Below are 55,476 nucleotides of genomic sequence, written 5' to 3'. Positions count from 1 at the left end.
GCCGGGCTGTCGGGCGAGATCTCCCCGCACACGCTGCGGCACTGCTTCGCGACCCACCTGCTCGACGGCGGGGCGGACGTGCGCGTCGTCCAGGAGCTGCTCGGGCACGCCTCGGTGACGACCACGCAGGTGTACACGCTGGTCACCGTCGACCGGCTGCGCGAGGTCTACGCCACCAGCCATCCGCGGGCGCTGACCTGACATGGGCGATGTAACCCCTTGGGCGGAATCTGCTCTCCGTTCGGCTTGAGCAGTCCCACCCGTTGGCAATCGTCGCTATGTCGACACGTCGACGGCGTGCCGCCTTGGGAAGCTTTCGTTCTCTCCTTAACGTCTGTGTCACCCGAGCGGACGCTGACGGCTGACCGCACCCGGAACGTCCGGAACGGGTACGAGGTGGAGGCGACAGACCCATGGCGAACCGAGCGGACGCGGCACACGCCGTCGCGCGCCCGCACGACACCGACCCCGAGATGGGGGCGGCGGCGCTGCGGCTGGACCCGGCCAAGGCGCGTCAGCGCCGGCTCCCGGACCCGAAGCCGCTGACCCAGCACGGGCCGGCGCACGTCATCGCGATGTGCAACCAGAAGGGCGGCGTCGGCAAGACCACGTCGACCATCAACCTGGGTGCCGCGCTGGTGGAGTTCGGCCGCAAGGTCCTGCTCATCGACCTCGACCCCCAGGGCGCGCTGTCGGTGGGCCTGGGCGTTCCGGCGCAGAACATGGACCGGACGATCTACAACGCCCTCATGGAGCGGCGGACCGGTCTGCGCGACGTGCTCGTGCACACCGACATCCCGGGGCTGGACCTCGTGCCCAGCAACATCGACCTGTCCGCTGCCGAGGTTCAGCTGGTCAGCGAGGTGGCCCGCGAGCAGACGCTGCTGCGCATCCTGGCCGACGTCCGGGACGACTACGACTTCATCCTCATCGACTGCCAGCCCTCCCTCGGTCTGCTGACCGTGAACGCGCTCACCGCCGCCCAGGGCGTGGTGATCCCGCTGGAGTGCGAGTTCTTCTCCCTGCGCGGGGTGGCCCTCCTCGTCGACACGATCGACAAGGTCAAGGAGCGGCTGAACCCCGACCTGGAGATCAACGGCATCCTCGCCACCATGTACGACTCCCGGACCGTGCACTGCCGGGAGGTGTTCAGCCGGGTCGTCGAGGCCTTCGGCGACACCGTGTTCCAGACCGTCATCACCCGCACGGTGCGCTTTCCGGAGACCACGGTCGCCGGGCAGCCGATCACCACGTGGGCTCCCACCTCCACGGGCGCTGCTGCGTACCGCGACCTCGCCAAGGAGGTGCTGGCACTGTGACCCGCCGGCCCGTTCTCCCCGGTGCCTCGGAACTCTTCCGTCGCACCGACACCGCCGCCGCCCCCGAGGTGACGGAGCTGCCCAGCCTGTCCGCGGCCGTCAGCTCCCCGGCGCTGCGCAGCGCCGGCGCGCGCCGTCCCGCGGACGGCGGGGCCGAGCCGGCCATGCCGCTCACCCTCGTCCCGGGTGGCCAGGCCGACGGCGACGACGCCCTGGCGTCCTTCCGCAGCGGTCCGGCCGAGCCGGCCGCCCCGCAGGTCCTGCAGCCGCGGGTGCCCACCCGCGGACGGCCCGCCCGCGGGAAGCCCGAGCGCACGAAGCACGACGAGAAGATCACCGTCTACATCTCCGCCGACGAGCTGCTGGCCCTGGAGTCGGCGCGGCTCACGCTCCGCGCGCAGCACGGCTTGGCCGCCGACCGCGGCCGGATCGTCCGCGAGGCCGTCTCCGTCCTGCTCGCCGACCTCACCGAGCGCGGCGAGGACTCCGTCCTCGTCCGCCGACTTCGCAGCTGAGCTGCGCGCACCCCTACGCTCGCACCCTGTGAGCCCTGACGCTGGAGCGGTTCCGGCGGCCGAACCGGCCGACGGGACCGCTCCAGCGCGTTTCACCGTCCGGCTCACCAACTTCGAGGGCCCGTTCGACCTGCTCCTGCAGCTCATCGGGAAGCACAAGCTCGACGTCACCGAGATCGCGCTCTCGCAGGTCACCGACGAGTTCATCGCCCACCTGCGGGCGCTCGGCGACGAGCTGGACCTGGAGCAGGCCAGCGAGTTCCTGGTGGTCGCCTCCACGCTGCTCGACCTCAAGGCCGCCCGCCTGCTGCCGGCCGCCGAGGTCGACGACGAGGAGGACCTGGAGCTGCTGGAGGCGCGCGACCTCCTCTTCGCCCGGCTGCTCCAGTACAAGGCCTACAAGCTGGCCGCCCGGTTCCTGCGCGAGCGGGAGGGCGAGGCCGCACTGCGCCACCCCCGCCAGGTAGGGCTGGAGCCGCGCTTCGCCGAGCTGGTGCCGGAGGTGCTGCTCGACCTCACCCCCGAGCAGTTCGCCGCGATCGCGGCACGGGCGCTCGCTCCGAAGGTGCCCGAGACCGTCAACGTCTCCCACCTGCACGCGCCGCCGGTGAGCGTCTCCGAGCAGATGCAGCGGGTCCGCGACCACCTCGTCCGCGTGGGGACGGCGAGCTTCCGGGCACTGTCGGCCGACTGCGAGCACACGCTGGAGGTGGTGGCGTGCTTCCTGGCGCTGCTGGAGCTCTACCGCCAGCAGCGGGTGGTGTTCGAGCAGCTGACCCCGCTGGGGGAGCTGCACGTGCGGTGGACCGGTGACGCACGGCCGCAGCCCGACGACGAGGCATCCCCTGACGCCGACGAGGAGTACCGGTGACCGAGGACCGACCCGACCAGGAGCGGGCACCCATCTCCTGGGACGCGCTCGCCGCCGAGCTCCAGGCCACCCGGCGGGAGGCCGAGGAGCGGGGCGACGCCGATCCAGGGGCCTGGGACGCCGTCGCCGCCGAGCTCGCCGCCCGCGTGGGGGAGCGGCCTGCCGAGGAGCAGCCGGTGCCCGCGGTCCCGCCCGAGGACGAGCTGCCGCTGGCCGCGCCGCCGCGTGCCGAGCCGGAGCCCGAACCCGAGCCGGAGCCGGAACCCGAACCGGAGCCGCTGGAGCTGCTGGACCCCGTCGAGCTGCTCGGCGGTCTCGAGGCGCTGCTGTTCGTCGTCGACGATCCGGTGGACGAGGAGACCCTGGCCGCGGCGCTGCGGTGCTCGGAGGAGCAGGTGCGCGACGGGCTGGCCGCGCTGGCCTCGGGCTACGACCAGCGGTCGGCGGGCATCACGCTGCGCCGCGTGGGGGAGGGGTGGCGGCTCTACACCCGCGACGACCACGCCGCCGTCGTCGAGCGCTATCTGGGGGAGGGGCAGCGCAGCCGGCTCACCCAGGCCGCGTTGGAGACCCTCGCCGTCATCGCCTACCGCCAGCCGGTCACCCGCGCCCGGGTGTCGGGCATCCGCGGAGTCGGCGTCGACGGCGTCATGCGCACGCTGATCACCCGCGGCCTGGTGCGGGAGGTCGGCTCCGACCCCGACACCGGGGGCGGGCTGTACGTGACCACTCCGCTGTTCCTGGAGCGGCTGGGGCTCACCAGCCTCGAGGAGCTCCCGCCGCTCGCCCCGCTGCTGCCGGAGACCGCGACGATGCTGGACGAGCACCCCGACGCCTGAGGGGCTCTCAGTTCTGCACGTACTCCGGCCGCTCGCGGAGGGCCACCACGAGCGTCGCCACCAACGCGACGGCCATGGCGAGAGCGATCGTCGAGCTCAGCCACGGCGGCACGCCGAACCAGTTCTCCGCGACGTTGAGCAGCACGCCCACACCCCACAGGAAGAGGAAGGCGCCTGACAGCCGCTGACCCCACCGGCTGAGCGACGTGTCGGCGGAGCCCGACTCGGACCATCCCCGGCGCAGGAAGACGACGGCCAGGAGCCCGGCGAGCAGACCCGGGAGGGCGAGCGCGACGTACCACGTCCCCTCGCGTCCGAGGACCAGCCGGACGACGACGGGCGCGGTCACCAGGATGGCGGCGGGGATTCCCAGGCAGAGGCCGATCCGGCGCCAGGCCCCCAGGGCGCGCGGCGAGGCGGGTTCGGGCCGGCGGTCCACGCCGCTGATGCTCGCCGAAGGTTGTGCGTTCCACCACGGTGGGAGGGCCCTGTCACCCTGTTCAGCGGTGGGACGGTCGGCCGCCCGGGTGAGCGGTGCGAGACTGGGCGGCGATGAACGCGACCCCGAACGACGACAGCCCCACCGCAGCCGGCGAGGGCTGGTCCGAGGACATGGAGCTCGCCCCGGCGCACCCCGGTGACCGCGCGCCCGCACCCGCCGGAGACGACCGCGAGGGGGAGCGGCTCCAGAAGGTCCTGGCCCGTGCCGGCGTAGCCTCCCGCCGGGTGGTCGAGGAGATGATCGACGCCGGCCGGATCAGCGTGAACGGCAACCTCGTGCAGGTCCAGGGCATGCGGGTCGACGCGCTGAACGACAAGATCGCCGTCGACGGCGTCCGGCTCGAGATCCGCGACGACCGCGTCACCTACGCCATCAACAAGCCCAGCGGCGTCATCACCGCCATGAGCGACGACCGGAACCGGCCCACCATCGGCGACCTGGTGGGCGACCTGGCCCCGGGCCTGGTGCACGTCGGCCGGCTGGACCAGGACACCGAGGGCCTGCTGCTCGTCACCAACGACGGCGAGCTCGCCCACCGGCTGGCCCACCCCTCCTACGGCGTCCGCAAGACCTACCTGGCCCAGGTGTCGGGGAAGGTTCCGCGCGACCTCTTCCGCCGGCTGCGCGCGGGCGTCGAACTCGAGGACGGCCCGGTGAAGGTCGACTCGTTCACGGTCGTGGACACCCACGCCGGGCAGTCGGTCGTCGAGGTCGTGCTGCACGAGGGCCGCAAGCACATCGTCCGCCGGCTGTTGGCGCACGTCGGGCTGCCGGTGTCGCGGCTGACCCGCACCGCCGTCGGGCCGGTCGAGCTGCAGCGCATGCGCACCGGCTCGATCCGCAAGCTCAGCCGCTCGGAGGTCGGCTCCCTCGAGGAGCTCGTCGGCCTGTAGCCGTCAGGTCACCGGCGGAGGAGCGCTGGAAGCCCGGACGACGACGGACGTGGCCAGGACGCGCTGCGGGGTCTCCACCGCCTCGCCGGCGATGAGGCCCAGCAGCATCGTCGTCGCCTCCTCGCCCATCCGCCGCATGGGCTGATGGACGGTGGTCAGCGGGGGATCGGCGAGCGCGGACTCGGGGATGTTGTCGAAGCCGACCAGGGAGAGCCGGCCCGGCACATCCAGCCCGAGCTCCCGCGCGACCTCGAGCGTCGCCAGGGCCGAGAGGTCGTTCGCCGCGAAGACGGCCGTGGGCGGCTCGGCTCGCGAGAGCAGGTCGCGTGCGGCCTCCCGGGCGAGCTCCGGCTCGAAGCCGCCGGAACGCATCAGCGACCGGTCCACGGGCAGACCGGCGGCGAGGAGCGCCTCGCAGTAGCCCTGCTCGCGCTGCTGCGCGGACATCAGGTCGGTGCGACCGGTGATCATGCCGATCCGGGTGTGGCCGAGGCTCAGCAGGTGCTCCACACCGAGCCGCGCGCCCTGCAGGTTGTCCCCGGCCACCGAGGGCAACCCCGCGGGGCCGGTGTGCGGGTCGACCGCGACGACCGGCCCGTCGGACTGCACGTCGACCACCGTCGGCGTCACCAGCACGGCGCCGTCGACCAGCGACCCCATGAGGCGGGACAGCGAGCGACGCTCCCAGCCCTCGCGCGCCTCGACGTGGCCACCGGCGGAGTAGGCGATCAGCTCGTAGCCCGAGCCGTGGATGGCGTCGGCGACGCCCTTGAGCACCTCGGTGCTGAAGGGCTCGAAGTCCATGACCAGCACGCCGATGACGTTGGTCCGCCGGTTGCGCAGGCTGCGGGCCACGAGGCTGGCCTCGTAGCCGAGCCGCTCGATGACCCGGTTGACGTGGTCGATCGTCTCGCCGGAGACGCCGTACCGGCCGTTGATCACCTTCGACACGGTGGAGATCGAGACGCCCGCCTCGGCGGCCACCTGCTGCATCGTGACCCGGCCGCCGCGCAGGGACGGCGACGGCACGACCTGCGGCACCCTGCGCGCCCGTGCGCCGACGGCCTCACGGGTGGAGTCGAGCGTCATGGACAACCTCTCGTCGTCCGGTCCTCGCCGGTCACGCCCTGGGGCTGACCGGCGAGGAGCCGGTGGATCTCGGTGTACCGCGGTCCCGGGTCCGGACTGAACCACAGGCGTGCCGACCGCGGTCGTATCCGGGAGCAGGGCCACCCGCGGGGAGGAGCTCCCCGCGGGCGGGCGGCTCAGCCCTTCACCGCTCCCTGGAGCCCGCTGACGATCCGCCGCTGCATCGCGAGGAACAGGATCAGCGCGGGGATCATCGCGATCGTCGTGAACGCGAGCACGCCCGCGGTGTCGGCCGAGTACTGGGTGGAGAAGTCGGCGACACCGAGCGGCAGGGTGCGCATCTCGCCCTGCAGCAGCAGCAGCGGGAGGAGATAGGCGTTCCAGGACGCGACGAAGGCGAGGACGCCGACCGTCACGAGCCCGGGCATGGACAGGGGGAGCGCGATCCGCCAGAAGATCCGGATCCGGGAGGCGCCGTCGATCATGGCCGCCTCCTCGAGCTCCTTGGGCAGCGCCATGAGGAACGGCCGCAGGATCACCACTGTCACCGGCAGCGCGAACGCAGCCTGCGGCAGCGCCACGCCCCACCAGGTGTTGCCCAGCTGCAGATCGCGCGTGATCAGGATGAACAGCGGCACGATCGCCACGGCCGCCGGGAAGAGCAGGCCCAGGACGAAGACCAGGAACAGCGGCTCCCGGAGCTTGAACTGGTACCGGGCCAGGGGATAGGCCGCCATGACGCCGGCGAGGACCGCCACCACCGTGGTGATGAGGGCGATGACCGTGGAGTTGAGCGCGTACGTCCAGAACGAGGAGTTCGTGAGGACGCCCTCGTAGTTCCGGGCCAGCCACGGGTCGGGCAGTGCGGCGGGGTCGCGGGCCAGCTGCTCGTTGCTGCGGAAGCCGCCGAGCGCCCCGTAGAGCACCGGCCCGAGCGTGAGGGCCACGACCACGGCCGCGATCAGGTAGACGAGCGGGCCGCCCCGCCCGTACGCCGTCGACCGCTTGGCCATCACGCGTTCTCCTTCGTGTCGCGGCGCAGCACAAGGAACTGGTAGGCGACCGCCATGGCGAACCCGATCAGGAACAGCACGACCGATGCGGCGCCGGCGACGCCGAAGTTGCCGCTCTGGGTGCCCTGGCTGATCAGGTAGGTGGCCATCGTGGTCGTCGCGTTCGCGGGTCCACCGCCGGTGAGGATCCAGACCATGTCGAACAGCTGGAGCGACCCGATCATCGACAGGAAGATCCAGGTCCGGATGGTCGGCGCGATCAGCGGGATGGCGATGCGCCGCTGGACCTGCCACCACGAGGCGCCGTCGAGCTGAGCGGCCTCGTGCAGCTCGTCGGGAACGCCCTGCAGGCCGGCGAGGAACAGGAGCACCGCCAGGCCCAGGTACTTCCACGTGAGCACCACGAAGACAGTGGTCAGCGCCAGGTCGGGGGTGCCGAGGAAGCCCTGCTCGGGCACGGGGATGCCGACCGCGCCCAGGACGGTCTCGAGCAGGCCCGTGCGCGGCTGGAGCAGCTGGAACCACACGACACCGGCGATCACCTCGGCCAGCACGTACGGCACGAAGATGATCGTCCGCAGCAGGCCACGGCCACGGATCCGCCGGTTGAGCAGCAGTGCGAGCGCCAGGCCCAGCGGCAGCTGCACCAGGATCGAGGCGAACACGATGATGAAGTTGTGCATGACGGCGTCGGTGAAGACGTCGTCACCGAGCACGCGCACGTAGTTCTGCAGCCCGACGAAGTCCACCATCGGGCCGAAGCCCTTCCAGCGGTACAACGACATCCGGGCTGCGGAGTAGACCGGGTAGACGACGAAGATCGCCATCAGCACCAGCGCCGGCGCCACGAAGAGTGCGATCTCCAGGCGCTGACGCCGCTTCCCGGCCTTCGATCGGCCGGTCACCCGGCGCGCTTCTGCACGCCGGGTGACCGCTGCGCCGGGGTCGGTCGCCTCCGGCGCAGCGGTCACCGGTGTGGTCATGGACGGATCACTTCTCCTGGTCCGCGGCCTCTTGGGTCTGCTCCACGATCTCCTGCGGCGTCGCCTGGCCGGCGAAGAGCAGGGCCACCGCGTCGTTCATCGCGTTGCCGACCGACGTGCCGAACGCCGTGTCGAAGTAGAGCTGGATGAACGGAGAGGCGTCGCGGACCTCGAGCAGCTGCGCGAGGGCCGGGTCGGTGACCGAGTCGCCCGCGGCGGGGTTGGTCGGCAGGCCCATGTCGTTCTCGGCGAAGCCCTTCTGCACCTCGTCGGAGAGCAGGTACTTCACCAGGTCGACGGAGGCGTCGGGGGCCTCCGTCGCGACGGCCCACGCGTCACCGCCACCGAGCTGGGCCTCCGGGTCACCGGCGCCGCCCTCGATCGCGGGGAAGGGGAACCAGCCGGTGTTGGCGCCGAGGCCCTCGCCGTTGTCGGTGAGGCCCTGCATGACGCCGGGCTCCCAGTGACCGGCGAGCTCCATGGCGACCTGGCCGGTGGCCAGCAGGCCGGAGGCCGAGGTGGCCCCCTCCTGCGCCGGCGTGGTCAGGAAGCCGGGATTGAACGGCTCGGTCCCGATGAAGCTCTCGAGCGCCTCGCCGGCCTCGACGAAGCACGGGTCGGAGAAGTCCAGGCTGGTGACCGCGTCGGTCAGCACGCCCTCGGAGCACGCACGCAGCGCGGTGTAGTACCAGTAGTGCGCCGCGGGCCACTTGTCACCGGCGCCGACGGAGACCGGCGTGAGGCCGGCGCCCTTCAGCGTCTCGACGGTGGTGGCGAGCTCCTCCATCGTGGTGGGCGGAGTGGTGATGCCGGCCTGCTCGAAGAGCTGGGTGTTGTACCAGAAGCCCACGACGCCGACGGAGAACGGCAGCGCGTAGGTCTTGTCGTCGACCTGCCAGCCGGCGACGGAGCCACCGATCTTCTCGATCTCCTCGGAGGCGTCCTCGCTGAGGTCGCGGACCAGGCCGGCCTCCACGTGGTCGGCGAGCTCGCCGCCGCCACGCTCCATGTAGACGTCCGGCACGTCGCCGCTCTGGAAGGCGGCCGCGAGCTTGTCGACCATGTCCTCGTGCGCCATGGCGACGACCTCGACCTGGACGCCGGGGTTCGCCTCCTCGAAGTCGGCGGCGACCTGCTCGTAGTAGCCCTTGCCGGGCTCGTTGTTCGAGTTGTGCCACCAGGTGATCGTGTTGTCGTCGCCTCCCGATGCGCTGCTGTCGTCGCCACTGCCACAGGCAGTGGCCGTCAACAGCACCGCGCTGCTGCACAGCACCGAGAGAGCTGCTCGCCCCGAACGCCGCATGTCTGACCCCTTTGTCCTTCCCACGCCGTCGTGGCGCGGAACACGTTTCGAGAACGTGACATCCAGGGGGTTGCGCTGTCAATCGTTGTCGATAACGATTTCGCGCCATGACCTCCGTCACCGCCGCCGACGTCGTCCGGCGTTCTCCGGTCACGCTCACCGTGCGCCGTCCTGACGGCTCCGTGTGCGCGGACACCGAGGTGCTGATCGAGCAGGTCAGGCACGAGTTCGCCTTCGGCAACATCGGATTCGACTTCGTGGGGCTGGCCAACGACGAGCAGGGCGAGGGCCGCGAGAACGTCTTCGGCGGCGCGGAGCCCGAGGCGGCCGAGCAGCTCGAGAACCTGTGGCTCGACGTGTTCAACACCGCGACCCTCCCGTTCTACTGGGCCGGGTTCGAGCCGGTGGAGGGGCAGCCGGACACCCGGCGCCTGCAGGCCGCGGCGGCGTGGTTCCGCCAGCGGGGCGTGACGGTCAAGGGCCATCCGCTGGTCTGGCACACGCTCGCCCCGGACTGGCTGCGGGAGCACTCCGAGGCCGACGCGGAGGCGATCGTGCGGGCGCGGGTCCGGCGGGAGACGTCGTCCTTCGCGGGGCTGATCGACACCTGGGACGCGATCAACGAGGTCGTGATCATGCCGGTCTTCGCCAACGAGGAGCGGCAGAACGCGATCACCCGGCTCTGCCGCGGCATCGGCCGCATCCCGACGATCCGGCTGGCCTTCGAGGAGGCGCGGGCGGGCAATCCCGCCGCGACGCTGGTGCTCAACGACTTCGACCTGTCGACGGCGTACGAGTGCCTGATCGAGGGCGTCCTCGAAGCCGGCGTGCAGGTCGACGCGATCGGCCTGCAGAGCCACATGCACCAGGGCTACTGGGGCGAGGAGCGGACCCAGGAGATCCTCGAGCGGGTCGCCCGCTACGGCCTTCCGCTGCACTGGACGGAGACCACGCTGGTCTCCGGGGACCTGATGCCGCCGGAGATCGAGGACCTCAACGACCACCGGGTCCCGTCCTGGCCGTCGACGCCCGAGGGCGAGCAGCGGCAGGCCGCCGACATCGTCCGCCACTACCGGACGCTGCTGGCACATCCCTCGGTCGAGGCCGTGACGTACTGGGGGATCACCGACCGGGGCGCCTGGCTGGGCGCACCCGCGGGCCTGGTCCGGGCCGACGGCAGTCGCAAGCCCGCCTACGACGCCCTCCGGGGCCTCGTGAAGGAGGACTGGTGGCTGGCGCCGACGCGCCTGCGGACCGACGCCGAGGGCCGCGTCCGCGTCTCCGGCTGGGCCGGGACCTACTCGATCTCGACGGGGGAGGGCTCCGCGAGCTGGAGCCTGCGCCCGGACGCATCCGAGCCCGAGGTCATCCTGACCTGATCTGCGCACCACCCGGGCACGGGCGGCCTTCGGTCCGCCGCATCTGCAACTCCGAACAGGACGGACTCTCGAGGGCATGGGCATTCACATCGACACCGACACCGACACGGGTTCCGCGCTCTGGCGCGACCCGCAGGCCTCGGCCGAGGACCGGGTGGCGGACCTGATCGGCCGCATGACGCTGGAGGAGAAGGTCGCCCAGCTCTACGGCGTGTGGGTGGGTATCGACGAGACCGCCGGCGAGGTGGCTCCGCACCAGCACGACATGGCTGCCGCCCCCGTGGACTGGCAGGAGCTCATCCGCAGCGGCCTGGGGCAGCTGACCCGGCCGTTCGGAACCGCGCCGGTGGATCCGTTCCAGGGCGCCAAGGGCCTGGCGGAGAGCCAGCGGCAGATCGTGGCCGCCGGCCGCTTCGGCATCCCCGCGCTGGTGCACGAGGAGTGCCTCACCGGTCTCGCGGCCTGGCAGGCGACGGTCTTCCCCTCGCCGCTGTGCTGGGCGGCCAGCTTCGACCCGGAGCTCGTGGAGCGGATGGGCGCGCTGATCGGGCAGAACATGCGCCGGCTCGGCGTCCACCAGGGCCTGGCCCCGGTCTTCGACGTCGCCCGGGACCTGCGCTGGGGCCGGGTCGAGGAGACCATGGGCGAGGACCCCCACCTCGTCGGCACCATCGGGAGCGCCTACGTGCGCGGCCTGGAGTCGACCGGCATCGTGTCGACCCTCAAGCACTTCGTCGGCTACTCGGCCTCCCGGGCGGGCCGCAACCTCGCCCCGGTCTCCGCCGGTCCCCGCGAGATCGCCGACGTCTTCCTCCCACCGTTCGAGATGGCGCTGCGGGCCGGGGCGCGCTCGGTGATGAACACCTACACCGACACCGACGGCGTGCCCGCCGCGGCCGACCCGTCGCTGCTGACCACGCTGCTGCGGGAGACCTACGGGTTCACCGGCACGGTCGTCGCCGACTACTTCTCCATCGCCTTCCTGCAGACCCTGCACGGCGCGGCGGCCTCGCCCGCGGAGGCGGCCGCGCGGGCCCTCGAGGCGGGCATCGACGTGGAGCTGCCGACCGTGGCCTGCTACGGCGAGCCGCTGGTCGAGGCGGTGCGCGGCGGCGCCGTGGCCGAGGACCTCGTGGACCGGGCGCTGCGGCGGGTGCTGCTGCAGAAGTGCGAGCTGGGACTGCTGGACCCCGACTGGTCCCCGGACTCCCCGGCCGTCACCGACGGCGAGGTCAGCCTGGACTCGGGGGAGTCCCGCGCCGTGGCCGGCGAGCTGGCCCGCCGCTCGGTGGTGCTGATGGCCAACGACGGGACCCTGCCGCTCTGTCCCGGGCTGCGCCTGGCGGTGGTGGGCCCCCGCGCCGACACCCCCGAGGCGATGCTCGGCTGCTACTCCTTCCCGATGCACGTCGGCGTGCACCACCCGGACGTGCCGGTGGGCATCGACATCCCGACGATCGCCGAGGCCCTGAAGGCGGGCTCGTTCGACGTCGTCGTCGCCGAGGGCGTTCCGGTGCTGGGTGGCGACGACGAGGGGATCGAGGCGGCCGTGCGTGCCGCGGCCGGTGCCGACGTCGTCGTCGCCGTCCTGGGTGACAAGGCCGGACTGTTCGGCAACGGCACCTCGGGGGAGGGCTGCGACGCGGTGGACCTGCGGCTCCCGGGCCGCCAGGAGGAGCTGCTCGAGGCGCTGCTCGCCACCGGGAAGCCCGTCGTCCTCGTGCTGCTCGCCGGGCGCCCCTACGAGCTGTCCCGGCAGGTCGACCGGCTCGCCGCGGTGCTGTGCGGGTTCTTCCCCGGCGAGGAGGGCGGTCCGGCGATCGCCGACGTCCTCAGCGGTCGGGTCGCCCCGTCGGGCCGGCTGCCGGTCAGCTTCCCGGACGCCGGCGGCAGCCAGCCGAGCACCTACCTCGCCTCACCGCTGGGCCGGAAGACCGACGTCAGCACGGTCGATCCGACCCCGCTCTTCCCCTTCGGCCACGGGCTGGGCTACGGCGCGGCCACCTGGGCCGGCGTCCGGGCGACCGGCGGGCCGGAGTGGGCCACCGACGGCACCGCCGAGCTCGAGGTCGAGCTCCGGAACGGGACCGACGGCGAGGTCACCGAGGTCGTGCAGGTCTACCTGCACGACCCGGCGGCCGAGGTGGTCCGGCCGGTGCAGGCGCTCGTCGCCGCCCGGCGCGTGGACCTCGCTCCGGGGTCGTCGGCGACGGTCCGGTTCGCCCTGCACGCCGACCTCACCTCCTTCACGGGGCTGGGCGGCTCCCGGATCGTCGAGCCGGGCGAGGTCGAGCTCCGGGTGGGCGCGTCGAGCGCCGACGTCCGGGAGACGCTCCGGTTCACGCTGACCGGCGCCCGCCGCACCGTCGGGTTCGACCGGGTGCTGCACCCCGAGAGCGTCGTCGAGCAGAGCGGCAGCTGATGCCGCAGACCGACCTCCCCCTGGAGGAGCTGCGGAGGTACCGGCCGCAGCTCCCGGCTCCCGACGACCTGCAGGGGTTCTGGGACGTCACGCTCGCCGAGGCGGGGGAGCGGCCGCTGGACGCGTCCTGGACGCCGGTCGAGACCGGGCTGGTGACGGTCGAGACCTTCGACGTCTCGTTCGCGGGCTTCGGCGGGTCGCCGGTGAAGGCCTGGCTGCACCTGCCGGCGCGGGCGGTCCGGGGCGACGGGCCGCTGCCCGCGGTCGTGCAGTACCAGGGCTACAACGGCGGACGGGGTCTGCCGCACGAGCACGTCTTCTGGGCCTCGGCCGGCTTCGCGCAGCTCGTCGTCGACACCCGGGGGCAGGGGAGTGGCTGGACGGTCGGGGACACCGCCGACCCGGTCGGTTCCGCGGCTGCGCAGCCCGGGTTCCTGACCCGGGGCGTGCTGGACCCGCGGGCCTACTACTACCGGCGCGTCTACACCGACGCGGTCCGGGCCCTCGACGTGCTGCGCGGCCACCCCGGGGTCGACGGCGACCGGATCGCCGTGACCGGCATCAGCCAGGGTGGCGGGATCGCGCTCGCCGTGTCGGCGCTCTCCCGCGGGATCGCGGCGGTGATGGCCGACGTGCCGTTCCTCTGCGACTTCCCGCGCGCCACCCGCATCGCTGCCGGCGACCCGTACGGCGAGGTCGTGCGCTATCTCAAGGCCCACCGGGACCGCGTGGAGACGGTGTTCCGGACGCTGAGCTACTTCGACGCCGCGGTCCTCGCCCGCGCGGCGTCGGCCCCCGCGCTGTTCTCGGTCGCGCTCATGGACCAGATCTGCCCGCCGTCGACGGTGTTCGCGGCCTACAACGCCTACGCCGGCCCGAAGGAGATCTCGGTCTACCCGTTCAACGACCACGAGGGCGGCGAGGCACACCAGCAGCGGGAGCAGCTCGGCTGGCTGCGCGGCCGCCTCGGGTTGCCCGTGGGGCAGGCTCGCTGATGCTCACCGCACGCCTCACTCTCGACCCGGCGCGACCGGTCGGCCCGGTGTCCCGCCGGCTCTTCGGCGCCTTCGTCGAGCACATGGGGCGCGGTGTGTACGGCGGCATCCACGAGCCGGGCCACCCCGAGGCCGACGAGGACGGCTTCCGCCGCGACGTCCTCGACCTGGTCAGGGAGCTGGGGGTGACCGCCGTCCGCTATCCCGGCGGCAACTTCGTCTCCGGATTCCGGTGGGAGGACAGCGTCGGCCCGCGGGACTCCCGCCCCGTCCGGCTCAACCTTGCCTGGCACAGCACGGAGACCAACGAGGTCGGGCTGCACGAGTTCGCGGCCTGGCTGGAGAAGGTCGGCGCCGAGCTGATGCTCGCGCTGAACCTCGGCACCCGCGGCACGCTGGAGGCGCTCGACCTGCTGGAGTACGCCAACGTGCCCTCGGGGACGACGCTGGCCGATCAGCGGATCCGCAACGGGCGCACCGAGCCGTTCGACGTGCGGATGTGGTGTCTCGGCAACGAGATGGACGGGCCGTGGCAGCTCGGCCAGATGTCCGCCGACGACTACGGAAAGCTCGCCGCCCGCACCGCGAAGGCGATGCGCCAGCTGGACCCGGACCTCGAGCTCGTCGCGTGCGGGTCGTCCGGTGCGGGGATGCCGACCTTCGGCGAATGGGAGCGCACGGTGCTCACCCATGCCTACGACGACGTCGACTTCATCTCCTGCCACGCGTACTACGAGGAGAAGGACGGCGACCTCGGCTCGTTCCTCGCCTCCGCGACGGACATGGACCGGTTCATCGAGACCGTCGTGGCCACCGCCGACCACGTGAAGGCGGTGCGCCGGAGCCCGCGGACGATCGACATCTCCTTCGACGAGTGGAATGTCTGGTACCTGTCGAAGGTGCCCGCCGACCTCGCGAAGCGGATCGACGACTGGCCGGTGGCGCCGCCGCTGAGCGAGGAGCCCTACACGGTGGCCGACGGCGTCGTCGTCGGCAGCCTGCTCATGTCGCTGCTGCGGCACGCGGACCGGGTGACGAGCGCGTCGATGGCGCAGCTGGTCAACGTGATCGCCCCGATCGCCGCCGAGCCGGAGGGCCCGGCGTGGCGGAAGACGACGTTCTTCCCGTTCGCGGTCACCTCCCGCCTGGCGCGTGGCACCTCGCTGCGGGTCGGCGTGGAGGGGCCCGGCTACGTCACCGCGGAGTACGGCGAGGTGCCCGTCGTCGACGCCGCGGCCACCATCGACGACGGCGCGGTCGCGCTCTTCCTGGTGAACCGCTCGCAGGAGGAGGAGGTGGAGGTGTCGGTCGACCTCGCCGCGGTCGGGGTGGCCGCCCTGGACGAGGCGCTGACGCTCGCCGACCCGGATCCGCACGCGGCGAACACGACCGACCGGCCGGACCGGATCGGGCTGCGGCCCGCCACCCGTGCCGCGGTGACCGACGGCGTCCTCCGAGTGACCCTGCCCCCTGTCTCCTGGACGGCGGTCGCCCTCCACTGATCGCGGGGCCACCCGCCGCACCACCTTTCGAACAGCCCAACGTTCCCGGCGACGACGCCGGGTGAGCAGATCAGGAGCACGACATGGCAACTGTCACCTTCGACAAGGCGACGCGGGTCTACGACGGCGCGCAGCGGCCCGCGGTCGACGCGCTCGAGCTCTCCGTCGAGGACGGCGAGTTCCTGGTCCTCGTGGGGCCGTCCGGCTGCGGCAAGTCGACGTCGCTGCGGATGCTCGCGGGCCTGGAGGAGGTCACCGACGGCCGGATCCTCATCGGGGACCGGGACGTCACCGACGTCGCCCCCAAGGACCGTGACATCGCCATGGTGTTCCAGAACTACGCGCTGTACCCGCACATGACCGTGGCCGACAACATGGGCTTCGCCCTGAAGATCGCCGGCATGAGCAAGGCGGAGATCGGCCAGCGCGTGCGCGAGGCGGCCAAGCTGCTCGACCTCGAGGAGTACCTCGACCGCAAGCCCGGGAAGCTCTCCGGCGGGCAGCGCCAGCGCGTCGCCATGGGGCGGGCGATCGTCCGGCAGCCGCAGGTCTTCCTCATGGACGAGCCGCTGTCCAACCTCGACGCGAAGCTCCGCGTGCAGACCCGCACGCAGATCGCGCAGCTGCAGCGCCGGCTGGGCATCACCACCGTCTACGTCACCCACGACCAGGTCGAGGCGATGACGATGGGCGACCGCGTGGCGGTGCTCAAGGACGGTCTGCTCATGCAGGTCGGCACGCCGCGGGAGCTCTACGACCGCCCGCGCAACGCCTTCGTGGCCGGCTTCATCGGTTCGCCGGCGATGAACCTGGTGACGCTGCCGCAGGTCGACGGAGGCGTCCGCTTCGGCGACGAGGTCTACCCGGTCGCCCGCGAGGTGCTCGGCCAGACCGCGGACACCTCGATCCTGCTGGGCGTCCGGCCCGAGGACCTGGAGGTCAGCGAGCACGGCCTGCCCATCGAGGTCGACGTCATCGAGGAGCTCGGCGCGGACGCCTACGTGTACGGCCGGACCTCGCAGAACGGCGCCGAGCACCTCATCACCGTGCGCGTCGACGGCCGCCGTCCCCCGGCGAAGGGCGAGGTCGTCCACGTCGTTCCGCGGCGTGGGCACGTGCACCTCTTCGACGTCGCCAGCGGTGCTCGCCTGGGCGACTGACCCGTACGGGGGAGGGCGGTGGCGCGGCCTCCCTAGACTCGTCCGAGGCCCCCGGCGATCCGGGGGTCGGAATCGAACGAGGAGTGTGCATGGCCGTCCGAGCCATCCGGGGCGCGACGCAGGTCGAGGCCGACGACCGGGAGCAGGTGCTCGAGGCGACCCGCGAGCTGGTCCAGACGGTCATGGAGCGCAACGAGCTGCACTCCGAGGACCTGATCAGCATCCTCTTCACGGCGACCCCCGACCTCGTGTCGGAGTTCCCGGCCCTGGCCGCGCGCGAGCTCGGTCTCGGCGACGTGCCGCTGATGTGCGCCACCGAGATCGCGGTGCCGCACGCCCTTCCGCGGGTGCTGCGGCTCATGGCGCACGCCGAGACGCCGAAGACCCGCCCCGACATCCAGCACGTCTACCTGCGGGGCGCGGTCGCGCTGCGCAGGGACATCGCGCAGTGAGCGCACCGAAGAGAGCAGTGAGCGAGCAGATGAGTTTCCGAGGCCAGGTGACCCTCGACGGACCGTCGGGCACCGGCAAGTCCAGCGTGGCGCGCGGAGTCGCCGCCCGCCTGGGCGCCGCCTATCTCGACACCGGCGCGATGTACCGGGCGGCCACCGTCGCGGTGCTCGACGCGGGTGTGGACCCCGAGGACGCCGACGCCGTCGAGCGCACCGTCGCCGCCGCCCGGATCGAGGTCGGCACGCAGGCCGGTGTCGAGCTGGTCCGGGTCGACGGCGTGGACGTCGCCGAGCGCATCCGCGGCGTCGAGGTGACCCGCGCGGTCTCCGCCGTCTCCGCGGTTCCCGCCGTCCGCCGTCAGCTGGTCGACCAGCAGCGCGCGCTGGTCGCCGCGGCCGAGACCGTCGTCGTCGAGGGGCGGGACATCGGCACCGTCGTCCTTCCGGACGCGACGCTGAAGATCTACCTCACCGCCGCACCGGAGGCCCGCGCCCAGCGGCGCGCCGGGCAGCTGGGGATCCACGAGCCGGCCGAGATCGCGGTGCTCGCCGCCGACCTGCGCCGCCGCGACGAGTACGACAGCAGCCGCGCCGACAGCCCTCTGCGGCCGGCGGCCGACGCCGTCGTCGTCGACAGCACGGAGCTCGACCAGCAGGGCGTGATCGAGCGCGTTCTCGAGCTGGCGCAGTCCGCCGTTCCCGCGGGGGAGCGGGCATGACCGAGAGCACCGGCCCGCTGCCGGTCGTCGCGATCGTCGGCCGCCCGAACGTGGGCAAGTCGACCCTGGTCAACCGCTTCCTCGGCCGCCGCGCCGCCGTCGTCCAGGACACCCCGGGCGTGACCCGGGACCGCATCGCCTACGAGGCGCTCTGGAACGGCAAGCGGTTCACCGTCGTCGACACCGGTGGCTGGGACCCGCGGGCCACCGGCATCGGCGCCTCGATCACCCGCCAGGCCGAGTACGCGATGAAGACCGCCGACGTCATCGTCTTCGTCGTCGACAGCCAGGTCGGCGCCACCGACACCGACCTGGCTGCGGCCCGCATCCTGCGGCGCAGCGACCGGCCGGTGATCCTCGTGGCCAACAAGGTCGACGACGAGCGCAGCGACGCCAACGTCGCCGAGCTGTGGAGCCTCGGCATGGGGGAGCCGCAGCCGGTCAGCGCCCTGCACGGCCGCTCCAGCGGTGACCTGCTCGACCTGGTGCTCGACGCGATGCCCGAGGCGCCGCGCGAGCAGGAGGAGGAGGGCGGCCCTCGCCGGGTGGCGCTCGTCGGGCGGCCGAACGTGGGCAAGTCCAGCCTGATCAACCGGCTGGCCAAGGAGGAGCGCTCCGTCGTCGACTCCGTGGCCGGCACGACGGTCGACCCGGTGGACTCGATCGTCGAGCTCGGCGGCGAGGAGTGGCGCTTCGTCGACACCGCGGGCCTGCGCCGCAAGGTGAACACCGCCAGCGGCATGGAGTACTACGCCAGCCTGCGCACCGAGGCCGCCATCCAGGCCGCCGAGGTCGCCGTCGTGCTGCTGGCCGCCGACGAGGTCATCAGCGAGCAGGACCAGCGGGTCATCACCCAGGTCGTCGAGGCGGGCCGGTCCCTGGTCATCGCGATCAACAAGTGGGACACCCTCGACGAGGACCGGCACTTCCAGCTGGAGAAGGAGGTCGAGCGGGACCTGGCGCGGGTCAAGTGGGCCACGCGGGTCAACATCTCGGCTTCCACCGGCCGTGGCGTGGCGAAGCTGGCGGACCACCTGCGGGCCGCGCTGGCCTCGTGGGAGACCCGGGTGCCGACGGCGGAGCTGAACACCTTCATCCGCGCCCTGGTGCAGGAGACGCCGCCGCCGGCCCGCGGTGGGCGCGCGCCGAAGATCAAGTACGTGACGCAGGCCGACATCCGCCCGCCGCGATTCGTCGTCTTCTCCACCGGCTTCCTCGAGGCCGGGTACCGCCGGTTCCTGGAGCGCAAGCTGCGCGAGCAGTTCGGCTTCCACGGCACGCCGATCGAGGTCTCGGTCAAGGTCCGCGAGGGCCGGGACAAGGACAAGCGCTCCTGATCGGCGGGGGAGAACCACCGGTCGGAGCCGCAGAACGCGTGCGGTAATCTTCCGGAGCGGTCGAACGCGGCCCGGGACTTCCCGGGGAGCAGGCGGCGGCGGGCTGTAGCGCAGCTTGGTAGCGCACTTGACTGGGGGTCAAGGGGTCGCAGGTTCAAATCCTGTCAGCCCGACAGAAGCACGAGCAGGGGCCGTTCCGGAGCCATCCGGGGCGGCCCCTGGCGCCTCTGGCGGCCGGCGGTCACGGTGCCTCCTCGGGCCGGCGGCAGCAGGGCGGACGACGGTCGTCTGGGCGACGTACGACGTCGCGGAGGTCGCCCGGCATCCGCACTCGACGACGAAACTAGCGCCCGCCGATCGCAGCCGTGCTCGACCAGTACCTGGACCCTGGCGACGGGCAGCACGAGGCGCGTCTGGGACTGGTGTCGGACGTCTTCATCCACGGCAGGCCCTGGCCGCCCGGGCTGGAAGGCGAACGACTTCTCGTCGAGGCGGCGATGGTGGTGCACGGCACGACGGTCCGCGCCCACGGGATCATGAACGCAGCTGCCGCCGTCCGGACCCATCGCGCCTGACCTCGTCGTGGCGAGCCGAAGGGAGGTCCGAGGGTGGTGCCCGCGAAGCCGACCGTCAGGGCGCTGCCCGGATCGGGTGAGGTTCGCCTGCACGGACCAGGTTCCCTGGCCGATGTCGTAGGCACGTTGTAGACATCGGGTGTGCGCAACGTCGGGCACATGTCGCGTGAATCGGGGGAGGAGTCAGGTGTCGCCTGTTGTCACGGTGACGCGGTCCGAACTGGAGGACCGCCGCCGAGCGCTGCTGGAAGAGCTCGGGCTCACGCTGCGGGAGTTCGAGTGTCTCGCTGACACGCGAACCTTGACGGGCCATGAGTTCGACGTGAAGGAAGAGTTGGACGAGATCGCCTTCCTCCTCGGTGAGTGATCCCCGAGAGCCCGCCGAGTCGCTCGAAGGCGCCTCGGCAAGGTTCGCAACGGACATCGAGGACACACTGGTCGGCGTCCTGCCTGGCTCCCACAGGATCGTCTCCCGTCGGGCGCCCGACCTGGAGCGTTATGTGGTGGGGCCGGAGGGGCGGCACGACATCCCTCTGCTGGTGGGCGGTGAGGTACTGGCGACGCTGTCCCTGGCGATGTTCCTCTCGCTCGACCGGAGCGAAACCTTCCTCAAAACCGTCAGGTCCGACTTCATCGTGAAGTCGACGCTGCACCGGCAACCGCTCATCCGCCTGGACTACCGGGCTGACATGGACCGGGCGCCATCGGCCCACTGGCAGTTTCACGCTGAACGCGGCGCCTTCTCCCACCTGCTCGCCCGCGCCCATGCCCTCGACCCGACGCGGGTGAACATGCCGCACGACCTCGGATCGCTGCACATCCCCGTGGGCGGGGAGCGATTTCGGCCCTGTCTCGAGGACTTCCTGCAGTTCTTGATCCAGGAGTGCGGAATCGATCGGCGAGATGGCTGGCTGAGGGTTCTGGAAGAGGGAAGGCGTCGCTGGCGCCTACGTCAACTGGCTGCCACCATCAGGGATGCGCAGGACCACACCGCTGACGTGCTTCGCGGGCTGGGCTGGGCTGTAGAACGCACTGACGCCGTCGACTCCGAGGAGTACAGACCGGCGCTCGTGCACTGGTGAAGCGAGCGTTCCTGGCGATGGTGGGGGCTGAGCGCGGCTACTTCATCGTGGCGAGCTGGATGAGGTTGCCGCAGGTGTCGTCGAGGACGGCGACGACGACGGGGCCGTAGTCCACCGGGTCCTGGGTGAAGACGACGCCGAGCCCCTTGAGCCGCTCGGCCTCGGTGTGGACGTCGTCCACGGCGAACGAGGTGAACGGGATCCCGTCGGCGACCAGCGCCTCCTTGTAGACCTTCGCCGCCGGGTGGCCGGTCGGCTCCAGCAGCAGCTCGACGCCGTCGGGCTCGGCGGGGGAGACGACGGTGAGCCAGCGGCCTTCTCCGGCGGGCACGTCGGTCTTCTTCACGAACCCGAGCTTCTCGGTGTAGAACGCCAGCGCCTTGGCCTGGTCGTCGACGTACACGCTGGTGACGTTGATGCGGATCACGGGGGTGCCTCTCGGTCGATGGGCCACCGCTCGACGAGCGCACGGAGCGGGCCCGTATCGAGGTGGTGGAACTTGTAGCGGCCCTCCCGCCGGGTGCGCACGAGGCCGGCGCCCTCGAGCACCGCGAGGTGCTGGGAGATGGCCTGGCGCGAGGAGGTGAGGCCGTGCTTCATGGCCAGCCGACCGCAGATCTCGAACAGCGTCTGACCGTCGCGGTCGGTCAGCTCGTCGAGGATCACGCGGCGGGTCGCATCGCCGAGAGCCCTGAACAGCTCCGGGTCGGCGTCCACGCGGTTCAGTAAAGGCAAGTAGCGGCTTGCCTGTCAAGCGTTTCGGCGGCCGGAGTCGCGGTCATGACGGAGGCTCACAGGTGCCGGTGAGCAGTGCCGGCGCGCCCTGCCCGAGCCGCGCGCGAACCGGCGGCTCCCCGTACGAGAGCGACGCGCATGCGAGCGATGGTCTACCGCGGCCCCTACAAGATTCGGGTCGAGGAGAAGGACATCCCGGCGATCGAGCACCCGAACGACGCGATCATCCGCGTGACGCTCGCCGCCATCTGCGGATCGGACCTGCACCTCTATCACGGGCTGATGCCGGACACCCGGATCGGCCACACCTTCGGCCACGAGTTCATCGGCGTCGTGCACGAGGTCGGCTCCTCGGTGCAGAACCTGAAGGTCGGGGACCGGGTGATGGTCCCGTTCAACATCTACTGCGGGTCGTGCTGGTTCTGCGCCCGCGGCCTCTACTCCAACTGCCACAACGTGAACGCCAACGCGACCGCGGTCGGCGGCATCTACGGCTACTCGCACACCACCGGCGGGTATGACGGCGGGCAGGCGGAGTACGTGCGCGTGCCGTTCGCCGATGTCGGCCCGGCGAAGATCCCGGACTGGATGAGCGACGAGGACGCCGTCCTGCTCACCGACGCGACGTCCACCGGCTACTTCGGGGCCCAGCTGGGCGACATCTCCGAGGGCGACACCGTCGTCGTCTTCGGCGCCGGCCCGGTGGGCCTGGTCGCCGCCCAGTCCTCGTGGCTGATGGGCGCCGGGCGGGTGATCGTCGTCGACCACCTGGACTACCGGCTGGAGAAGGCGCGGGACTTCGCGCACGCCGAGACGCTCAACTTCGCCGAGTACCAGGACATCGTGGTCGAGCTGAAGAAGCAGACCGACTACCTGGGTGCCGACGTCGTCATCGAGTGCGTGGGCGCCGAGGCCGACGGCAACCTGCTGCAGCACGTCGCCGGCGCCAAGCTCAAGATGCAGGGTGGCTCCCCGGTGGCGCTGAACTGGGCCATCGACGGCGCCCGCAAGGGCGGCACGATCTCGGTGATGGGCGCCTACGGGCCGATCCCGAACGCGGTGAAGTTCGGCGACGCGCTGAACAAGGGGCTGACCCTGCGGATGAACCAGGCGCCGGTGAAGCGCCAGTGGCCGCGCCTGTTCGAGCACATCCGCAACGGCTACCTCAAGCCGAGCGAGATGGTGACCCACCGGTTCCCGCTCGAGGAGATCCCCGAGGCCTACCACGTGTTCTCCAACAAGCTCGACGGCTGCATCAAGCCGCTGATCGTGCCCAGCGCGGCCTGAGGGAGCGACGATGACCGAGAACGACATCCCCACCGCCTACGTCCGCGACAAGCGGACGGTCCGGGAGACCAACGAGCAGCTGCGGGCGCGCATCCCCGGCTGGGGCGCGGACCTGGACCCGGCGGACCGCCCGTCGCACCCCAAGCTGCGCTACGCGCCGGAGACCACCGGAGCCCACTGGGAGTTCCCCGAGCGTCAGCCCGGGAGCGAGGGTCGCGAGCGGTCCATCGAGCACGCGTTCGTGACGCCGGTGTTCGGGACCGCCCAGCCGCTGACGGGCGCGTCGGGGGCGATCCGCCGGCTCGCCTACGAGCGCTTCAGCGAGGGCCGCCTGGCGCACTGGATGCTGCTGGTCGTCGGCGACCGCGTGGACGCATGGGGGAGCCACCTGAGGTCCTTCGCCACCCTGCGGCCGGACGTCCCGGCCACCGGTATGCGCGCGGAGTTCACCCATGGCGGTCTGAGCTCCCGGCGTGGCCGGGTCGACGCACGGCACCACGTGCTCGACCCAGTGGTCGTCGGCGGGCCGTGGGTGCTCGCGGCCGGGGTGGCCGTCGTCGGTGCCCGGCGGCTGGCGCGGGCGGTCCGGCGCTGAGCTCAGCTCTCGGCGAGCCGTCGGCAGTCCGCGCAGGGCTTGTCCGAGCCGAGCCCGCGCGGACCGTTCCACCGGCCCTGGACGACGTCCACCGACGCGCCGCAGATCGCCGCCCACGGGGCGGGCAGGTCCGCAGTGCTGCGGAGGACGGCGTGGGACGTGCCCGTCGCCTGTTCCCGGCCGGCGGCGTGGTCGCTCGTGCTCATGCCTCCAGCATGCGCGGGCGGGTGCCGGCCCGGAGAAGGGGGTAGCGGCCCGCCATGGCGATTCCCGACACCCGGGTGCGGGAGCGGCTGCCCTCCCGCGCCACCGGGCTCCTCTACGGGCTCGGCTTCGGCGGCTTCCTCGACGGCATCGTGCTGCACCAGATCCTCCAGTGGCACCACATGGTCAGCGCGGTCGAGGAGCCCACGACGGTCGCCGGGCTGGAGCTGAACACGACCGCCGACGGTCTCTTCCACCTCGCCACCTGGGTGCTGACCTTCGCCGGGACCCTCACCGCTCTCGTCGCCTGGCGGCAGGGCCGGATCGCGCCGAGCTGGAGCTTCCACCTCGGGCTGGTCGTCGCCGGCTGGGGTCTGTTCAACCTCGTGGAGGGGCTGATCGACCACCAGCTGCTGGGCGTCCACCACGTGCGCGACGACCTGGGCGGCCCGCTGAGCTGGGATCTCGCCTTCCTCGCCTCCGGGGTGGTGCTGATCGTCGGAGGATGGCTGATCCACCGGCGCGGGCTCCGGGAGATGGCCCGCCGGGCGACGGAGCGTTCACCGGCCCCTTGATCGCTCGCGCGAAGGCGGGCAGGCTGTGACGCGGACCACAGTCGAGCGTCGTCGGGAGTCGCCGTGGCGAAGGACACCGGAACGGCACCGGCCCCCCGGCCCGCGGCCGACGTGCGCAACGTGGCCCTGGTCGGTCACTCCGGCGCAGGCAAGACGACGCTGGCCGAGGCCCTCCTGGCTGCCGCCGGAGCGGTGTCACGTGCCGGCCGCGTGGAGGACGGCACGACCTGCCTCGACACCGAGGAGGTCGAGATCCGCCAGCAGCGCTCGGTGTCGCTCGGGGTCGCCACCTTCGAGCACGGCGGCCGCCGCATCACCCTGCTCGACACCCCCGGGTCGCCGGACTTCGTGGGGGAGGTGCGGGCCGGGCTGCGCGCCGCGGACTCGGCGCTCTTCGTCGTCTCCGCCGTCAACGGCATGGACGCCGCCACCGTGCAGCTGTGGCAGGAGTGCTCCGCGGTCGGGCTGCCGCGGGCCGTCGTCCTCACCCAGATCGACCGGGCGCGCGCCGATGTCGACGAGGCCGTCCGCCTGGCCCAGCTGATGCTGGGAGCGGGGGTGCACCCCCTGCACCTGGTCGACCGGGGAGCCGACGGCGCGGCGCGCGGCCTGCTGACCCTGCTGGAGCCACCGGCCCGCAGCGGCGCCGGCCGGGACGCCGACCGGCTCCGGGCCGAGCTCATCGAGGGCATCATCGGCGAGAGCGAGGACGAGACGCTTCTGGAGCGCTACCTCGCCGGCGACGAGCTGGCGGTGGCCGACCTGGTGGCCGATCTGGAGACCGCCGTCGCCCGCGGGCACTTCCACCCGGTGCTCTGCGCCTCCCCGCTCACCGGCGTCGGCATCGGTGAACTGCTGGACCTCCTCGGCGACGCCTTCCCGTGCCCGGCCGAGCACGGCTGCCCGCCCGACACCAGGCCCGACGGCTCGCCGGCGCCGGCACTGACCTGCGACCCCGACGGCCCGCTGGTGGCCGAGGTCGTCAAGACGACGACCGACCCCTACGTCGGACGGATCTCGCTGGTGCGGGTCTTCTCCGGCACCCTGCGCCCCGACGTCGCCGTGCACGTCTCCGGGCACGGGCTCGCCGACCGCGGCCATCCCGACCACGACGCCGACGAGCGGATCGGGGTGCTGACCTCGCCCCTGGGAGCGACGCTGCGCCCGGTGAGCCACTGCCCGGCCGGTGACGTCTGCGCCGTCGCCAAGCTCTCCACCGCGGAGACCGGCGACACCCTCAGCGAGCCTGCGGACCCGAGGCTCGTGCCGCCGTGGAACCTGCCGGTGCCCCAGCTGCCGGTCGCGATCGAGGCCGCGTCCCACGCCGACGAGGACCGGATGGCCACCGCCCTGAGCCGGCTGGTGGCGGAGGACCCCACCGTGCGGCTGGAGCGCCGTGCCGACACCGGGCAGCTGATCCTCTGGTGCGTGGGGGACGGGCACGCGGAGGTGCTGCTCGACCGGCTCAGGACGCGGCACGGCGTCGCCGTCACCACGGTTCCGGTGCGGGTGCCGCTGGTCGAGACGCTGCGGGGGTCGGCCCGGGTGACCGGCCGGCACGTCAAGCAGTCCGGCGGGCACGGGCAGTACGCCGTCGTGGTGGTCGAGGGGGAGCCGGGGCCGCCGGGATCGGGCGTCGTCTTCGACCAGCGCATCGTGGGCGGCACCGTTCCGGGGCAGTACCACGCGAGCGTGGAGAAGGGGATCCGCGCCCAGGCGCAGCGGGGCGTGCACGACGACCGTCCGGTCGTCGACGTCCACGTGACCCTGGTCGACGGGAAGGCGCACAGCGTCGACTCCTCGGACGCCGCGTTCCAGGCCGCCGGGGCGCTGGCGCTGCGGGAGCTCGCGGCCGCGGTGGGCACGCAGGTCCTGGAGCCGTGGTGCGAGATCGAGGTGCTCGTGCCGGCCGAGTACGTGGGGGCGGTGATGAGCGACCTCTCGGCCCGGCGGGCCCGCGTCACCGGGAGCGAGGCGGACCCGGAGCAGAACCGGTCCACGGTGCGCGCCGAGGTGCCCGAGGTGGAACTGCTCGGCTATCCCGGCGTCCTCCGGTCGGTCACGCACGGAACGGCCACCTTCGACCGCCGCCCGCTGGGCTACGAACCGGCTCCCTCGCCCCTCGCGGTGCCCGCCTGACCCCTGGCCGCGTCCGGAGGCTCGCCGCGAGCCTGCGAGCGGGGAGGGGGACGGGGTCCTTCGGCTAGCCTCGGGGCAGGTGGTGCAGGGGCTGGAGGAAGCGTGACGTCGTCGAACGGGCCGTCGGCGCCCGCAGCCGTACCCCCGGGCACGCCCGCGGTCGGCAACCGCGAGGAGCTGCCCGACCGGATCTGGACGGTGCCCAACGCGCTGTCGGTCCTGCGGCTGCTCGGCGTCCCGCTGTTCCTGTGGCTCCTGCTGGGCCCGGAGGAGGACGGCTGGGCGATCGCCGTGCTCATGGTCTCGGGGTTCACCGACTGGGCCGACGGCAAGCTCGCCCGCATCCTCGACCAGGGCAGCAAGCTCGGTGCGCTGCTGGACCCCGCCGCCGACCGGCTCTACATCGTCAGCACGCTGATCGCGCTCGCGCTGCGCGAGGTGATCCCGTTGTGGATCGTCGTGGCGCTCGTCGGCCGCGAGCTGGTGCTCGGCGTGATGCTCCTGGTCCTGCGGGCCCGCTCCTATCCGCCGCTGCAGGTGCACTACCTCGGCAAGGCCGCCACGCTGCTGCTGCTCTACGCCTTCCCGGGGCTCCTGATCGCCGACGGCGACGGGTGGCTGGCGACCGTCTGCGCCCCCTTCGCCTGGGCGCTCACCATCTGGGGCACCGCCCTCTACCTGCTGGCCGGGGCCTTCTACGTCGTCCAGGTGATCGGGCTGGTCGCTCGCGACCGGGCGGCCGGCAGGCCGTGACCGGCACCCGTCGGCCGGGCGGCGTCCGGTCCCTGGGCGCGTCCCTGCTGGACGACGTCCTCGCCGAGACGCTGGACCCCGCCTACGCCCAGGCGGCCGAGGCCCGTGCCGCGCGGGACGAGCCGCCGGCGTCACGCAGACCGCGCGCACAGGTCCTGGTCGCCCTGACGATGGCCGTCGCCGGCCTGCTGCTCGCCGTCACCTACAACCAGGCCTCGGCCCGGGAGCAGGGCCGGCAGGAGATCCGCGCGGCGCTGGTGCGCGACATCCAGGACGAGTCCGCGGTCAGCGACGACCTCGCCGTCCAGCTCGAGGAGCTGCGCGCCGAGGTCAGCCGCACGAGCGACGACCTGCTCGCCGCCACCGCCGTCGGCCAGCGCGCCCTCGACGCGCTGGCCCGGGCCGAGCAGGGGACCGCCGCCGTGGCGGTCACCGGTCCGGGCCTGCTGGTCACCCTGGCCAACGCCGAGGCCGACGCCGACGACGATCCCGTCGGCGGGGGGACGTCGGAGAACAGCGGCGAGCGCGTCCAGGACGGCGACCTGCAGAAGGTGGTCAACGCGCTCTGGGCCTCCGGCGCCGAGGCGATCAGCATCAACGGCCAGCGGCTGGGGCCCACCAGCGCCATCCGGTTCGCCGGCGAGGCCGTGCTGGTCGACTTCCGGCCGGTCACCAACCCGTACGAGATCAGTGCCATCGGGGAGCCCGATGAGCTCGCCGCGGCCTTCCTCCTCGATCCCGAGGTGCGGTCGGTCGCGTGGGTCTCCAAGAACTACGGCCTGCGCTTCGACTTCGCCAAGGAGGACGAGCTGTCCCTGCCCGCGGCCAGCCCGCCGGAACTCCGCGTAGCCGTTCCCCTCGACACCACCCGCCGGGATGCCGGCGCCGACCCCTCGCCCGGAGGCTGAACCCGTGATCCCGATCCTCGGACTCGCGGCGGGCATCCTCCTCGGGCTGTTGTTCGACCCGACGGTCCCGCTGTGGCTGCAGCCGTATCTGCCGATCGCCGTCGTCGCCGCCCTGGACGCCGTCTTCGGTGGGTTCCGCGCCCGCCTGGACGGCATCTTCGACGCCAAGGTCTTCGTCATATCGTTCGTGTCCAACGTCGTCGTCGCGGCCCTGATCGTCTTCCTCGGCGACCAGCTCGGCGTGGGCGCGCAGCTGTCGACGGCGGTCGTCGTCGTCCTCGGCATCCGCATCTTCGGCAACGCCGCGGCCATCCGGCGGCACATCTTCCGGGCATGACCGAGGAGCCGGCCGGCGCAGCACCGCGTCCGGGGGAGGCCGTCGCAGAGGAGGTCGCGGCGGGGGAGGTCCCCGCGCGAGAGACCGCTCCTCCTCGCGCGTCACGGCGGCGACGGGACCTGGTCGCCGCGGCGCTCATCGGGGTGCTCACCCTGGTCCTCGGGTTCGCCCTCGCCGTGCAGGTGCGCAACGCCGACGAGGCCCAGGTGCTCGCCGGCGCCCGTGAGGAGGACCTCGTCCGGATCCTCGGCGAGCTCAACTCCCGGGAGGGCCGCCTCCGGGCGCAGATCGCCGAGCAGCGCACCGCGCTCCAGGAGCTCTCCGGGTCCGGCAGCCGGACCGGCAACGCGCTCCAGGAGGCCCGGCGCCAGGCCGAGGCGCTCGGCATCCTCAACGGCACCCTCCCGGCCCAGGGGAGGGGGATCACGCTCACCGTGCGGGACCCCTCCGACGAGGTGCGGGTCCGCGACCTGATCGACGTCATCCAGGAGCTGCGCGGCGCCGGCGCGGAGACCATGCAGGTCGACGGCGTCCGGATCGGGCTGTCGTCGGCGGTCACCGGCTCGGCGGGCGGCCTCCGGGTGGACGGCACGTCGCTGAGCGCGCCGTACGAGTTCGTGGTGATCGGTGATCCGCAGGGCATCGAGACGGCGATGAACATCCCGGGCGGCGTGGTGCAGGCGATCGGCAACCGCGGCGGCAGCGTGGACATCGAGCAGGCCCCGCTGGTGCTGGTGGACGCGTTGCGACCGCTGGACCGGCCTCAATACGCTTCGCCCGACGACGGCGACTGAACGACGATGCAGGAGAGATACCACCATGAGCACCCCTGACGACCGCCGTTACAGCGACCAGCACGAGTGGGCGAAGGTGGACGGCACCGACGGCACGTCGAGCGTCGTCCGCATCGGCATCACCGACCACGCCCAGGACGCGCTGGGCGACATCGTCTTCGTGCAGCTGCCCGACGTGGGGGCCGAGGTCGCCCCGGGGACGGCGATCGGCGAGGTGGAGTCCACCAAGTCGGTCTCCGACGTCTACGCGCCCGTGGCGGGGACCGTCGCCGCGGTGAACGAGCGCCTGGCCGACACGCCGGAGCTGCTGAACTCCGACCCGTACGGCGACGGGTGGCTGGTGGAGATCGCCGTCGCGGGGGAAGGCGGGGATCCCGTGGGTCACCTGCTGGACGCCGCCGCCTACCAGGCGCTGGTCGACGGCGCGTGACGGGGTCGCCAGCAGGCTGACTCCCGCTATCGATCACTATGATCGCGCTGGGGCGAGAGCCCGGGGTCGCCTACGGGAGACCAGTTCGTCCCACCCTGCACATCCGGTTGACCCTCGGGCCGACCGGCTGGTTCCATGACCAACGGTCCGCCGCCTCCGCGGCGGCCGACCCACGACGGGCTGACCGGCCCGCCGAAAGCCGGCCGCCCGCGGCCCGTTCCGAGGCCCGCGGCGGGCCCCTCGCACCGGAGGAGACGCAACGTGCACTGCACTCGATGTGGCCATGAGAACCCCGAGGGCAGTCGCTTCTGCGCGCAGTGCGGCTCGGCCCTCGCTCCCGAGCGCGTCGGTGACGCGACCAGCGTCATCCCCAAGGTCGGCGGGGAGGACTCGAGCGAGCAGCCCGAGGCCACCGCCGAGGCCGCTGACGCACACGCCGGCGCCGTCGAGTCGCTGCCGGCGGGCTCGGCCCTGCTGGTCGTCAAGCGTGGCCCGAACGCCGGGAGCCGCTTCCTGCTCGACCAGGACGTCACCACGGCCGGGCGGCACCCGGACAGCGACATCTTCCTCGACGACGTGACGGTGAGCCGTCGGCACGTCGAGTTCCACCGCGAGGGCGGCGGCTTCTCGGTGCACGACGTCGGCAGCCTGAACGGCACCTACGTCAACCGCGAGCCGGTCGACGTCGCCAACCTCGCCGGCGGTGACGAGGTGCAGATCGGCAAGTTCCGGCTCGTGTACCTCACCGGTCCGCGCACCGGCGAGCCGGCCGCTCGCTAGTGAGCGTGCCCGAGCGCGACCGCGCGCTCGGGGACGCCGCCGATCAGCACACGCCTCGCCTGACCATCGGTGAGGTGCTGGCTGTTCTTCGCGACGACTTCCCCGACGTGACGATCAGCAAGATCCGCTACCTCGAGTCCGAGGACCTGGTGCACCCGCAGCGCACGCCGTCGGGGTACCGGAAGTTCTCGCGGGCGGACGTGAGCCGGCTGCGCTACGTGCTGACCGCGCAGCGGGACCACTACCTCCCGCTGCGCGTCATCAAGGACCACCTGGACGCCCTGGACCGCGGCGAGCCGCTCCCGGGCTCCGGTGGGGCGGCGACGCTGCCCCCGGCCGAGCCGGCCGAGGGGGAGGAGGCGCCGCTCACCCCGGAGCAGTTCGCCCGTGCCGCGGGGCTCGAGCCCGGCCAGCTGGCCGACTGCGTGCAGTTCGGGCTGCTCTCCACCGACGCCGAGGGCCGCCATCCGGCGGGCGACCTGCCGATCGCGCGGGCCGCCGCCGGGCTGGCCCGGCACGGCATCGAGCCGCGGCACCTGCGGGTCTACCGCAGCGCCGTGGAGCGCGAGGCCGGGCTGGTCGAGCAGCTCGTGGCACCGGTCCTGCGCGCCCGCTCCGAGGAGGCGCGGACCCGCGCGACCGAGAAGCTGGCCGAGCTCGCGGCGCTCTCCGCGCAGCTGCACACCGCATTGCTCGAGACGCGCCTGCGCGATCTCCTCCGGCCCTGACCGGGCGTACCGTGGGGACGTCGCCGTCCGAGCCCGTCCGACGTCCCGACCCGTCACCGGCCGCCTGACCAGACCGTTCCGCCCGACCCCCCGGGCCGCAGCCGAGGAGCCGCACAGTGCAGGAGCTTCGAGTCGTCGGCGTCCGCGTCGAACTGCCGGGCAATCAGCCCATCCTGCTGCTCAAGGAGACGCAGGGTGAGCGCTACCTGCCCATCTGGATCGGCGCCGTCGAGGCCGCCGCGATCGCCTTCGAGCAGCAGGGCGTCCGTCCCGCCCGCCCGATGACCCACGACCTGCTGCGCGAGGTCGTCCGCGCGCTGGGTGCGGAGCTGGAGGCGGTCAACATCACCGAGATGCGCGACGGGATCTACATCGCCGAGCTGGTGTTCGGCGACGAGCGCGTGGTCAGCGCCCGCCCGTCGGACGCCGTCGCCCTCGCCGTCCGGACCGGGGCACCGATCTACGGAGCCGAGGACCTGCTCGACGAGGTCGGCATCGAGATCCCCGACGAGCAGGAGGACGAGGTGGAGAAGTTCCGCGAGTTCCTCGACCAGATCTCCCCGGAGGACTTCGGCGCGGGCTCCGGGTCCGGCGGCGGGCCCGCCTGACGCCCAACAGGAACCTCTCGGCAGGTCGCGCCGGATCCTTCACTCGAAATGAGTGAGCGGGCCCGACACGCCGCCCCGCTCAGTTGACCCGCCCCCCGCCCCGGCTTACCGTCGGCGAAGAACAACGGTGTGACACCTGAGGTCACGAGGGTGTGGACCGTCGACCTGCCGCGATTCGTGGCGGGACAGAGGAGGACGCTGGACGTGAGCGACGAGGACAAGGGCTCGCAGGGTCAGTTGTTCAGCGACGCCGCCGTCGGGGTGCCGTCCTACGACGACGTGGACACCGACCTCGTCGGCTACCGCGGCCCGACCGCCTGCTCCGCTGCCGGGATCACCTACCGCCAGTTGGACTACTGGGCCCGTACCGGCCTCGTTGCTCCCTCCGTCCGCAGCGCCACCGGCTCCGGCACGCAGCGGCTGTACTCCTTCCGCGACATCCTGGTGCTCAAGGTCGTCAAGCGACTGCTGGACACCGGCGTCTCGCTCCAGAACATCCGGAAGGCCGTCGACCACCTCCGCCAGCGCGGGGTGAAGGAGCTGGCCAACGTCACGCTCTTCTCCGACGGCGCCACGGTCTACGAGTGCACCTCCGCGGAGGAGGTCGTCGACCTGCTCGCCGGCGGCCAGGGCGTCTTCGGCATCGCCGTCTCCGGCGCGCTGCGGGAGCTCTCCGGTGAGCTCGCCGAGCTGCCGGCCGAGCGCATCGACGGCGGTCAGGTCGTGCCGTCCGACGACGAGCTGTCGATGCGTCGTCGTCAGCGCGCCGCGACGGCGTAGTTCGTCCGGTCGTGCCGAGTGGGCCCCGGAGGGGTCCGCGCAGGTACGACGAAGCGGCTCCCCGGGGTCGGGACGGCACGTGGCCGCGGGGTCGTCCGGAGGACGACAGTGAAGTAGTAACTTCGGGTGGTGACCGACCGCGCCGCCGAGTTCGTGCCGCTGCCCTCGCTGAACGAGCTGGATCCCGCGGGTTCCTTCATCGGCCGGCACATCGGCCCCCGCCCCGGTGACACCGCCGCGATGCTCGAGGTCGTCGGGTTCCAGTCACTGGACTCACTGGTCGACGCCTGCGTCCCCGAGGGTGTCCGCGACCGCGCGCCGCTGGACCTGCCGCCGGCCGAGAGCGAGGCCGCGGTCCTCGCGCTGCTGCGCGAGCGCGCGGCCGCCAACGAGGTCTTCACCTCGATGATCGGCCTGGGGTACTCCGGCACGGTCACCCCGCCGGTCATCCAGCGCACGGTGCTGGAGAACCCGGCCTGGTACACGGCCTACACGCCGTACCAGCCCGAGATCAGCCAGGGCCGGCTCGAGGCGCTGATCAACTTCCAGACGACGGTCGCCGACCTCACCGGCCTCGACGTCGCCGGCGCCTCCATGCTCGACGAGGCGACCGCGGCCGCCGAGGCGATGACGCTGGTGCGCCGGGCCGGGCGGGCGAAGGCGGACGCCGTCTTCGTCGTCGACGCCGACACGCTGCCGCAGACCCTCGGGGTGCTGCGGACCCGCGCCGAGCCGCTGGGCATCCGGCTGCACGTCACGGACCTGTCCGCCGGGTGGCCCACCGATCTGCCCGAGGCCGGCGCGTTCGGCGTCCTGCTGTCCTACCCGGGCGCCAGCGGCGCGGTCCGCGACCACCGCGCGCTGGCCGCCGCCGCGCACGAGGCCGGCGCGGCCGTCGTCGTCGCCGCGGACCTGCTCGCCCTCACGTTGCTGGAGGCGCCGGGGGAGTGGGGCGCCGATGTCGCCTGCGGCACCAGTCAGCGCTTCGGCGTCCCCATGGGCTACGGCGGTCCGCACGCCGGCTACCTGTCGGTCCGCGAGGGCCTGGCTCGCCAGCTGCCCGGCCGCCTGGTCGGCGTCTCGGTGGACGCCGACGGCGACGTCGCCTACCGCCTGGCCCTGCAGACCCGCGAGCAGCACATCCGCCGGGAGAAGGCGACCAGCAACATCTGCACCGCGCAGGTGCTGCTGGCCGTGATGGCAGGCGCCTACGCCGTCTACCACGGGCCCGAGGGGCTGACCGCGATCGCGGCGCGGGTGCACCGCAGCGCGACGGTGCTGGCCGGCTGGCTGCGCTCCGGCGGCCTCCAGCTGGTGCACGAGCACTTCTTCGACACGATCGCGGTGCGGGTGCCCGGCCGCGCCGCCGACGTCGTGGCCACCGCCGCGCAGCGCCGGATCAACCTCCGGCTGGTCGACGCCGACACGGTGGCCGTCGCGTGCGACGAGACCACCACCCCCGCGGTCCTGCGGTCGGTCGCCGAGGCCTTCGGCGTCGCCGTGGACGACTCGGCGCTCGACGACGACGGCGCGGCCGCGCTGCCCGACGAGCTCCGCCGCCGGACGCCGTTCCTCACCCACCCGGTCTTCTCCGCGCACCGCTCGGAGACGGCGATGATGCGCTACCTGCGCTCGCTGTCGGACAAGGACCTGGCGCTGGACCGCACGATGATCCCGCTGGGTTCGTGCACGATGAAGCTCAACGCCGCCACCGAGATGGCCGCGATCACCTGGCCGGAGTTCGCCGGCCTGCACCCCTTCGCCCCGGTGGAGCAGGCACGCGGTTACCGCCAGCTGATCGACGAGCTGTGCGCGGGCCTGGCGGAGGTGACCGGGTACGCCGCGGTGAGCGTGCAGCCCAACGCCGGATCACAGGGCGAGTTCGCCGGCCTGCTGGCGATCCGCGGCTACCACCGCTCGCGCGGGGACGACCAGCGTGACGTCTGCCTGATCCCGAGCTCCGCGCACGGCACGAACGCGGCCAGCGCCGTCATGGCCGGCATGCGCGTGGTCGTCGTGGCCTGCGACGAGGCGGGCAACGTCGACGTCGCCGACCTGCACGCCAAGGTGGAGCAGCACGCCGACCGGCTGGCGGCGCTGATGATCACCTATCCGTCGACGCACGGCGTCTTCGAGGTCGACATCCAGGAGATCTGCGGCGCGGTGCACGACGCCGGCGGCCAGGTCTACGTCGACGGCGCCAACCTCAACGCCATGGTGGGCCTCGCGCGGCCCGGCCGGTTCGGCTCCGACGTCAGCCATCTGAACCTGCACAAGACCTTCTGCATCCCGCACGGCGGCGGCGGGCCCGGCGTCGGCCCGATCGGCGTCCGGGAGCACCTGGTGCCGTTCCTCCCCGGCCACCCGGTCGTCGGCACAGGGACGGACGGTCCGGTGGTCTCCGCGGCGCCCTGGGGTTCGGCGGACATCCTGCCGATCTCCTGGGCCTACATGCGGCTCATGGGCCCGGACGGGCTGACCCAGGCCACCCAGCACGCGATCCTGGGCGCCAACTACCTGGCCGCCCGGCTGCGGGAGCACTACCCGGTGCTCTACACCGGCGCCAACGGGCTCGTCGCCCACGAGTGCATCCTGGACATCCGCCCGCTGACCAAGGCCACCGGCGTCACCAACGACGACATCGCCAAGCGGCTGATCGACTTCGGCTTCCACGCGCCGACGATGAGCTTCCCGGTTGCCGGGACGCTGATGGTCGAGCCGACCGAGAGCGAGGACAAGGCCGAGCTCGACCGGTTCGTCGAGGCGATGGTGCACATCCGCGGGGAGATCGAGAAGGTCGCCACGGGGGAGTACGACCGCGAGGACAACCCGCTGCGCAACGCTCCGCATACCCTGGCCATGGTGGCGGGGGAGTGGGCGCGTCCGTATCCGCGCCGCGAGGCGGTCTACCCGGTGCCGGCGCTGAAGGGCCGCGGGTACCTGAGCCCGGTGCGGCGGATCGACCAGGCCTACGGCGACCGCAACCTGGTCTGCTCGTGCCCGCCGCCGGAGGCGTTCGCCGACATCGAGGAGTCCGTCGGGCCGCACGAGGTACCCAGCACCGTGCCTGCGCGGGCGCAGGGGGCACCGGACGACCTGGGCACGGCGGCCGACGTCGTGGGCGCCGCCCGCTGAGGCCTGTCCGTCAGCACCTCGTGGGAGGGTGCCCGCCATGACCGGCGCGGACCAGCTCAAGGCCGACCTCAGGACCTACCTGCAGGAGGGCCGCGACGTGCTCCTGCTCAAGGCCGAGGGGCTGTCGGAGTACGACGTGCGGCGACCGCTGACGCCGACCGGCACCAACGTGCTGGGCGTGATCAAGCACGTGGCGGGGGTGGAGGAGGGCTACGCGACCGTGCCCTTCGGACGGTCGCCCGGCCCGGCCCATCCCTGGTTCCTCGCCGATCCGGAGGACAACGTGGACATGTGGGCCACGCCCGGGGAATCGCGCGAGGAGATCCTGGCCGGCTACCGGCGCGCGTGGGAGCGGACCGACGCGCTCCTGGCGGAGCTGCCGCTGGATGCCGTGGGACGCGTCCCGTGGTGGGGGCCCGACGGGGGCGCCGAGGTGACGCTGCACCGCGTCCTGATCCACGTCATCGCCGAGACCCACCGGCACGCGGGCCACGTCGACGTCGTGCGCGAGCTCATCGACGGCGTCGTCGGCAACCAGGAGGTGGGGGACAACCTGCCCGACCGCGACGCCGCCTGGTGGCGGGAGTACCGCGACCGGGTGGAGCACGCCGCCCAGGAGGCGGCGGGGGAGCGGTCCTAGGCGCTGACGAGCCCGGGGGCGAGCCACTCGTGGTGGTCGGCGAAGGCGCGGCCGTCGGGGAGCAGCTCACCGTCGTCGTCGAACAGGACGACGCCGTTGCAGAGCAGGCTCCAGCCCTGCTCGGGGTGGGAGGTCACGACGGCGGCGAGGTCGCGGGCCTCGCTGGTCGCCTCGGGGCAGGGGGTGGGGTGGGCGCACATGGTGGTGCCTTCCGGTCGGCCGGGGGGAGCCGGCAGTCACTAGCTGTGAGTGAACGCTTACGCGTCCCACCTAGTGTCGGCACGATGAGTGCCCCAGGTCACGTGATACACCTCACCTGATCACCCCTTCGAGTCGTCAGGTCCTGCCATGGCGGGGGCGCGAGATGCGTGGGTGAGCGGGTCCGGACGGCGTGTCGGGGGAGGGGGCCGGCTCAGAGCTTGCGCAGCAGCACCCGGCGCACCGAGTGGTCGGCCGCCTTCTGCAGCACCAGGCGGGCCCGCGACCGGGTCGGCGCGATGTTGTCCCGCAGGTTGGGGCCGTTGACCGCCGACCAGATGCTCAGCGCCGTCTCCCGGGCCTCGTCGTCGGAGAGCCCGGCGAAGCGGTGGAAGTAGGCGGAGGTGTCCTGGAAGGCGGTGCGGCGCAGCGCCTGGAAGCGCTCGACGTACCAGCGCTGGACGTCGGTCTCGGCGGCGTCCACGTAGACGGAGAAGTCGAAGAAGTCCGACAGGAAGACCTCGGGCGCCGACCCGTCGGCGCGGCGTCCGGCCTGCAGCACGTTGAGACCCTCCACGACCAGGATGTCCGGCCGGTCCACCGCCTGCACCCGCCCGGCGACGACGTCGTAGGACTGGTGGTCGTACACCGGCGCCACGACCTCCTCGCGGCCGGACTTCACGTCGGCCAGGAAGCGGAGCAGCGCCCGCCGGTCGTAGCTCTCGGGAAAGCCCTTGCGCCCGAGCAGACCGCGCTCCTCGAGGACGGCGTTGGGCAGCAGGAAGCCGTCGGTCGTCACCAGGTCCACCCGCGGCGACCCGGGGCCGGCGGCCAGGAGCGTCTGCAGCAGGCGGGCGGTCGTGCTCTTGCCCACGGCGACGCTGCCGGCCACCGCGATGACGAACGGGACCTTCGCCGTGGAGTTGCCCAGGAACTCGCTCTGCGCGGCCCACAGCCGGCGTTCGGCTGTCACGTGCAGGTCCAGCAGCCGGGCCAGGGGCAGGTAGACGGTCGCGACCTCATCGAGGTCGATGCGGTCACCCAGGGAGGCGAGGGACTCGAGGTCGGCCTGGTCCAGAGGCAGCTGGTCGCCGGCCGCGAGCGCCCGCCACGAGGAGCGGTCGAACACCGCATAGGGCGAGATGGAGCCGCGTGTCCCTGCCGTCACGGCACCCATCGTGCCGTCCCACCTGCCCGAGGCCTGCGTGCGGGTCACCCGCGAGGGTGGGAGCGGACCCTGGGAGGGGCGTCGGCAACCCTCCCGGGCGCGGACGCGTCTAGGGTTCGAGCGTGTCTTCCCGCCCGGGGCTGCTCGAGTGCATCGAGAGCTACTTCGCCGCCGCGCCGCTGCTGGATGCGCGGGTCGAGCGGGCCGGTGCCCTCGACGTCCCGATCGCGGATGTGACCTGGCCCCATCCGGCGCGGCCGCGCCGCGACGGCGACGGCGCGCCGGTCACGGTGGACGACGTGCGGGCGGCGATCGAACTGCAGCGGCGGGCCGGGCTGCCCGCCGCCCTGGAGTGGATCCCGGAGTGCTCTCCGGAGGTGGCCGGCGCGGCCCGTGCGGCGGGCATGCCCGTCGAGGAGCTTCCGCTGCTGGTCGCCGACGACGTCGTGGACCTGGTGCTGCCGGTGGGGGTGCGACTGTTCCTCGTCGGCGCCGAGGACCCGCAGCTGCCCGAGTACCAGCGGGTCGCCGACATCGCGTTCGCGCACCCCGGCGGGTCCTCGGACGTGCACGAGGCGCCGCTGGACACCTCCCCGGAGGCCGCGGCGCGCACGGCCGTGCTGCGCGAGCGGATCGCCGAGGGCCGCACCGTGATGATGGTCGCCATGGAGAACGGCAGGCCCGTAGCGGTCGGCTCGCACCAGCCGATCGACCTGGACGGCACGGTGGTCAGCGAGATCGTCGGCGTGGCCACACTGCCCCGCCTGCGCGCCCGCGGGCTGGGCGCCGGCATCGCCTCCGCACTGGTGGCGCACGCCCGGGAGACCGCCGATCTGGTCTTCCTCGCCGCCGGTGACGACGACGTCGCCCGCGTGTACGAGCGGGTCGGCTTCGCCCGCCTGGCCACCACGTGCGTTGCTGAACTCGCGGACTGAGACGTCCGCAGCTCGGGGCGGCCCCGTCCAGGGGCCCGCCCCGAGTGCGCGAGGGGTGGGGAGGACGGGGTCCTCCTACTGCGCGTAGGTGGCGACCAGCGTCGCCCGGGCCAGCGTGTGGAAGAACAGGTTGAAGCCGAGCACGGCCGGGGTGGTGTCGGCATCGACGTCGAGCGTCTCGGTGTCGACGGCGTGCACGACGACGAAGTAGCGGTGCGGGCCGTGACCGGCCGGGGGAGCGGCGCCCACGTAGCCGGCGAAGCCGCCGTCGTTGCGCAGCTGCAGCGCGCCGGCGGGCAGCTGGGGGGCGTCCTTGTCGCCGGCGCCCGAGGGCAGCTCCGTGGTCGAGGCCGGGAGGTTGGCCACCGCCCAGTGCCAGAAGCCGCTCGCGGTGGGGGCGTCGGGGTCGTAGACGGTGACGGCGAAGCTCTTCGTGCCCTCCGGGAAACCGGACCAGGACAGCTGCGGGGAGCGGTCCTCGCCACCGGCCCCCATGACCCCGCTGACGTGCGGCATCGGGAGCACCTCGCCCTCGGTCACGTCGCTGCTGGTCACCGTGAAGCCCGGCACCTGCGGCAGGAAGTCGTACGGGTTCGGCGGGGTGGGCCGGTCGGCCATGGTGGTCGTCTCCTCGGGTAGCGGCGGAACGGCTGGTCGGATGCGCATCGCCGTCCCGTCGCGACCCTAGGCAGCGGGGCCGACACGCGCCCGTCGGCCCCGCTCCGGTTCCACCGCCGCCGTCACACCGCCGCCGCACTTCCGACACGTGCGCGCCGCCGTCCGCCGGTAGCGTCGCGGGCGTGTCCTCTCCGCGAACGCTCGGCCTGCCCGACGGCGTACGCGCCTGTCTCTTCGACCTCGACGGCGTGCTGACCCGGACCGCGACTGTGCACATGGCTGCCTGGAAGCGCACCTTCGACGAGTTCCTCCGCGGCCGGGACCCGGCTCTGCCGGAGTTCACGCAGGAGGACTACAACCGCTACGTCGACGGCAAGCCCCGGGCCGACGGGGTCCGCGACTTCCTGGCCAGTCGCGACATCTCGCTGCCGGAGGGCTCCACTGGCGATGCTGCCGACGCCGCCACCGTGCAGGGCGTGGCCACCCGCAAGAACGAGCTGGTGCTGCGCGAGCTCGAGGAGCACGGCGTCGAGGTCTACGAGGGCTCGATCCGCTACCTGCGCGCCGCGAAGGAGGCCGGGCTGGCCACCGCGGTGGTGACGGCGTCGGCGAACGGTGAGCAGGTGGTCGCCTCCGGCGGGTTCGCCGACCTCATCGACACCCGCGTCGACGGCGTCGTGGCCGCCCGCGAGGGGCTGCGCGGCAAGCCGGCGCCGGACACCTTCCTCGCCGGCGCCCGCGCGCTGGGGGTGGAGCCGACGGAGGCCGTGGTGTTCGAGGACGCGCTGGCCGGCGTGGCCGCGGGGCGGGCCGGTGGCTTCGCGTTCGTCGTCGGCGTCGACCGGGTGGGTCAGGCCGACGGGCTCGCGTCCTCGGGGGCCGACGTCGTCGTCACCGACCTCGACCAGCTGCTGGACCGGTCGTGACGGAGGGGCGCGCGGTCTTCCCGGTCGAGCCCTGGGCGCTCACCGAGGTGGGCCTGGACCACAGCTCGCTCGGCGTGCACGAGTCGGTGTTCGCGCTGGCCAACGGGCACATCGGCATGCGCGGCTCCTTCGAGGAGGGCGAGCCGGTCGCGGTGCCGGGCACCTACCTCAACGGCTTCTTCGAGGAGCGGCCGCTGCCCTACGCGGAGGCCGGCTACGGCTTCCCCGAGATGGGCCAGACGGTCGTCAACGTGACCGACGGCAAGCTGATCCGGCTGCTGGTCAACGACTCCCCGCTGGACCTGACCTACGGCGAGATCATCGACCACCAGCGGACGCTGGACCTCAAGGCCGGCGTGCTGCGGCGGTCCACCGAGTGGCGCTCGCCGGGTGGGCGCACCGTGCGGGTGACCAGCACCCGGCTGGTGTCGCTCGTGCGCCGCTCCATCGCCGCCGTCGAGTACAAGGTCGAGGTCGTCGACGACCTCGGCGACCTCTACGTCGCCCTGCAGTCGGACCTGCTGGCCAACGACGACGGCGTCGCAGCGGGAGAGGACGACGACCCGCGCGCCGCGGCGGCCCTGGCCAACCCCCTGCAGTGCGAGCTGGCCGCCGCCCGGGGCCGCAAGGCGGTGCTGGTACACCACACCAAGCGCAGCAGGCTGCGGGTGGCCGCCGGCATGGACCACCTCATCACGGTCCCCGACAGCTGCACCGAGGACGTCGAGGCCGCGAGCGACCTCGCCCGGTACACGCTGGCCGCCCGCATCCCGCCCGGCGGCTCGCTCACCCTGGTCAAGTTCCTGGCCTACGGCTGGTCCTCCCGTCGCTCGGCCCCGGCGCTGCGCGACCAGGTGGAGGCCGCGCTGTCGACGGCGAAGCTGGCCGGCTTCGACCGGCTGCTGCGTGAGCAGCGGGAGCTGCTGGCCCAGCACTGGGACGAGGCCGACGTCGAGATCGAGGGCGACGACGAGCTGCAGCAGGCGGTGCGCGTCGGGATGTTCCACGTCCTGCAGGCCGGGCTGCGCGCGGAGCGGCAGGCCATCCCCGCCAAGGGCCTCACCGGGCCGGGCTACGACGGGCACACCTTCTGGGACACCGAGACCTACGTGCTGCCGGTGCTCACCTACACCGCGCCCCAGGCCGTCCGGGACGCGTTGATCTGGCGGTACTCGACGCTCGGCCTGGCGCGCGACCGCGCACGGGTGCTGGGTCTGCGGGGAGCGGCGTTCCCGTGGCGGACGATCCGCGGCGAGGAGACCTCGGGCTACTGGCCCGCCGGAACGGCGGCCTTCCACATCAACGCCGACATCGCCGACGCCGTCGTCCGCTACCACTCCGCCACGCTGGACGAGTCCTTCGACCGCGACTACGGCGCCGAGCTGCTGTTGGAGACGGCGCGGCTCTGGGCCTCGTTGGGTCACTTCGACGCCGAGCACGGCTTCCGCATCGACGGCGTCACCGGGCCTGACGAGTACACCGCCGTCGTGGACAACAACGTCTACACGAACCTCATGGCGCAGCGGAACCTGCGCGAGGCGGCCGTGGCGGTGCGGCGGCAGCCCGACGTCGCGGCCCGGATGGGGATCACCGACGACGAGGTGGCCGAGTGGCTGCGGGCGGCGTCGCTGATGGCGGTGCCCTACGACACCCAGCGCGGCGTGCACATGCAGTCCGACGGCTTCACCCACCACGAGGAGTGGGACTTCGCGGGCACGCCGCGGGAGAAGTACCCGCTGCTGCTGCACTACCCCTACTTCGAGATCTACCGGACCCAGGTGGTCAAGCAGGCCGACCTGGTGATGGCGCTGCACCTGCGGGGGGACGCGTTCACCCTCGAGGAGAAGATCGCTGATTTCGCCTACTACGAGCCCCGCACCACCCGGGACTCCTCGCTCTCGGCCACCCAGCAGGCGGTCGTCGCCGCGGAGACCGGGCACCTCGAGCTCGCGCACCAGTACTGGGCCGAGGCGGCGCTCACCGACATCCAGAACCTGCACTCCAACTCCGGGCACGGGCTGCACATCGCCTCGCTGGCCGGTGGGTGGACGGTGGCGGTCGCCGGCTTCGGTGGGCTGCGGGACCACGGCGGGGAGCTCACCTTCGCGCCGCGGCTGCCTGAGCGGATCACCCGACTGCGCTTCCGCGTCGTCTACCGCGGCCGCAAGCTGACTGTGACCGTCGAGCCGGACCGGACGACCTACCGGCTGGTGGACGGCGAACCGCTGGCCATCCGCCACCACGGGCGCCGGGTGACGGTGGATCACAGCGACCTGGTGCTGGACGTGCCCCCGCCGCCCGATGTCGAGCCGGTGTCGCAGCCGCCCGGCCGTGAGCCCCGCCGGCGCTCCCGGGGGCGCACCGCCTGACGTCGGCTGGTCGCGCCGGCCCGTGCGCGGCGCGCATCGGGGGCGCTCTCTGCTGCTCCTCGTGCTCTAAGCATCCTGCAGCGCGCGCAGAGCACGAGGAGCGCACGCAGAGCGCCGGCGGCGGTTCGGAGGCAGCGGTTGCGGCGCCCGTTCACGGCTGCCGATACGACCGTTATCCCCAACACCGGACCGGCGTAGCCGGTGGCTCAGGTGAGCAGCCACCTCGCGCCCAGAACGAGCGCACCGACGTCGACGAGCAGGAAGAAACCGACCCAGAACAGGGCGGGGAACGGCGTGAGCCTGGCCAGTTGGTCGGCGTCGGAGTCCGACGCCGACCGCCGCCGGCGGGCGGTCTGCAGCTCGAGGACGGCGCGGGGAGCAGCGAGCAGGAGGAACCAGGTGGCCAGCGCGGCGAACGCGGCCTGCCCGTCCGGGGGGAGCCACCAGGTGGCGGCGAAGACGATGCCGCCGGTGACGAGCACCGACCACAGCCCGTACCAGTTGCGGATCTGCACCAGCAGCAGCGCCAGCAGGGCGAGCAGAGCCCACAGCAGGCCGACGGCGTGGCCGGCCGAGAGCAGCGCCGCCGCACCCAGGCCGAACAGGGCGGGCCCGGTGTAGCCGGCCGCGCAGGTCAGCACCATCCCGAGCCCGGTGGGCCGCCCGGCGGAGACCGTCAGCCCCGAGGTGTCGGAGTGCAGCCGGATGCCGGCCAGCCGACGCCCCGCGGCGAGCGCGACGAGGCCATGCGCGCCCTCGTGCGCGATCGTCACGACGTTGCGGGCCGGACGCCAGAGGGCGGGGGAGAGGACAAGTACCGCCGCCGCGACCGCCGTCGTCAGCAGCACCGTCGTCGACAGGTCGGGGACCGTCGCGGTGACGCGCGCCCAGAACCGGCCGAGGACCTCCACGCCGGGCAGTCAACCGCACCGACCTGGCAGGACCGGGGGAGCGGCGCCCGTGTCGCCCGGTGCGGAGAGGCGCCTCACACCAGCTCGGGGGACGCGATTCCGGCATCCAGGCCGGATGCTGGAGCGATGACGACGACCACCTCCGTCAGCCGGGACGACCTCCCGGTGACGGTCTCCTTCACGCGGCGCGCCGACCCGGCGCAGACGCGTGAGATGACGGCGTGGATCCGCGCCGGTCTCAGCATGGCCGAGAGCTTCCCCGGGTTCCTCGGCGGCGGCTGGGTGCGCTCGCGCCGCGACGCCGACGAGTGGCACATGCTCGCCCGCTTCGCCGATCAGTCGGCGTTGGTGGGCTGGGAGGCATCGGCGGAGCGGCAGTGGTGGTTGCGCTCGGCTCAGGGGCTCGCCGAGGTCACGCGCACGGAGCGCCGCACCGGCATCGAGGGCTGGTTCGACTCCCCGCTGGTCGAGGAGGTCCACGCCGCGCCGGCTCCGGCCGCGCCGCCGCGGTGGAAGCAGGCCGTGACGATCTGGCTGGTCTTCTTTCCGATGAACCTGCTGGCGACCGTGACGCTCGGAGCGGCGCTGGGTGACGTGCACGTCGTGCTGCGGGTGCTCGTGCTGACCGCGGTCCTCACCCCGCTCATGGTCTACGTGATGCTCCCGTGGGTCACCGGCCTGTTGCAGGGATGGCTGCAGGGCGGCGACCGGGTCAGGCCAGCCGGCTCCGCAGGGTCGCGACGCCGTCGCCGCTGAGCTCGTCGAGCGCCGTCCCGCGGCCCGTCATCGCCAGCAGCAGCGCCTCGGCCCGGCCGCGCATGACCGGGCCGCTGCCGGACGACCAGGCGACGTCGTCGGCCTCGAAGCGCAGCCCGCGCACGGTGGGCTCGGCGTCGAGGCCGCCGGCCGCCACGAACTCCAGTGACGTGCGCAGGCGCTCCTCGGGGATGTCGCGCGCCAGGCCCAGGGGCCGGCGGATGTCCAGGCCGTGCACCAGCAGATCGGTGAGCGGCGCCTCGGGGCCGGCACCGGGAGGGGTGAACCGCGAGTCGGCCTTGCGGCGGAGCACCTCGACGAGCTCGGCGAAGGGACGCCGCCCCTGCTCGCGGGCCATTCGGACGTTCGCGCGGTCGAAGTTCCCCCGGGCGGCCAGCATCGCCAGCACGAACCGGGGGATCCCCACCTCCAGGGGCACGACGAGGTGCGCGACCACGTGGTGGACGTCCCACTCGGCGCACAGGCTCGGGGTCGTCCGCTGCTCGGTGGACAGTCCCGACACCAGGTCTGCCAGGCCACGTCGCTCGTCGGCGATGTGCGCGAAGACGTCCACGACGCCGATCGTGGCACGCGCGGTCCGCCGCGGAGCCTGTCTCAGTTGCCGGGCTTGACGGCCTTTCCGCGCTCCTGCTCGGACTCGTCGGCCTCGTAGGCGCCGGGCACGGCCTTCGCCGATCCGTCGTCTCCGGGGGAGAGGGGGCGGTCGGTCAGGTTGTCGGGGCTCGGGGACGGCGTGCCGCCGGGCTCGTCCTGCTCGTCGGTGTCGGGGCGCTGCTCGGTCATGGATCCTCCTCGGTCGGGCGTTCCCCGACCGCTACCCGCGGACCTGCGGCGGAACCGGCGAACCGGCTTCCAGCTGCTGCGTGAGGTTGAGCGCGTTGCCGTCGGGATCCGCGACGTGCGCGACCCGTTGGCCCCACGGCATGTCGTTGGGCGGACCGGGCGCGCGGCCGCCGAGTTCCTCGACGCGGGGGAGGAGCGCGTCGACGTCGGCCACGTCGATGCTGAGCACCACCCGCCCAGGAGTGCCGGCCTCCACCGCGGTGTCGGCGACCAGACCGAGCTCGTCGCCGTCCCCGAAGCGGAGCCCCACGAAGAACACCGGCCCGTCGTCGGGGTACCGCCGCACCTCGGTCGCGTCCAGGATGCCGACGTAGAAGGCGCGGAGGCGCTCGAGGTCGGGCGTGACGAGAATCGGCTGCAGTCTGCCGGGCACGGAACCTCCAGGGGGAATGGGCTGCTGTCCAGGTACGACGGTCGGGTGTGACGAAACTCAGCGGTCGACCCGGGCGAACGTCCAGCGGGCGAAGGCGGCGTCCTCGCCGAGCTCGGTGCGCCAGCGGACCGACATGGTGAACGAGCCGGGTGGGACGACGAGCAACGGGCTGCGGTCGTCCGGCTCGGCGTCGTCGGACTGCGGGGTCGCACCGGGGGACTCGGGCATCAGCAGTGCGCCGTCGTCGCCGGTGCCGTCCAGCGCGGCGCTGACGAAAGCCAACCGGCCACTGGGCACCGCGACGCCGTCGCCGGGCTGGTCGTCGGTGGCCGGGAAGCGCAACGCCAGCTCCAGCACGTCCCGATAGTTCTCGGCACTGACCTGGAGGACGGCGATGCTGCCGTCGTCGCCACGGAAGACCTCCAGCCAGCCCTCGTCGCCGATCTCCGGATCGGTCAGGACGATCGCCGCGGAGCCTGCGCCCACCGGGATGCTGCTGAGCTCGTAGTCCAGGTGGGGGACCAGAGCCTCGTAGGCCTCGTCCGACATGCCGCGCCATGCCGGGAGCAGATCCTCGTCCACGGCCAGGAACGGCTCGCCGTTGGTCCAGAAGCGGCCGACGTGTGTCCAGGCGACAGGCATGCGGTCATCGTCTCCCGTTCCTGCGCGGTCAGCTGCTCGGGTCCGCGGCGCACAGCGGTGGGAGTGGCACGCTCATCGGGGAGGACGTCGGACCCCTTCCGACACCTCCGCTCCAGACGAGTTGACATAACGTCGATTATCGGCGCACGAACCAGGCGCGGTGAGAGGGGTTGATGATCTTGTGATCGCGATCCGCCGAACCGACCGCGCTGGGTGGAACTGCCGCGTCGGTGTGCCTCTGCGTGGCCGACCCGTCGCCTCTCGGATGCCGTGCCGCTGCGAGTGTCTGAACTCGTGGCGCCGGCTCGATCTGCGCCGGTGCGGCGGACCCGCCGCCGCCGACGTGTGCACACCTCCGGACACCCCTGTCCGACTCCCCTGGTCTGTCGATCTTGATTTCTGATGATCTTGATGCCGGGGCCGCCACTGCGGGTCGCCGATACGTCCCGATGTGCCCGCAGGCCCGTACAGCCGCCCTGAGGGCGCTACCCCCCTGTCCACCTGCACCGGAGTAATTACGTAACACTGACGTAATCACTCCGGTGTGCGAGGTTCGAGGGGCGCTCAGAGGCAGGTGTTCGTAGGGTCGAGGCATGCACATCAGACGACCGCTTGCCGCGCTGTTCGCCGCTCTGGCGCTCTTCGGAGGTGGCGTGACGATGACCGGCTGCCAAGCCGCCGGTCAGGACCAGAACGACGGCACGACGGACGACAGCGAGAACACCGACGGCGACGACCCGGGCAGCGAGGAGCAGGGCAACCTGCCCGACAACAGCAACCAGCAGCCGGGCACCGAGGACGAGAACGACGACTCGCAGGACCCGGACTGATCCCAGCCGCTAGCTCGAGCGCTCGCTGACCCAGAGCCGGTCGAGCCGGCCGGTGGAGTGCACCAGGTCGGCCAGCGAGCGCTCGAGCTCCGCCTTGGTGTGCTTCTCGCCGAGCATGGTCTGCACGTCCTCCAAGGCGCAGCGCAGCTGGTACAGCCGGTCCTGCAGCCCGTCGAGGTCGGCGCGCGACACGAGGACGACGTCCCCGGGCAGGCCGGCCTTCTGGGTGGCGGAGCGCTGCTCGTAGGCCCGCTGACGGCACGCCTGACCGCAGTACAGCCGGGGCCGGCCCACCGAGCCCTGCGAGGGCAGGACACGACGACACCACCCGCACCGTCGCTGCTCATCGCTCCCCCGGCTGGGGAGGGGAGCGACGGGAAGGGTGCTCGTGCCGCCTGCCGCGTGCTGCTGTGCCACGTCTCGGGACGGTAGACGCCGCCGCTGACAGCGGCGGGTGACACGCCCACGACCACGCAACGAGGAGGCATCCCGTGACCGAAACGCCGGGCGACCCGCGGACGCTGGGGTTCGACGCCCTCTCCGAGGACTCGCTCCGAGCCGCGGGCAGCCTGAAGTGGACGCGCTACGGACCGGCGCTCGGTGCGTTCGTGGCGGAGATGGACTTCGGCACCGCACCGGTGGTCACCGCCGCCCTGCACGACGCCGTCGACCGCGGCCGGCTCGGCTATCTGACCACGCAGGACGCCGAGGCCCTGGCGCGCGCCTGCTCGGGCTGGCTGGCACGCCGCTACGGCTGGGACGTGCCCCCGCCCAGGATCGCCCCGCTGGCCGACGTCATCGCCGGTCTCCAGGTGGCGATCGAGCGGTTCACTCCCCCGGGAGCGGCCGTGGTGCTGCCCACCCCGGCGTACATGCCGTTCCGAAAGGTTCCGGGGGCGCTGGGCCGCGAGCTGTTCGAGGTCCCGATGATCGAGCGGGACGGTCGGCCGGCCTACGACCTCGAGGGCATCGCGGCTGCTCTCGCTGGCGGAGGTGGGCTGTTCGTCCACGTCAATCCGCACAACCCGCTGGGCCGGGTGTTCACCGCCGAGGAGCAGCTCGAGCTCGCCGACGTCGTCGAGGCCGCCGGTGCCCGGGTGTTCTCCGACGAGATCCACGCCCCGCTGGTCCACCCGGGCGCCGCGCACCGGCCGTACGCGTCGCTGTCGGAGGTGACGGCGCGGCACACCCTGACGGCGACATCGGCGTCCAAGGCCTGGAACGTGCCGGGTCTCAAGACCGCCCAGCTCATCCTGAGCAACGCCGAGGACGCCGCGCTCTGGGAAGAGGTCGGCCACCTCTACACGCACGGCGCCTCGACCCCCGGGGTCCTGGCCAGCACCGCCGCCTACGACTCCGGCGGCCCGTGGCTCGACGACGTCCTCGCCTATCTGGACGGCAACCGACGACTGCTGGGCGAGCTGCTGGCCGACCGGCTGCCCGCCGTCCGCTGGACGCCGCCCGAGGGCACGTACCTGGCCTGGCTGGACTTCCGCGCGCTCGAGCTGCCGACGTCGCCGGGCGAGTTCTTCCTCGAGCGCGCAGGCGTGGCCCTGGTCGACGGGCCGGAGTGCGGCGCTCCGGGAGCCGGGCACGCGCGGCTCAACTTCGCCACTCCCCGGCCGCTGCTCACCGTTCTGGTCGAGCGCATGGCCGACGCAGTCCGCGGTTCCGGCTCCTACTAGCGTGGACGCGTGTTCCCCGCGCGGTTCGCCTACCTCGACGCACCGACGCCGTTGGCGATGGCGCACCGCGGCGGGGCGATCGAGCACCTCGAGAACACGATGCCGGCCTTCCAGGCCTGCGTGGACCTCGGCTACCAGTACCTGGAGACCGACGTCCAGGTCACCGCGGACGGCGTCCTGGTCGCCTTCCACGACCCCACCCTGGAGCGCGTCACCGGGCAGTCCGGCCGCATCGACTCGCTCACCTGGGCCCAGGTCAGCGAGGCCCGCATCGGCGGGCGCGAGCCGATCGTGCGGCTGGAGGACCTCCTCGCCGCCTGGCCCGACGTCCGGTTCAACCTCGACATCAAGGCCGCCGGGGTGCTCGCCCCGCTGGTCCGGCTCGTGCACCGCCTGAAGGTCGCCGACCGCATCTGCCTGGGCTCGTTCTCCGACGCCCGGATCGCCGCCGCCCGCCGGCTGTTCGGCCCCGCCGTCTGCACCTCGCTGGGGCCCCGCGGAGTCGCCGCGCTGCGGCTGTCGTCCTACTCCCCCCGGGCCGCGGGGCTGGTCCGCATGCCGGCCGGCTGCGCACAGGTGCCGCTGCAGCTCGGCGGCCGGGCGCTGGTCGACGAGCGGTTCGTCTCCGCCGCGCACGCCCGCGGCCTCCAGGTGCACGTGTGGACCGTCGACGACCCGGTCGAGGCCGAGGCCATGCTCGACCTGGGCGTCGACGGCATCATGACCGACCGCCCGGCGATGCTCCGCGAACTGCTGGAGAAGCGCGGGCAGTGGAACGGCCGGTGACCCTCGGCGAACGCCTGCGCAGCTGGCGACCACGTACCCCTCCCCTGCCGGAGGACCTGGCCGCCCTGGTGAAGCCGGAGGACCCGGAGTGGTTCGCCCGGGAGCTGGCCATCGCCGTGGCGCCGCCCTGGTGGTTCTGGCGCTTCCTGCTGCGCCGGTTCTCCTGGCTGGTGAGCGTCTTCGGGCGGGTGGAGGTCACCGGGAGCATCCCCGAGGAGCTGCGCGACGGGCCGCTGCTCCTGGCCGCCAACCACATCGGCGACTTCGATCCGTTCGTCGTCGCCGTCGCGCTGCACCGGGTCGGCGTCCTCCCCCGGATCATGGCGACCGGCGGCATCCTCTCCGCTCCCGTCGCGGGGCCGCTGCTGGAGCGCACCGGCGCCATCCGGGTGGAGCGGGGCACCGAGCTGGCCCGGCACGCGGTCCGGGTCACCGAGGTCGCGCTGGTGCAGGGCGGGCACGTCGTCGCCTATCCGGAGGGCCGCGTGGGACTGGCGCCCGACTTCTGGCCCGAGCGCGGCCGCACCGGAATGGCCCGCCTCGCGCTGGGTCTGCGCGTCCCGGTCATCCCGGTGAGCCAATGGGGCGCGCACGAGGTGCTGCAGTACGGCAACGACAGGGGCAAGCTCCGAACCCTGCTGCGGGCGCTCGTGCGGCGACCGGCGCTCAAGGTGCACCTCGGTCCGCCGGTGTACTTCGACGACCTTCAGATGGGCCGGGTGGGCGATGCAAACCGGGCCCGCCTGCGCATCGCCGCGGCGCTGACCCGCGGCCTGCGGCCGTTGCGGAGCGACGAGCTGGACCGGCCCGCCTTCGTGGACCCGACGCGTCCGACGACGGCGGTCGCCGCCTTCCCCGGGGGCGTCGTCCCGGAGGACATCCCGTGACGACGCCGCTGCGGTGCTGGACCGCTCGCGGCCGGACTGGAAATCTGCCGCGGTGACCTCCGCCCCGCCTGCCACCCCGTCGGTGCCGCCGGTCGATCGCGCCCTGAAGCGCGAACGGTTCGGCTGGTACTCCTACGACTGGGCGATGTCGGTCTTCAACACCTCGGTGACCACGGTCTTCCTGGGGCCCTACCTGACGGCGATCGCCGAGGACGCCGCCGGTCCCGACGAGCGGCTGTCGTTCCTCGGCCTGTCGATCGCGGCCGGCAGCTGGTTCTCCTACGTGCTCTCCGCGTCGGTCGTCCTCCAGGTGCTGGTGCTGCCGCTCACCGGCGCGATCGCCGACCGGACCGGCCGCAAGCGGGAGATGCTCGCCGGGTTCGCCGCCCTCGGCGCGCTCGCCACCACCGGCCTGTACTTCGCCGGCGACGGGCGGTGGCTGCTCGCCGCGGCGCTCTTCGTCGTCGCCAACATCAGCTTCGGCGCCGCCACCGTCGTCTACTACTCGTGGCTGCCCGACCTGGCCGGACCCGACGAGCGGGACATGGTGTCCAGCCGCGGCTGGGCCTTCGGCTACGTCGGCGGAGCGCTCCTGCTGGCGGTCCACCTGGTCCTGGTGCTCAGCGCCGAGTCGCTGGGTCTGACCACGGGCGAGGCGGTGCGGATCTGCCTGGCGACGTCGGGGCTGTGGTGGGGCGCGTTCACCGTCTTCACGGTGTCACGGCTGCGCAACCGCCCCGTCGCGGCGTCGGCGGTGCGCTCGGGCAGCAGCTTCCGGCAGCTCGCCACGACCTTCCGGGAGATGCGTGCCTTCCCGCTGACCCTGTGGTTCCTCGGCGCCTACCTGCTCTTCAACGACGGCGTCCAGACGGTGATCTCGTTGTCCGCCGTGTACGCCACCGAGGAGCTCGGGCTCGAGCAGTCGGTGCTCACCGGCGCGATCCTGATGGTGCAGGTGGTGGCGATCGCCGGCGCCCTCGGCCTGGGTCGGCTCGCCGGGCGGTACGGGGCCAAGCGCGTCGTCCTCGGCGCCCTGGTGGCGTGGATCGGCGTCATCGGTGCCGCCTTCTTCCTGCAGGAGGGCGCGGCTGCCCAGTTCTACGCGCTCGCCGCGGTCATCGGCCTCGTGCAGGGCGGCACCCAGGCGCTGTCGCGCTCGATGTTCAGCCAGCTGATCCCCGCCGGCAAGGAGGCCGAGTACTACGGCTTCTACGAGATCAGCGACCGCGGGACGAGCTGGCTGGGGCCGCTGGCGTTCGGGCTGACCTACCAGCTCACCGACTCCTACCGGCTGGCTATCTTCAGCCTGGTGTTCTTCTTCGTGGCCGGATTCATCGCGCTGGCGGCCCTGCCGATGCGGCGGGCCGTCCTCGCCGCCGGCAACACCCCTCCGGAGAAGCTGTGACAGCGATCGGGTCCGAGGACACCGTCGACCTCGTGGAGATGCGCACCCCCTCCACTCCCCTCCCCCAGCACACCACCGCCGCCGAGCTGCCCTCGGTCGTGCCCGCCTCCGGCGACCGCCGGCGCCACCCGGCACCGGCGCACCTGCGGTTCTTCCACGGGCCCATGGACTGTGGGAAGTCCACGCTCGCCCTCCAGGTCGACCACAACCAGAGCCGACAGGGCCGGCACGGCCTGCTGGTCACCCAGGGAGACCGCTCGGCCGCTCCGCAGATCAGCTCGCGGGTGGGGCTCCGCCGGGAAGCGATCGAGATCGACCCGCGCACCGATTTGCGGCTGCTCGTCCGCGATCGCTGGGCCGACGGGCACCGGGTCGACTACCTGATCGTCGACGAGGCGCAGTTCCTCTCCCCCGGCCAGGTCGACCAGCTGGCCGAACTGGCCGACGAGTCGCACGTGGACGTCTACGCCTTCGGGCTGACCACCGACTTCCGCGCCCGGCTCTTCCCGGGCACCCAGCGGCTGCTCGAGGTGGCCGACGACGTGCAGCGGATCCAGGTCGAGGTGCTCTGCTGGTGCGGGCTGCCCGGCCTGCTGAACGCCCGTGTCGTCGACGGCGTCATGGTGCGGTCGGGCGCGACCGTCGTCGTCGCCGACACCGCGCCGCCGGAGCTCCCCGGAGAGGGCGGCTCCTCCCCCGCCGTCCGGTACCAGGTGCTCTGCCGACGCCACCACGTCCGGGGCGAACTGGGCCCGACCGCGGCCGGTCCGGGGCAGCTCTCCCTCCCCTGAGGTGCCGGAAACTCACTCCGCAGGGGGGCGGTGACGCTCCGGATCTGACCCCATGCGATGATGAACAGCCGATTAGACGGAATCTCTCCGCCTTTTTCGTCGTTTATCTCTCTGACTCCGCGGTTCCTGGGTAAGGCCCCCGGCGACCGGACGTCGAGTCCTGACCGAAACAAGACGAGAGGACGGTGTGCCATGGGTGAGCGTTCCTTGCGCGGCAGCCGACTGGGCAGCGTCAGCTACGAGACCGAGCGCAACACGGCTCCCATCGAGCGGCAGTACGCCGAGTACCGGTGCGCCTCTGGCCACCTGTTCACGGTGCCGTTCGCTGACGACGCCGAGCTCCCCGACACCTGGGAGTGCAAGTTCGACGGCTCCGCAGCCAAGCTCATCGGTGGGACCGAGCCGGCTCCCAAGAAGGTGAAGCCCCCGCGGACCCACTGGGACATGCTGCTCGAGCGTCGCAGCGTCGAGGACCTCGAAGAGGTTCTGGCCGAGCGCCTCGAGGTGCTCCGCGGCCGGCGTACCCGCGCCAGCTGATCGAAGGACCCGCCTCCTCCCCACCGCTCGCACGCTCGCGGCGGGCCCCTGGAGGCGAGTCGTTCCAGTAACTCTCGTTCGGCCCCGGTGGATCTCTCCACCGGGGCCGTTCGGCGTTCCGGGGAGGTCAGAGCGGGCGGCCGTCGGCCCCGCGCAGGACCTCGCCCTCGATGACCAGCGGCTCGGCGTAGGGCGCGGGCCGCTCCTCCATGCTGGGCGAACGGTCGCTGCGCACGTGCACCGGCCCGCGCATCCCCGCGGGCAGCCGGGACAGGACGAGCCCGCTCAGAGCGCGGCGGACGAGCCCCCTCGTGCCGGGCAGCAGGCACAGCAGGCCGACGACGTCGCCGAGGAACCCCGGCAGCACCATGAGCAGCCCGCCCAGGGCCACGAGGCCGGCGTTGCCCAGCTCGGTGCCGGCGCCGCGACGGGTCCGTGCACGCTCGCGCAGGTCGGCGAGCGCCCGGGTTCCCTGACGGCCCACCAGCAGGACGCCCAGCGCACTGGTGGCCAGGGCGGCCAGCACGGTCCAGCCCACACCGATCCAGGCGGCCACGAGCACGAACACCACCAGCTCCGCGAGCACGGTCAGCCCCACGGCCAGCTTCAGCCGACGGCGCACCAGATCAGCCACGTCGCCTCTCCCCTTCCGCTCTTCGCGCTCCCCGCCGGGGGCCCGAAGAGCCGGTCAGTCGGCCTTCCGGGGCACCGGCGGCCGTACCCGGCCGGGGAGCAGGCCCGCGAGCCGGTCCTGGACACCCCAGACGGTCACGCGCACCCATGCCTCTCCAACGATCGAGCCGCTCATCTTGCTCCGGCCGTACTCCCGTTCGGTGAAGGTGATGGGCACCTCCACGACCCGGGCCCCGGCGCGCAGCGCCCGCCAGGCCCAGTCCACCTGGAAGCAGTAGCCCTCGCTGGAGACCTCGTCGAAGGGCAGCCGGTCGATCAGTTCGGCCCGTGCCGCCCGGAAACCGCCGGTCGCGTCGCGCAGCGGCAGCCGCAGGGCCCAGCGGGTGTAGCGGTTGCCGACGCGGGACAGCAGCAGCCGGTGGACGGGCCAGTCCTCGACCTGCCCTCCCTCGACGTAGCGCGACCCGAGGACCAGGTCCGCGTCCTCCAGGGCCGCCAGCAGGGCGGGCAGCCGCTCGGGCGGGTGGGACCCGTCGGCGTCCATCTCGACCAGGACGTCGTATCCGCGCTCGCGCGCCCACCGGAATCCGGCGACGTAGGCCTTGCCCAGACCCGCCTTCGCGGTGCGGTGCAGCACGTGCACCCGGGGGTCCCGTGCGGCGACGGCGTCGGCGAGCTGTCCGGTCCCGTCCGGCGAGCCGTCGTCGACCACGAGCGCGTGCGCCTCGGGCACGCTGGCGTGCAGCCGGGCGAGGATCCGCTCGACGTTCTCCGCCTCGTTGTAGGTCGGGATGATGACCAGCACCCGGTCGCTCACGCCGCCGTCCCCCGCCGGCGGAGCAACCAGGACCGGACGACGACGAGCAGCGCGCCGAGGCCGAGCGCCGTCAGCACCCACTCCGGCGCGGCGCCCAGGCGCTGCGCGATCGTGACGTCGTCGCGCTGGGCGATCTCCTCGACGAACACGTCGGGGGTGAAGAGCTCGGACTGCCGCACCACGGTGCCGTCCGGTGCGACGACGGCGGAGATGCCGCTGGTGGCCACCACGGCGACCGTGCGGCCGAACTCGACGGCGCGCAGCCGGCTCATGGCCAGCTGCTGGGCGCTCTCGTCGGTGTAGCCGAAGGTGGCGTTGTTCGTCTGGACGACGATCATGCCTGCGCCGCCGTCGACGACGTCCCGGACCAGGCCGTCGTAGACGACCTCGAAGCAGATCAGGTCGCCGAGCCGGATGCCGCCCACGTCCAGGACGCCGACCTCGGTGCCCTTGGTGAAGTCGCGCCGGACCAGGTCCACCTTCTCGCTGAAGAAGCGGAAGAAGCTGCGGGCCGGCACGTACTCCGCGAGCGGGACCGGGTGCCGCTTGACGTAGGTGTCCCCCGGCCCGGACCCCGGCTCCCAGACGATCGCCGTGTTGCTGACGAAACGGCCCGGCCCCTCGACGACCGCCCCCACGAGGATCGGAGCGGCGATCGCGTCGGCGGCCTGCTGGATCCGGCTGGCGGCGTCGGCGTTCGTGTAGGGATCGATGTCGGAGCTGTTCTCCGGCCACAGGACGACGTCGGGCTGCGCCTGGCGGCCGGCGGCGACGTCGTCGGCCAGCTGCAGGGTCTGCTCGACGTGGTTGTCGAGCACCGCCCGCCGCTGCGCGTTGAAGTCCAGGCCGGCACGCGGCACGTTCCCCTGGATCAGCGCCACCGTCGAGGTCGGACCGCCGTCGGTGAGCGAGGAGCCGGCCAGGGGCAGCCCAGCGGCCGCGCCCACGACGGGGACGGCGAGCACCG

At 72.7% G+C, this 55,476-nt stretch carries 63 protein-coding genes and 1 tRNA gene (2 of these 64 cut by a window edge); 44 read left to right on the top strand and 20 right to left on the bottom strand.

Features of this window, described 5'->3' with window-relative positions:
• From LBW97_RS11745 to scpB, 5 genes are all read left to right on the top strand, one after another.
• A protein-coding gene (locus LBW97_RS11745; protein ID WP_224499588.1) for a site-specific tyrosine recombinase XerD crosses the window boundary here: on the top strand, positions 1-201 show its final stretch. It extends 750 nt beyond the left edge of the window; only the last 201 of its 951 coding nucleotides appear in the window; the start codon falls outside the window, past its left edge; its stop codon occupies positions 199-201.
• Positions 202-413: 212 nt separating this feature from the next.
• A complete protein-coding gene (locus LBW97_RS11740) occupies positions 414-1,319 on the top strand; it encodes a ParA family protein (protein WP_255600764.1) in 906 nt (301 codons plus the stop codon).
• A complete protein-coding gene (locus LBW97_RS11735; RefSeq protein ID WP_224499551.1) occupies positions 1,316-1,834 on the top strand; it encodes a hypothetical protein in 519 nt (172 codons plus the stop codon). The genes LBW97_RS11740 and LBW97_RS11735 overlap by 4 nt, the downstream gene beginning before the upstream one ends.
• A gap of 28 nt (positions 1,835-1,862) precedes the next feature.
• Positions 1,863-2,705: a ScpA family protein gene (locus LBW97_RS11730; RefSeq protein ID WP_224499550.1), complete on the top strand. Its 843-nt coding sequence runs from the start codon at positions 1,863-1,865 to the stop codon at positions 2,703-2,705.
• Positions 2,702-3,544 carry an SMC-Scp complex subunit ScpB gene (gene scpB, locus LBW97_RS20465; RefSeq protein WP_224499549.1) on the top strand — a complete coding sequence of 281 codons (843 nt, stop codon included), beginning with the start codon at positions 2,702-2,704 and terminating at the stop codon, positions 3,542-3,544. Before LBW97_RS11730 ends, scpB begins: the two co-directional genes overlap by 4 nt.
• A 7-nt stretch (positions 3,545-3,551) precedes the next feature.
• Here scpB and LBW97_RS11720 read toward each other — a convergent pair whose 3' ends face one another.
• Positions 3,552-3,983, bottom strand: a complete 432-nt coding sequence (locus tag LBW97_RS11720) for a hypothetical protein (protein WP_224499548.1) — start codon at positions 3,981-3,983, stop codon at positions 3,552-3,554.
• Between the two features lie 113 nt (positions 3,984-4,096).
• On the opposite strand from LBW97_RS11720, the gene LBW97_RS11715 reads away from it, so the two are divergent.
• A complete protein-coding gene (locus LBW97_RS11715) occupies positions 4,097-4,939 on the top strand; it encodes a pseudouridine synthase (RefSeq protein ID WP_224499547.1) in 843 nt (280 codons plus the stop codon).
• A gap of 3 nt (positions 4,940-4,942) precedes the next feature.
• Here LBW97_RS11715 and LBW97_RS11710 read toward each other — a convergent pair whose 3' ends face one another.
• From LBW97_RS11710 to LBW97_RS11695, 4 genes are all read right to left on the bottom strand, one after another.
• The gene (locus tag LBW97_RS11710) at positions 4,943-6,028 is read right to left on the bottom strand and encodes a LacI family DNA-binding transcriptional regulator (protein WP_224499546.1); all 1,086 of its coding nucleotides are present in this window, start codon (positions 6,026-6,028) and stop codon (positions 4,943-4,945) included.
• Between the two features lie 176 nt (positions 6,029-6,204).
• A complete protein-coding gene (locus tag LBW97_RS11705; RefSeq protein ID WP_224499586.1) occupies positions 6,205-7,041 on the bottom strand; it encodes a carbohydrate ABC transporter permease in 837 nt (278 codons plus the stop codon).
• On the bottom strand, positions 7,041-8,024 hold the full coding sequence (locus tag LBW97_RS11700) for a carbohydrate ABC transporter permease (protein WP_224499545.1): 984 nt from the start codon (positions 8,022-8,024) through the stop codon (positions 7,041-7,043). Before LBW97_RS11700 ends, LBW97_RS11705 begins: the two co-directional genes overlap by 1 nt.
• A gap of 7 nt (positions 8,025-8,031) precedes the next feature.
• Positions 8,032-9,297: an extracellular solute-binding protein gene (locus LBW97_RS11695; RefSeq protein ID WP_224499544.1), complete on the bottom strand. Its 1,266-nt coding sequence runs from the start codon at positions 9,295-9,297 to the stop codon at positions 8,032-8,034.
• A gap of 137 nt (positions 9,298-9,434) precedes the next feature.
• On the opposite strand from LBW97_RS11695, the gene LBW97_RS11690 reads away from it, so the two are divergent.
• From LBW97_RS11690 to LBW97_RS11635, 12 genes are all read left to right on the top strand, one after another.
• The gene (locus LBW97_RS11690) at positions 9,435-10,706 is read left to right on the top strand and encodes an endo-1,4-beta-xylanase (RefSeq protein ID WP_224499543.1); all 1,272 of its coding nucleotides are present in this window, start codon (positions 9,435-9,437) and stop codon (positions 10,704-10,706) included.
• 76 nt (positions 10,707-10,782) lie between these two features.
• Positions 10,783-13,128, top strand: coding sequence for a glycoside hydrolase family 3 N-terminal domain-containing protein (locus LBW97_RS11685; protein WP_224499542.1), 2,346 nt, complete (start codon positions 10,783-10,785; stop codon positions 13,126-13,128).
• Positions 13,128-14,123 carry an acetylxylan esterase gene (locus LBW97_RS11680; RefSeq protein WP_224499541.1) on the top strand — a complete coding sequence of 332 codons (996 nt, stop codon included), beginning with the start codon at positions 13,128-13,130 and terminating at the stop codon, positions 14,121-14,123. The genes LBW97_RS11685 and LBW97_RS11680 overlap by 1 nt, the downstream gene beginning before the upstream one ends.
• A complete protein-coding gene (locus LBW97_RS11675) occupies positions 14,123-15,625 on the top strand; it encodes an alpha-N-arabinofuranosidase (RefSeq protein WP_224499540.1) in 1,503 nt (500 codons plus the stop codon). Before LBW97_RS11680 ends, LBW97_RS11675 begins: the two co-directional genes overlap by 1 nt.
• Positions 15,626-15,708: 83 nt before the next feature.
• Positions 15,709-16,785 (top strand): ABC transporter ATP-binding protein, encoded by a 1,077-nt coding sequence (locus tag LBW97_RS11670; RefSeq protein WP_224499539.1) that lies wholly within the window; start codon positions 15,709-15,711, stop codon positions 16,783-16,785.
• An 89-nt stretch (positions 16,786-16,874) separates the two neighbouring features.
• Positions 16,875-17,237, top strand: a complete 363-nt coding sequence (gene aroH, locus LBW97_RS11665; RefSeq protein ID WP_224499538.1) for a chorismate mutase — start codon at positions 16,875-16,877, stop codon at positions 17,235-17,237.
• A gap of 29 nt (positions 17,238-17,266) precedes the next feature.
• Entirely contained in the window at positions 17,267-17,956 is a 690-nt protein-coding gene (gene cmk, locus LBW97_RS11660; protein WP_224499537.1) for a (d)CMP kinase, read from the top strand.
• Complete coding sequence (gene der, locus LBW97_RS11655; protein ID WP_224499536.1) at positions 17,953-19,293, top strand: ribosome biogenesis GTPase Der; 1,341 nt, start codon at positions 17,953-17,955, stop codon at positions 19,291-19,293. The genes cmk and der overlap by 4 nt, the downstream gene beginning before the upstream one ends.
• Before the next feature lie 99 nt (positions 19,294-19,392).
• Positions 19,393-19,466 (top strand) — tRNA-Pro (locus LBW97_RS11650).
• Positions 19,467-19,658: 192 nt separating this feature from the next.
• On the top strand, positions 19,659-19,868 hold the full coding sequence (locus tag LBW97_RS11645; RefSeq protein WP_224499535.1) for a hypothetical protein: 210 nt from the start codon (positions 19,659-19,661) through the stop codon (positions 19,866-19,868).
• A gap of 187 nt (positions 19,869-20,055) precedes the next feature.
• A complete protein-coding gene (locus tag LBW97_RS11640) occupies positions 20,056-20,235 on the top strand; it encodes a hypothetical protein (RefSeq protein ID WP_224499534.1) in 180 nt (59 codons plus the stop codon).
• The gene (locus LBW97_RS11635; RefSeq protein WP_224499533.1) at positions 20,228-20,950 is read left to right on the top strand and encodes a hypothetical protein; all 723 of its coding nucleotides are present in this window, start codon (positions 20,228-20,230) and stop codon (positions 20,948-20,950) included. Before LBW97_RS11640 ends, LBW97_RS11635 begins: the two co-directional genes overlap by 8 nt.
• A 37-nt stretch (positions 20,951-20,987) precedes the next feature.
• Here LBW97_RS11635 and LBW97_RS11630 read toward each other — a convergent pair whose 3' ends face one another.
• Positions 20,988-21,377, bottom strand: a complete 390-nt coding sequence (locus LBW97_RS11630) for a VOC family protein (protein WP_308010459.1) — start codon at positions 21,375-21,377, stop codon at positions 20,988-20,990.
• Positions 21,374-21,667, bottom strand: coding sequence for a helix-turn-helix transcriptional regulator (locus LBW97_RS11625; protein ID WP_224499532.1), 294 nt, complete (start codon positions 21,665-21,667; stop codon positions 21,374-21,376). Before LBW97_RS11625 ends, LBW97_RS11630 begins: the two co-directional genes overlap by 4 nt.
• Positions 21,668-21,823: 156 nt before the next feature.
• On the opposite strand from LBW97_RS11625, the gene LBW97_RS11620 reads away from it, so the two are divergent.
• Both LBW97_RS11620 and LBW97_RS11615 read left to right on the top strand, forming a co-directional pair.
• Positions 21,824-22,972, top strand: coding sequence for a zinc-dependent alcohol dehydrogenase (locus LBW97_RS11620; protein WP_224499531.1), 1,149 nt, complete (start codon positions 21,824-21,826; stop codon positions 22,970-22,972).
• A gap of 10 nt (positions 22,973-22,982) precedes the next feature.
• Positions 22,983-23,567 carry a hypothetical protein gene (locus LBW97_RS11615; protein WP_224499530.1) on the top strand — a complete coding sequence of 195 codons (585 nt, stop codon included), beginning with the start codon at positions 22,983-22,985 and terminating at the stop codon, positions 23,565-23,567.
• A gap of 2 nt (positions 23,568-23,569) precedes the next feature.
• Here the strand turns inward: LBW97_RS11615 and LBW97_RS11610 are convergent, their stop codons facing one another.
• Positions 23,570-23,773 carry a hypothetical protein gene (locus LBW97_RS11610; RefSeq protein WP_224499529.1) on the bottom strand — a complete coding sequence of 68 codons (204 nt, stop codon included), beginning with the start codon at positions 23,771-23,773 and terminating at the stop codon, positions 23,570-23,572.
• 54 nt (positions 23,774-23,827) lie between these two features.
• Here LBW97_RS11610 and LBW97_RS11605 point away from each other — a divergent pair, with 54 nt between their 5' ends.
• From LBW97_RS11605 to LBW97_RS11545, 13 genes are all read left to right on the top strand, one after another.
• The gene (locus LBW97_RS11605) at positions 23,828-24,346 is read left to right on the top strand and encodes a DUF2243 domain-containing protein (protein ID WP_224499528.1); all 519 of its coding nucleotides are present in this window, start codon (positions 23,828-23,830) and stop codon (positions 24,344-24,346) included.
• A gap of 63 nt (positions 24,347-24,409) precedes the next feature.
• On the top strand, positions 24,410-26,485 hold the full coding sequence (locus LBW97_RS11600; protein WP_224499527.1) for an elongation factor G-like protein EF-G2: 2,076 nt from the start codon (positions 24,410-24,412) through the stop codon (positions 26,483-26,485).
• Between the two features lie 102 nt (positions 26,486-26,587).
• The gene (locus LBW97_RS11595; protein WP_224499526.1) at positions 26,588-27,238 is read left to right on the top strand and encodes a CDP-alcohol phosphatidyltransferase family protein; all 651 of its coding nucleotides are present in this window, start codon (positions 26,588-26,590) and stop codon (positions 27,236-27,238) included.
• A complete protein-coding gene (locus LBW97_RS11590; protein ID WP_224499525.1) occupies positions 27,235-28,146 on the top strand; it encodes a DUF881 domain-containing protein in 912 nt (303 codons plus the stop codon). The genes LBW97_RS11595 and LBW97_RS11590 overlap by 4 nt, the downstream gene beginning before the upstream one ends.
• A 4-nt stretch (positions 28,147-28,150) precedes the next feature.
• Positions 28,151-28,483, top strand: coding sequence for a small basic family protein (locus tag LBW97_RS11585; RefSeq protein WP_224499524.1), 333 nt, complete (start codon positions 28,151-28,153; stop codon positions 28,481-28,483).
• Entirely contained in the window at positions 28,480-29,277 is a 798-nt protein-coding gene (locus LBW97_RS11580) for a DUF881 domain-containing protein (RefSeq protein ID WP_224499523.1), read from the top strand. The genes LBW97_RS11585 and LBW97_RS11580 overlap by 4 nt, the downstream gene beginning before the upstream one ends.
• Before the next feature lie 25 nt (positions 29,278-29,302).
• Positions 29,303-29,707 carry a glycine cleavage system protein GcvH gene (gene gcvH / locus LBW97_RS11575; protein ID WP_224499522.1) on the top strand — a complete coding sequence of 135 codons (405 nt, stop codon included), beginning with the start codon at positions 29,303-29,305 and terminating at the stop codon, positions 29,705-29,707.
• A 261-nt stretch (positions 29,708-29,968) separates the two neighbouring features.
• The gene (locus LBW97_RS11570) at positions 29,969-30,487 is read left to right on the top strand and encodes an FHA domain-containing protein (RefSeq protein ID WP_224499521.1); all 519 of its coding nucleotides are present in this window, start codon (positions 29,969-29,971) and stop codon (positions 30,485-30,487) included.
• A 5-nt stretch (positions 30,488-30,492) separates the two neighbouring features.
• Positions 30,493-31,215: a MerR family transcriptional regulator gene (locus LBW97_RS11565; protein ID WP_224499520.1), complete on the top strand. Its 723-nt coding sequence runs from the start codon at positions 30,493-30,495 to the stop codon at positions 31,213-31,215.
• Between the two features lie 116 nt (positions 31,216-31,331).
• Positions 31,332-31,823, top strand: a complete 492-nt coding sequence (locus tag LBW97_RS11560) for a bifunctional nuclease family protein (protein WP_224499519.1) — start codon at positions 31,332-31,334, stop codon at positions 31,821-31,823.
• A gap of 237 nt (positions 31,824-32,060) precedes the next feature.
• Complete coding sequence (locus LBW97_RS11555) at positions 32,061-32,603, top strand: MerR family transcriptional regulator (RefSeq protein WP_224499584.1); 543 nt, start codon at positions 32,061-32,063, stop codon at positions 32,601-32,603.
• A 129-nt stretch (positions 32,604-32,732) separates the two neighbouring features.
• On the top strand, positions 32,733-35,738 hold the full coding sequence (gcvP, locus tag LBW97_RS11550) for an aminomethyl-transferring glycine dehydrogenase (RefSeq protein ID WP_224499518.1): 3,006 nt from the start codon (positions 32,733-32,735) through the stop codon (positions 35,736-35,738).
• Between the two features lie 37 nt (positions 35,739-35,775).
• Entirely contained in the window at positions 35,776-36,378 is a 603-nt protein-coding gene (locus LBW97_RS11545) for a DinB family protein (protein ID WP_224499517.1), read from the top strand.
• On the opposite strand, the gene LBW97_RS11540 is transcribed toward LBW97_RS11545, so the two are convergent.
• Positions 36,375-36,578 (bottom strand): DUF5999 family protein, encoded by a 204-nt coding sequence (locus LBW97_RS11540; RefSeq protein ID WP_224499516.1) that lies wholly within the window; start codon positions 36,576-36,578, stop codon positions 36,375-36,377. The two genes, LBW97_RS11545 and LBW97_RS11540, sit on opposite strands and share 4 nt — an antisense overlap.
• A 212-nt stretch (positions 36,579-36,790) precedes the next feature.
• Positions 36,791-37,753 (bottom strand): type I pantothenate kinase, encoded by a 963-nt coding sequence (gene coaA, locus LBW97_RS11535; protein ID WP_224499583.1) that lies wholly within the window; start codon positions 37,751-37,753, stop codon positions 36,791-36,793.
• A gap of 113 nt (positions 37,754-37,866) precedes the next feature.
• On the opposite strand from coaA, the gene LBW97_RS11530 reads away from it, so the two are divergent.
• Positions 37,867-38,679 (top strand): GNAT family N-acetyltransferase, encoded by an 813-nt coding sequence (locus LBW97_RS11530; RefSeq protein ID WP_224499515.1) that lies wholly within the window; start codon positions 37,867-37,869, stop codon positions 38,677-38,679.
• Positions 38,680-38,754: 75 nt separating this feature from the next.
• On the opposite strand, the gene LBW97_RS11525 is transcribed toward LBW97_RS11530, so the two are convergent.
• Complete coding sequence (locus LBW97_RS11525; protein ID WP_374489842.1) at positions 38,755-39,297, bottom strand: YbhB/YbcL family Raf kinase inhibitor-like protein; 543 nt, start codon at positions 39,295-39,297, stop codon at positions 38,755-38,757.
• Positions 39,298-39,479: 182 nt separating this feature from the next.
• On the opposite strand from LBW97_RS11525, the gene LBW97_RS11520 reads away from it, so the two are divergent.
• The gene (locus tag LBW97_RS11520; protein ID WP_224499513.1) at positions 39,480-40,223 is read left to right on the top strand and encodes a beta-phosphoglucomutase family hydrolase; all 744 of its coding nucleotides are present in this window, start codon (positions 39,480-39,482) and stop codon (positions 40,221-40,223) included.
• Complete coding sequence (locus LBW97_RS11515) at positions 40,220-42,592, top strand: glycoside hydrolase family 65 protein (protein WP_224499512.1); 2,373 nt, start codon at positions 40,220-40,222, stop codon at positions 42,590-42,592. Before LBW97_RS11520 ends, LBW97_RS11515 begins: the two co-directional genes overlap by 4 nt.
• Before the next feature lie 206 nt (positions 42,593-42,798).
• On the opposite strand, the gene LBW97_RS11510 is transcribed toward LBW97_RS11515, so the two are convergent.
• A complete protein-coding gene (locus LBW97_RS11510) occupies positions 42,799-43,503 on the bottom strand; it encodes a M50 family metallopeptidase (RefSeq protein WP_224499511.1) in 705 nt (234 codons plus the stop codon).
• A 126-nt stretch (positions 43,504-43,629) separates the two neighbouring features.
• Between LBW97_RS11510 and LBW97_RS11505 the strand changes: the two genes are divergently transcribed.
• On the top strand, positions 43,630-44,259 hold the full coding sequence (locus LBW97_RS11505; RefSeq protein WP_224499510.1) for an antibiotic biosynthesis monooxygenase: 630 nt from the start codon (positions 43,630-43,632) through the stop codon (positions 44,257-44,259).
• On the opposite strand, the gene LBW97_RS11500 is transcribed toward LBW97_RS11505, so the two are convergent.
• The 4 genes from LBW97_RS11500 to LBW97_RS11485 are packed head-to-tail and all read right to left on the bottom strand — an operon-like array spanning position 44,216 to position 46,138.
• Positions 44,216-44,833: a maleylpyruvate isomerase family mycothiol-dependent enzyme gene (locus tag LBW97_RS11500; protein ID WP_224499509.1), complete on the bottom strand. Its 618-nt coding sequence runs from the start codon at positions 44,831-44,833 to the stop codon at positions 44,216-44,218. The two genes, LBW97_RS11505 and LBW97_RS11500, sit on opposite strands and share 44 nt — an antisense overlap.
• 41 nt (positions 44,834-44,874) lie before the next feature.
• Entirely contained in the window at positions 44,875-45,063 is a 189-nt protein-coding gene (locus tag LBW97_RS11495) for a hypothetical protein (protein WP_224499508.1), read from the bottom strand.
• A 31-nt stretch (positions 45,064-45,094) separates the two neighbouring features.
• On the bottom strand, positions 45,095-45,496 hold the full coding sequence (locus LBW97_RS11490; protein WP_224499507.1) for a VOC family protein: 402 nt from the start codon (positions 45,494-45,496) through the stop codon (positions 45,095-45,097).
• A gap of 57 nt (positions 45,497-45,553) precedes the next feature.
• Positions 45,554-46,138 (bottom strand): hypothetical protein, encoded by a 585-nt coding sequence (locus LBW97_RS11485; protein ID WP_224499506.1) that lies wholly within the window; start codon positions 46,136-46,138, stop codon positions 45,554-45,556.
• A gap of 593 nt (positions 46,139-46,731) precedes the next feature.
• On the opposite strand from LBW97_RS11485, the gene LBW97_RS11480 reads away from it, so the two are divergent.
• The gene (locus tag LBW97_RS11480) at positions 46,732-46,968 is read left to right on the top strand and encodes a hypothetical protein (RefSeq protein ID WP_224499505.1); all 237 of its coding nucleotides are present in this window, start codon (positions 46,732-46,734) and stop codon (positions 46,966-46,968) included.
• A gap of 9 nt (positions 46,969-46,977) precedes the next feature.
• On the opposite strand, the gene LBW97_RS11475 is transcribed toward LBW97_RS11480, so the two are convergent.
• Positions 46,978-47,262: a hypothetical protein gene (locus tag LBW97_RS11475; RefSeq protein ID WP_224499504.1), complete on the bottom strand. Its 285-nt coding sequence runs from the start codon at positions 47,260-47,262 to the stop codon at positions 46,978-46,980.
• A 197-nt stretch (positions 47,263-47,459) separates the two neighbouring features.
• Here LBW97_RS11475 and LBW97_RS11470 point away from each other — a divergent pair, with 197 nt between their 5' ends.
• From LBW97_RS11470 to LBW97_RS11445, 6 genes are all read left to right on the top strand, one after another.
• Positions 47,460-48,653: a MalY/PatB family protein gene (locus LBW97_RS11470; protein WP_224499503.1), complete on the top strand. Its 1,194-nt coding sequence runs from the start codon at positions 47,460-47,462 to the stop codon at positions 48,651-48,653.
• Between the two features lie 9 nt (positions 48,654-48,662).
• Positions 48,663-49,439 (top strand): glycerophosphodiester phosphodiesterase, encoded by a 777-nt coding sequence (locus LBW97_RS11465; protein ID WP_224499502.1) that lies wholly within the window; start codon positions 48,663-48,665, stop codon positions 49,437-49,439.
• The gene (locus tag LBW97_RS11460) at positions 49,436-50,326 is read left to right on the top strand and encodes a 1-acyl-sn-glycerol-3-phosphate acyltransferase (protein WP_224499501.1); all 891 of its coding nucleotides are present in this window, start codon (positions 49,436-49,438) and stop codon (positions 50,324-50,326) included. The genes LBW97_RS11465 and LBW97_RS11460 overlap by 4 nt, the downstream gene beginning before the upstream one ends.
• Before the next feature lie 52 nt (positions 50,327-50,378).
• The gene (locus LBW97_RS11455) at positions 50,379-51,731 is read left to right on the top strand and encodes an MFS transporter (RefSeq protein ID WP_224499500.1); all 1,353 of its coding nucleotides are present in this window, start codon (positions 50,379-50,381) and stop codon (positions 51,729-51,731) included.
• Positions 51,728-52,522 carry a thymidine kinase gene (locus tag LBW97_RS11450; RefSeq protein ID WP_224499499.1) on the top strand — a complete coding sequence of 265 codons (795 nt, stop codon included), beginning with the start codon at positions 51,728-51,730 and terminating at the stop codon, positions 52,520-52,522. The genes LBW97_RS11455 and LBW97_RS11450 overlap by 4 nt, the downstream gene beginning before the upstream one ends.
• A gap of 192 nt (positions 52,523-52,714) precedes the next feature.
• Positions 52,715-53,059, top strand: a complete 345-nt coding sequence (locus LBW97_RS11445) for an RNA polymerase-binding protein RbpA (RefSeq protein ID WP_104523881.1) — start codon at positions 52,715-52,717, stop codon at positions 53,057-53,059.
• A 127-nt stretch (positions 53,060-53,186) separates the two neighbouring features.
• On the opposite strand, the gene LBW97_RS11440 is transcribed toward LBW97_RS11445, so the two are convergent.
• The 3 genes in view from LBW97_RS11440 to lnt are tightly spaced (at most 54 nt apart) and all read right to left on the bottom strand, a layout consistent with a single transcriptional unit that may run on beyond the window.
• Entirely contained in the window at positions 53,187-53,693 is a 507-nt protein-coding gene (locus tag LBW97_RS11440) for an FxsA family protein (RefSeq protein WP_224499498.1), read from the bottom strand.
• A 54-nt stretch (positions 53,694-53,747) separates the two neighbouring features.
• Positions 53,748-54,509 carry a polyprenol monophosphomannose synthase gene (locus LBW97_RS11435; protein ID WP_224499497.1) on the bottom strand — a complete coding sequence of 254 codons (762 nt, stop codon included), beginning with the start codon at positions 54,507-54,509 and terminating at the stop codon, positions 53,748-53,750.
• A protein-coding gene (gene lnt, locus LBW97_RS11430) for an apolipoprotein N-acyltransferase (protein WP_224499496.1) crosses the window boundary here: on the bottom strand, positions 54,506-55,476 show its 3' portion. 697 nt of this gene lie beyond the right edge of the window; only the last 971 of its 1,668 coding nucleotides appear in the window; its start codon lies off the right edge, out of view — the gene reads right to left on this strand; it ends in the stop codon at positions 54,506-54,508. Before lnt ends, LBW97_RS11435 begins: the two co-directional genes overlap by 4 nt.

This window comes from Blastococcus sp. LR1, from assembly GCF_020166105.1.
Taxonomy (GTDB): Bacteria; Actinomycetota; Actinomycetes; order Mycobacteriales; family Geodermatophilaceae; genus Blastococcus.
The sequence above is the reverse complement of the archived record's forward strand: the minus strand, read 5'-3'. Positions and strand labels throughout refer to the sequence as shown.

Coding starts and splice junctions, on each gene's coding strand:
- LBW97_RS11700 (WP_224499545.1), bottom strand. CDS start 8,024: ATGACCACACCGGTGACCGCTGCGCCGGAGGCGACCGACCCCGGCGCA.
- LBW97_RS11620 (WP_224499531.1), top strand. CDS start 21,824: ATGCGAGCGATGGTCTACCGCGGCCCCTACAAGATTCGGGTCGAGGAG.
- LBW97_RS11685 (WP_224499542.1), top strand. CDS start 10,783: ATGGGCATTCACATCGACACCGACACCGACACGGGTTCCGCGCTCTGG.
- LBW97_RS11545 (WP_224499517.1), top strand. CDS start 35,776: ATGACCGGCGCGGACCAGCTCAAGGCCGACCTCAGGACCTACCTGCAG.
- LBW97_RS11680 (WP_224499541.1), top strand. CDS start 13,128: ATGCCGCAGACCGACCTCCCCCTGGAGGAGCTGCGGAGGTACCGGCCG.
- LBW97_RS11615 (WP_224499530.1), top strand. CDS start 22,983: ATGACCGAGAACGACATCCCCACCGCCTACGTCCGCGACAAGCGGACG.
- aroH (WP_224499538.1), top strand. CDS start 16,875: ATGGCCGTCCGAGCCATCCGGGGCGCGACGCAGGTCGAGGCCGACGAC.
- LBW97_RS11480 (WP_224499505.1), top strand. CDS start 46,732: ATGCACATCAGACGACCGCTTGCCGCGCTGTTCGCCGCTCTGGCGCTC.
- LBW97_RS11740 (WP_255600764.1), top strand. CDS start 414: ATGGCGAACCGAGCGGACGCGGCACACGCCGTCGCGCGCCCGCACGAC.
- LBW97_RS11690 (WP_224499543.1), top strand. CDS start 9,435: ATGACCTCCGTCACCGCCGCCGACGTCGTCCGGCGTTCTCCGGTCACG.
- gcvH (WP_224499522.1), top strand. CDS start 29,303: ATGAGCACCCCTGACGACCGCCGTTACAGCGACCAGCACGAGTGGGCG.
- LBW97_RS11485 (WP_224499506.1), bottom strand. CDS start 46,138: ATGCCTGTCGCCTGGACACACGTCGGCCGCTTCTGGACCAACGGCGAG.
- LBW97_RS11445 (WP_104523881.1), top strand. CDS start 52,715: ATGGGTGAGCGTTCCTTGCGCGGCAGCCGACTGGGCAGCGTCAGCTAC.
- cmk (WP_224499537.1), top strand. CDS start 17,267: ATGAGTTTCCGAGGCCAGGTGACCCTCGACGGACCGTCGGGCACCGGC.
- LBW97_RS11715 (WP_224499547.1), top strand. CDS start 4,097: ATGAACGCGACCCCGAACGACGACAGCCCCACCGCAGCCGGCGAGGGC.
- LBW97_RS11540 (WP_224499516.1), bottom strand. CDS start 36,578: ATGTGCGCCCACCCCACCCCCTGCCCCGAGGCGACCAGCGAGGCCCGC.
- LBW97_RS11675 (WP_224499540.1), top strand. CDS start 14,123: ATGCTCACCGCACGCCTCACTCTCGACCCGGCGCGACCGGTCGGCCCG.
- LBW97_RS11605 (WP_224499528.1), top strand. CDS start 23,828: ATGGCGATTCCCGACACCCGGGTGCGGGAGCGGCTGCCCTCCCGCGCC.
- coaA (WP_224499583.1), bottom strand. CDS start 37,753: ATGGGTGCCGTGACGGCAGGGACACGCGGCTCCATCTCGCCCTATGCG.
- LBW97_RS11705 (WP_224499586.1), bottom strand. CDS start 7,041: ATGGCCAAGCGGTCGACGGCGTACGGGCGGGGCGGCCCGCTCGTCTAC.
- LBW97_RS11505 (WP_224499510.1), top strand. CDS start 43,630: ATGACGACGACCACCTCCGTCAGCCGGGACGACCTCCCGGTGACGGTC.
- LBW97_RS11710 (WP_224499546.1), bottom strand. CDS start 6,028: ATGACGCTCGACTCCACCCGTGAGGCCGTCGGCGCACGGGCGCGCAGG.
- LBW97_RS11495 (WP_224499508.1), bottom strand. CDS start 45,063: ATGACCGAGCAGCGCCCCGACACCGACGAGCAGGACGAGCCCGGCGGC.
- LBW97_RS11525 (WP_374489842.1), bottom strand. CDS start 39,297: ATGGCCGACCGGCCCACCCCGCCGAACCCGTACGACTTCCTGCCGCAG.
- LBW97_RS11580 (WP_224499523.1), top strand. CDS start 28,480: ATGACCGAGGAGCCGGCCGGCGCAGCACCGCGTCCGGGGGAGGCCGTC.
- der (WP_224499536.1), top strand. CDS start 17,953: ATGACCGAGAGCACCGGCCCGCTGCCGGTCGTCGCGATCGTCGGCCGC.
- LBW97_RS11670 (WP_224499539.1), top strand. CDS start 15,709: ATGGCAACTGTCACCTTCGACAAGGCGACGCGGGTCTACGACGGCGCG.
- LBW97_RS11610 (WP_224499529.1), bottom strand. CDS start 23,773: ATGAGCACGAGCGACCACGCCGCCGGCCGGGAACAGGCGACGGGCACG.